General features: G+C 59.1%; 48 protein-coding genes (2 of these 48 cut by a window edge). 19 read left to right on the forward strand and 29 right to left on the reverse strand.

Annotated elements, in window-relative coordinates:
- The 4 genes in view from ACOYXH_RS15925 to ACOYXH_RS15940 are tightly spaced (at most 40 nt apart) and all read right to left on the reverse strand, a layout consistent with a single transcriptional unit that may run on beyond the window.
- A protein-coding gene (locus ACOYXH_RS15925; protein ID WP_095124334.1) for a polysaccharide pyruvyl transferase family protein crosses the window boundary here: on the reverse strand, positions 1-419 show its 5' end (the start). The gene continues 694 nt to the left of window position 1, outside the view; the window shows 419 of its 1,113 coding nt (coding positions 1-419); its start codon is at positions 417-419; its stop codon lies beyond the left edge, outside the window.
- Positions 420-434: 15 nt separating this feature from the next.
- Positions 435-1,517 (reverse strand): glycosyltransferase, encoded by a 1,083-nt coding sequence (locus ACOYXH_RS15930; protein ID WP_095050484.1) that lies wholly within the window; start codon positions 1,515-1,517, stop codon positions 435-437.
- 40 nt (positions 1,518-1,557) lie between these two features.
- Positions 1,558-3,786, reverse strand: coding sequence for a polysaccharide biosynthesis tyrosine autokinase (locus ACOYXH_RS15935; protein ID WP_460409794.1), 2,229 nt, complete (start codon positions 3,784-3,786; stop codon positions 1,558-1,560).
- Between the two features lie 39 nt (positions 3,787-3,825).
- Positions 3,826-4,266 (reverse strand): low molecular weight protein-tyrosine-phosphatase, encoded by a 441-nt coding sequence (locus ACOYXH_RS15940; protein ID WP_038362273.1) that lies wholly within the window; start codon positions 4,264-4,266, stop codon positions 3,826-3,828.
- A gap of 293 nt (positions 4,267-4,559) precedes the next feature.
- Here ACOYXH_RS15940 and ACOYXH_RS15945 point away from each other — a divergent pair, with 293 nt between their 5' ends.
- Positions 4,560-5,513: a cellulase family glycosylhydrolase gene (locus ACOYXH_RS15945; RefSeq protein ID WP_460409795.1), complete on the forward strand. Its 954-nt coding sequence runs from the start codon at positions 4,560-4,562 to the stop codon at positions 5,511-5,513.
- Positions 5,514-5,715: 202 nt separating this feature from the next.
- Entirely contained in the window at positions 5,716-6,642 is a 927-nt protein-coding gene (gene tal, locus ACOYXH_RS15950) for a transaldolase (protein ID WP_016986723.1), read from the forward strand.
- A 188-nt stretch (positions 6,643-6,830) separates the two neighbouring features.
- On the opposite strand, the gene rssC is transcribed toward tal, so the two are convergent.
- Complete coding sequence (gene rssC, locus ACOYXH_RS15955; protein WP_003226553.1) at positions 6,831-7,313, reverse strand: anti-sigma factor antagonist RssC; 483 nt, start codon at positions 7,311-7,313, stop codon at positions 6,831-6,833.
- Positions 7,313-8,494 carry a two-component system response regulator RssB gene (gene rssB, locus ACOYXH_RS15960; RefSeq protein ID WP_095050481.1) on the reverse strand — a complete coding sequence of 394 codons (1,182 nt, stop codon included), beginning with the start codon at positions 8,492-8,494 and terminating at the stop codon, positions 7,313-7,315. Before rssB ends, rssC begins: the two co-directional genes overlap by 1 nt.
- Positions 8,495-8,769: 275 nt before the next feature.
- On the opposite strand from rssB, the gene ACOYXH_RS15965 reads away from it, so the two are divergent.
- Positions 8,770-9,069, forward strand: a complete 300-nt coding sequence (locus tag ACOYXH_RS15965; RefSeq protein ID WP_220556611.1) for a PilZ domain-containing protein — start codon at positions 8,770-8,772, stop codon at positions 9,067-9,069.
- 52 nt (positions 9,070-9,121) lie between these two features.
- On the opposite strand, the gene ACOYXH_RS15970 is transcribed toward ACOYXH_RS15965, so the two are convergent.
- A complete protein-coding gene (locus tag ACOYXH_RS15970; RefSeq protein WP_038362262.1) occupies positions 9,122-9,811 on the reverse strand; it encodes an MlaA family lipoprotein in 690 nt (229 codons plus the stop codon).
- Between the two features lie 198 nt (positions 9,812-10,009).
- Here ACOYXH_RS15970 and ACOYXH_RS15975 point away from each other — a divergent pair, with 198 nt between their 5' ends.
- Positions 10,010-10,630, forward strand: a complete 621-nt coding sequence (locus ACOYXH_RS15975; RefSeq protein ID WP_095050479.1) for a phosphatase — start codon at positions 10,010-10,012, stop codon at positions 10,628-10,630.
- A gap of 108 nt (positions 10,631-10,738) precedes the next feature.
- Positions 10,739-11,002, forward strand: a complete 264-nt coding sequence (locus ACOYXH_RS15980) for a DUF4404 family protein (RefSeq protein WP_460409796.1) — start codon at positions 10,739-10,741, stop codon at positions 11,000-11,002.
- A gap of 187 nt (positions 11,003-11,189) precedes the next feature.
- On the opposite strand, the gene queF is transcribed toward ACOYXH_RS15980, so the two are convergent.
- Together queF and copI are read right to left on the reverse strand one after the other, a co-directional pair.
- The gene (queF, locus tag ACOYXH_RS15985) at positions 11,190-12,020 is read right to left on the reverse strand and encodes an NADPH-dependent 7-cyano-7-deazaguanine reductase QueF (protein WP_095124328.1); all 831 of its coding nucleotides are present in this window, start codon (positions 12,018-12,020) and stop codon (positions 11,190-11,192) included.
- A 61-nt stretch (positions 12,021-12,081) separates the two neighbouring features.
- Complete coding sequence (copI, locus tag ACOYXH_RS15990; RefSeq protein WP_095050476.1) at positions 12,082-12,615, reverse strand: copper-resistant cuproprotein CopI; 534 nt, start codon at positions 12,613-12,615, stop codon at positions 12,082-12,084.
- A 154-nt stretch (positions 12,616-12,769) separates the two neighbouring features.
- Here copI and ACOYXH_RS15995 point away from each other — a divergent pair, with 154 nt between their 5' ends.
- Positions 12,770-13,450: a heavy metal response regulator transcription factor gene (locus ACOYXH_RS15995; RefSeq protein WP_038362249.1), complete on the forward strand. Its 681-nt coding sequence runs from the start codon at positions 12,770-12,772 to the stop codon at positions 13,448-13,450.
- Positions 13,450-14,796, forward strand: coding sequence for a heavy metal sensor histidine kinase (locus ACOYXH_RS16000; RefSeq protein ID WP_095124326.1), 1,347 nt, complete (start codon positions 13,450-13,452; stop codon positions 14,794-14,796). Before ACOYXH_RS15995 ends, ACOYXH_RS16000 begins: the two co-directional genes overlap by 1 nt.
- A gap of 119 nt (positions 14,797-14,915) precedes the next feature.
- Here ACOYXH_RS16000 and ACOYXH_RS16005 read toward each other — a convergent pair whose 3' ends face one another.
- The 3 genes from ACOYXH_RS16005 to ACOYXH_RS16015 form a co-directional block, all read right to left on the reverse strand.
- Entirely contained in the window at positions 14,916-16,160 is a 1,245-nt protein-coding gene (locus ACOYXH_RS16005) for a lipoprotein-releasing ABC transporter permease subunit (protein ID WP_093433700.1), read from the reverse strand.
- Positions 16,161-16,223: 63 nt separating this feature from the next.
- Entirely contained in the window at positions 16,224-16,922 is a 699-nt protein-coding gene (gene lolD / locus ACOYXH_RS16010; protein ID WP_007910506.1) for a lipoprotein-releasing ABC transporter ATP-binding protein LolD, read from the reverse strand.
- On the reverse strand, positions 16,915-18,165 hold the full coding sequence (locus tag ACOYXH_RS16015) for a lipoprotein-releasing ABC transporter permease subunit (RefSeq protein WP_034156426.1): 1,251 nt from the start codon (positions 18,163-18,165) through the stop codon (positions 16,915-16,917). The genes lolD and ACOYXH_RS16015 overlap by 8 nt, the downstream gene beginning before the upstream one ends.
- Positions 18,166-18,259: 94 nt before the next feature.
- Here ACOYXH_RS16015 and ACOYXH_RS16020 point away from each other — a divergent pair, with 94 nt between their 5' ends.
- Together ACOYXH_RS16020 and ACOYXH_RS16025 are read left to right on the forward strand one after the other, a co-directional pair.
- Positions 18,260-18,841, forward strand: coding sequence for a PilZ domain-containing protein (locus tag ACOYXH_RS16020; RefSeq protein WP_460409797.1), 582 nt, complete (start codon positions 18,260-18,262; stop codon positions 18,839-18,841).
- 14 nt (positions 18,842-18,855) lie between these two features.
- Positions 18,856-19,578, forward strand: coding sequence for a glycerophosphodiester phosphodiesterase (locus ACOYXH_RS16025; RefSeq protein WP_007910500.1), 723 nt, complete (start codon positions 18,856-18,858; stop codon positions 19,576-19,578).
- Between the two features lie 42 nt (positions 19,579-19,620).
- On the opposite strand, the gene sthA is transcribed toward ACOYXH_RS16025, so the two are convergent.
- Together sthA and ACOYXH_RS16035 are read right to left on the reverse strand one after the other, a co-directional pair.
- A complete protein-coding gene (sthA, locus tag ACOYXH_RS16030; RefSeq protein WP_064117858.1) occupies positions 19,621-21,015 on the reverse strand; it encodes a Si-specific NAD(P)(+) transhydrogenase in 1,395 nt (464 codons plus the stop codon).
- A 197-nt stretch (positions 21,016-21,212) separates the two neighbouring features.
- Complete coding sequence (locus ACOYXH_RS16035; protein WP_176471231.1) at positions 21,213-22,199, reverse strand: FAD:protein FMN transferase; 987 nt, start codon at positions 22,197-22,199, stop codon at positions 21,213-21,215.
- A 120-nt stretch (positions 22,200-22,319) separates the two neighbouring features.
- Between ACOYXH_RS16035 and tcuC the strand changes: the two genes are divergently transcribed.
- Positions 22,320-23,618 (forward strand): MFS transporter, encoded by a 1,299-nt coding sequence (gene tcuC, locus ACOYXH_RS16040; protein WP_095050472.1) that lies wholly within the window; start codon positions 22,320-22,322, stop codon positions 23,616-23,618.
- Between the two features lie 184 nt (positions 23,619-23,802).
- On the opposite strand, the gene ACOYXH_RS16045 is transcribed toward tcuC, so the two are convergent.
- Entirely contained in the window at positions 23,803-25,266 is a 1,464-nt protein-coding gene (locus tag ACOYXH_RS16045) for a glyceraldehyde-3-phosphate dehydrogenase (protein WP_093433692.1), read from the reverse strand.
- A 354-nt stretch (positions 25,267-25,620) separates the two neighbouring features.
- Between ACOYXH_RS16045 and mfd the strand changes: the two genes are divergently transcribed.
- From mfd to ACOYXH_RS16060, 3 genes are read left to right on the forward strand one after another with little or no spacing between them, the layout of a single operon-like run.
- Complete coding sequence (mfd, locus tag ACOYXH_RS16050; RefSeq protein WP_460409798.1) at positions 25,621-29,070, forward strand: transcription-repair coupling factor; 3,450 nt, start codon at positions 25,621-25,623, stop codon at positions 29,068-29,070.
- A gap of 10 nt (positions 29,071-29,080) precedes the next feature.
- Positions 29,081-29,647, forward strand: a complete 567-nt coding sequence (locus ACOYXH_RS16055; RefSeq protein WP_093433687.1) for a CsiV family protein — start codon at positions 29,081-29,083, stop codon at positions 29,645-29,647.
- Positions 29,648-29,658: 11 nt separating this feature from the next.
- On the forward strand, positions 29,659-32,349 hold the full coding sequence (locus ACOYXH_RS16060) for an SNF2-related protein (protein WP_460409799.1): 2,691 nt from the start codon (positions 29,659-29,661) through the stop codon (positions 32,347-32,349).
- Positions 32,350-32,497: 148 nt separating this feature from the next.
- Here the strand turns inward: ACOYXH_RS16060 and ACOYXH_RS16065 are convergent, their stop codons facing one another.
- From ACOYXH_RS16065 to ACOYXH_RS16080, 4 genes are all read right to left on the reverse strand, one after another.
- Positions 32,498-35,791, reverse strand: coding sequence for a DEAD/DEAH box helicase (locus tag ACOYXH_RS16065; RefSeq protein ID WP_460409800.1), 3,294 nt, complete (start codon positions 35,789-35,791; stop codon positions 32,498-32,500).
- 9 nt (positions 35,792-35,800) lie between these two features.
- Entirely contained in the window at positions 35,801-36,538 is a 738-nt protein-coding gene (locus tag ACOYXH_RS16070; RefSeq protein ID WP_016986745.1) for an S-methyl-5'-thioinosine phosphorylase, read from the reverse strand.
- Positions 36,539-36,550: 12 nt separating this feature from the next.
- Positions 36,551-37,561, reverse strand: coding sequence for a beta-N-acetylhexosaminidase (gene nagZ, locus ACOYXH_RS16075; RefSeq protein WP_220556617.1), 1,011 nt, complete (start codon positions 37,559-37,561; stop codon positions 36,551-36,553).
- 158 nt (positions 37,562-37,719) lie between these two features.
- Positions 37,720-38,427, reverse strand: coding sequence for a TetR/AcrR family transcriptional regulator (locus tag ACOYXH_RS16080; RefSeq protein WP_007910473.1), 708 nt, complete (start codon positions 38,425-38,427; stop codon positions 37,720-37,722).
- A 229-nt stretch (positions 38,428-38,656) separates the two neighbouring features.
- Here ACOYXH_RS16080 and lexA point away from each other — a divergent pair, with 229 nt between their 5' ends.
- Positions 38,657-39,265 (forward strand): transcriptional repressor LexA, encoded by a 609-nt coding sequence (gene lexA, locus ACOYXH_RS16085; RefSeq protein WP_003226590.1) that lies wholly within the window; start codon positions 38,657-38,659, stop codon positions 39,263-39,265.
- A gap of 10 nt (positions 39,266-39,275) precedes the next feature.
- Positions 39,276-39,749, forward strand: coding sequence for an SOS-induced cell division inhibitor SulA (gene sulA / locus ACOYXH_RS16090; RefSeq protein WP_095124319.1), 474 nt, complete (start codon positions 39,276-39,278; stop codon positions 39,747-39,749).
- Positions 39,750-39,841: 92 nt separating this feature from the next.
- On the opposite strand, the gene ACOYXH_RS16095 is transcribed toward sulA, so the two are convergent.
- From ACOYXH_RS16095 to ACOYXH_RS16125, 7 genes are all read right to left on the reverse strand, one after another.
- The gene (locus tag ACOYXH_RS16095) at positions 39,842-40,075 is read right to left on the reverse strand and encodes a hypothetical protein (protein ID WP_007910471.1); all 234 of its coding nucleotides are present in this window, start codon (positions 40,073-40,075) and stop codon (positions 39,842-39,844) included.
- A 106-nt stretch (positions 40,076-40,181) separates the two neighbouring features.
- Positions 40,182-40,706: a DUF6586 family protein gene (locus ACOYXH_RS16100; protein ID WP_007910470.1), complete on the reverse strand. Its 525-nt coding sequence runs from the start codon at positions 40,704-40,706 to the stop codon at positions 40,182-40,184.
- Positions 40,707-40,849: 143 nt separating this feature from the next.
- On the reverse strand, positions 40,850-43,480 hold the full coding sequence (gene topA, locus ACOYXH_RS16105) for a type I DNA topoisomerase (protein ID WP_095050466.1): 2,631 nt from the start codon (positions 43,478-43,480) through the stop codon (positions 40,850-40,852).
- 114 nt (positions 43,481-43,594) lie between these two features.
- Positions 43,595-43,831 carry a DUF1653 domain-containing protein gene (locus ACOYXH_RS16110; RefSeq protein ID WP_007910467.1) on the reverse strand — a complete coding sequence of 79 codons (237 nt, stop codon included), beginning with the start codon at positions 43,829-43,831 and terminating at the stop codon, positions 43,595-43,597.
- 99 nt (positions 43,832-43,930) lie between these two features.
- Positions 43,931-45,106 (reverse strand): acetyl-CoA C-acyltransferase FadA, encoded by a 1,176-nt coding sequence (fadA, locus tag ACOYXH_RS16115; RefSeq protein WP_007910465.1) that lies wholly within the window; start codon positions 45,104-45,106, stop codon positions 43,931-43,933.
- A gap of 29 nt (positions 45,107-45,135) precedes the next feature.
- Positions 45,136-47,283, reverse strand: a complete 2,148-nt coding sequence (fadB, locus tag ACOYXH_RS16120; RefSeq protein ID WP_095050465.1) for a fatty acid oxidation complex subunit alpha FadB — start codon at positions 47,281-47,283, stop codon at positions 45,136-45,138.
- 517 nt (positions 47,284-47,800) lie between these two features.
- The gene (locus tag ACOYXH_RS16125; RefSeq protein WP_460409801.1) at positions 47,801-48,238 is read right to left on the reverse strand and encodes a hypothetical protein; all 438 of its coding nucleotides are present in this window, start codon (positions 48,236-48,238) and stop codon (positions 47,801-47,803) included.
- Between the two features lie 103 nt (positions 48,239-48,341).
- Between ACOYXH_RS16125 and ACOYXH_RS16130 the strand changes: the two genes are divergently transcribed.
- Positions 48,342-48,779, forward strand: a complete 438-nt coding sequence (locus tag ACOYXH_RS16130; protein ID WP_095050463.1) for a universal stress protein — start codon at positions 48,342-48,344, stop codon at positions 48,777-48,779.
- Between the two features lie 174 nt (positions 48,780-48,953).
- Here the strand turns inward: ACOYXH_RS16130 and ACOYXH_RS16135 are convergent, their stop codons facing one another.
- Entirely contained in the window at positions 48,954-50,876 is a 1,923-nt protein-coding gene (locus ACOYXH_RS16135; RefSeq protein ID WP_095050462.1) for an ATP-binding cassette domain-containing protein, read from the reverse strand.
- A 214-nt stretch (positions 50,877-51,090) separates the two neighbouring features.
- Here ACOYXH_RS16135 and ACOYXH_RS16140 point away from each other — a divergent pair, with 214 nt between their 5' ends.
- On the forward strand, positions 51,091-53,019 hold the full coding sequence (locus ACOYXH_RS16140; protein ID WP_095050461.1) for a transglycosylase SLT domain-containing protein: 1,929 nt from the start codon (positions 51,091-51,093) through the stop codon (positions 53,017-53,019).
- Between the two features lie 82 nt (positions 53,020-53,101).
- On the opposite strand, the gene ACOYXH_RS16145 is transcribed toward ACOYXH_RS16140, so the two are convergent.
- Complete coding sequence (locus tag ACOYXH_RS16145; protein WP_095124317.1) at positions 53,102-54,907, reverse strand: ABC transporter transmembrane domain-containing protein; 1,806 nt, start codon at positions 54,905-54,907, stop codon at positions 53,102-53,104.
- 256 nt (positions 54,908-55,163) lie between these two features.
- On the opposite strand from ACOYXH_RS16145, the gene ACOYXH_RS16150 reads away from it, so the two are divergent.
- Positions 55,164-55,343, forward strand: a complete 180-nt coding sequence (locus ACOYXH_RS16150) for a PA1571 family protein (RefSeq protein WP_220556620.1) — start codon at positions 55,164-55,166, stop codon at positions 55,341-55,343.
- A gap of 169 nt (positions 55,344-55,512) precedes the next feature.
- Here ACOYXH_RS16150 and pdxB read toward each other — a convergent pair whose 3' ends face one another.
- Positions 55,513-56,655, reverse strand: a complete 1,143-nt coding sequence (gene pdxB / locus ACOYXH_RS16155; RefSeq protein WP_095050459.1) for a 4-phosphoerythronate dehydrogenase PdxB — start codon at positions 56,653-56,655, stop codon at positions 55,513-55,515.
- 159 nt (positions 56,656-56,814) lie between these two features.
- Here pdxB and ACOYXH_RS16160 point away from each other — a divergent pair, with 159 nt between their 5' ends.
- Positions 56,815-57,671 carry the 5' portion of an MATE family efflux transporter gene (locus tag ACOYXH_RS16160; RefSeq protein WP_038369407.1) on the forward strand. 553 nt of this gene lie beyond the right edge of the window, so the window shows 857 of its 1,410 coding nt (coding positions 1-857); it begins with the start codon at positions 56,815-56,817; its stop codon lies off the right edge, out of view.

The following is a 57,671-nucleotide window of genomic DNA, read 5'->3' on the forward strand; positions in this document are numbered from 1 at the left end:
CCATGGAACGGGCCGATGCTTTGCGGCAGGTACACCGACGGCACTTTGCTGAGGATCGCGGTTTCCAGTTGCTTGGCGTGGCCGAGTTTCAGCTTGATATGTTCGAAAGCACTTTTCGAGCGCATGTAGCCGCCGCCGACGCCGACGATCAGGTCGGTTTTCTTCAACAGATCCGCCAGCCCGGCGTAGGACTGGTTGAGGAACACCGCTTGCTTGACCCGGCCCAAACCCTTGGCCGCCATCACCGGCGCGTCGAAACGCGGGTGCGGCAAATAGCTGAAAGAATCCGGATCGGAAGCCACGACACTGATCGCGGTGTCTTCGCCAAAGTTGCGCTGCACCAGGGCAATGGCCAGATCGACGAGCAAGCCGTCACCGGAGTTGGACGCACTGTAGCCATGCAAAATCGTTACGTTCATATGCTTGAGTTCTACTTAAAAAGTGGGAGCGCGATACAGGTCGTAGGTCTGGCGAATCATCAACGCGGCGCTGAAACGCTCGCGGACAATGCTCCGTCCTTCGTTGCCGAGGTCGAGCAAGCGTGGCTTCTGGATAATCGTCAGCACGTCGGCCAATGCCTGGTGATCACCGGACGGGAAGACATAACCGGAGACTTCATTGGTGACCAGTTCCGGTAGCGAGGTGCAGTTGCTGGCGATTACCGGCAAACCCATGGCCATGCCCTCCAGCGGCACCATGGCGAAACCTTCCCAGCGACTCGGCACAATCAGCGCATCGGCTTTCTGATACAGCGCCTGCACTTCGCTCGGCGTGACCCATGGCAGGTATTCAACAGAGTCCATCGGCGGGCACTCCACCGCGTCCTCGTTCACCGCACTGCCGACCACGGTCAGCTTCAAGTCTTTGCGCTGCACGTTGGCGAAGGCCTTGAGCAACACGTCGAAGCCTTTCTGATAATCGAGGCGACCGACGAAGAGCAGATGAATCGGCTCGGGACTCGCCGCTTTCGGCGCGTCATCCTTGTGGTGAATGCCGTTGTAGATCAGCTTCATGCGCTTGCGCTCGATGCCGAAACGCGCGGCTTTGTCGAGTTCGTACTGGCTGACGCAAATGATCACATCGGTGACTTTCTGCAGCACCCGCTCGATCCACGCATAGACTTTCTGCTTGGTCGGCGAGCTTTCCATCAAGAACGAAAACGCGTGCGGGCAGTAGACGATTTTCGGCTTGCGCCACGGTCGCAGCAGCACACATACGCACCGGCCGATCACCCCGGAAAAGGTGCTGTGCAAATGCACCACGTCGGGTTTTTCCTTGAGCATCACCTGGGTCAAACGCCAGGCAAAACGCAGCAACGACGGCACGTTGCGCCCGGTGCGGGGAAAGGTGCGGATCTGCTGCGCGCCGATACCGTGCAACTCTTTGGCCTGATCATCCGGGACCAGGTACACCAGCTCGTAGTTCGCCGCATCGCCTTCAGGCGAAGCCGAAATCGTCCGGATCACCGTCGCGACGCCACCTTTGATCGTCTCTGCCACGTGCAGTATTTTCTTCACAAATCACCCACTTCAAACAGGAAAAAACAGTCGCTGACAGTCAGGATTTGTCGGACGCGTATTCGTAGTTGTAATAGCCGTAGCCGCCGTTGCCGTAGTAGCTCGCGGCGCGCTTCTCGACGCCGTTGAACACCGCGCCTTTCAACTCGATGCCGTTCTGCGCGAAGCGGCGAATGGTCAGTTCGATCTCTTTGGCCGGGTTCACCCCGAAGCGCGTGACGATCAGGCTGATCCCGGCTTCACGGCCGACGATGGCCGCATCGGTCACCGCCAGCAGCGGCGGCGTATCGATGATCACCAGGTCGTAGCGCTCGCTCAGTTCCGCCAACAGCTCGCGGAAGTTGGCGTGCATCAACAGCTCAGAAGGATTCGGCGGCACCTGGCCACGGCTGATGAAGTGCAGGTTGTCGATTTCGACCTTGTTGATTGCCTGATCGATGCTGCAGCGCTTGACCAGCAGATCGGACAAGCCGTTGGTGATCGGCGTGTTGAGGGTTTTGTGCAGGTGACCTTTGCGCATGTCGGCATCGATCAGCACCACACGCTGACCGCTCAACGCCATGACCGCGGCGAGGTTGGACGAGACGAAGGTCTTGCCGACCTGTGGGCTCGGCCCGGAAATCATGATGCGGTTGTTGGTCGAATCGAGCCCGGCGAAATGCAGGCAGGTGCGCAGGCTGCGGATCGATTCAATCGACAGATCCGTGGGATTACGCAGGGCCAGCAGGTACGCCGGTTTGTCGACACCGTCGCGGGCGCGGCCTTTTTTGTTGTCTTCTTCATCCTGCAAGGCGCTGTACGGAATCGACGCGTACACCGGCAAACCGAGTTGCTCGATGGCTTCCGGGCCTTCCAGACCACGGCTCAGGGATTTGCGCAGCAGCACCAGCGCCACGCCGACAAAAGCGCCGAGGAAGGTGGCGATCAGCACGATCAGGGCTTTTTTCGGTTTGACCGGACTGGTCAGGTCGACATCCGCTGCGTCGACCAGACGCACGTTACCCACGGCACCGGCGCGGACGATGTCCAGCTCTTGGGATTTGTTCAGCAACTGCGTGTAGATCTGCGAGGCCACTTCGACATCGCGGGTCAGGTTGAGCAGCTCTTGTTGCGTGGCAGGCAGATCACCAACCTTGCCTTCCAGCGACTTCTGTTGCTGGGTCAGTTCGCCGATCTGGCTCATCAACGCGCGATAGGCCGGGTGCTGTTTGGTGAACTTGCGATCCATCTCCGCCTGCTGCATTTTCAGCTCGGAGATCCGCGTTTCCAGCGCTACCGACTGACCGAGCACCGACTGGGTTTCCAGCGAGATGTTCACGGTCTTGCCGTGGGTCTGATAGGCGTTCAGCGCATCGCTGGCCTTGGCCAGATCACGCTTGACCTGCGGCAACTGGCTTTGCAGGAAAGCCAGACTCTGCGCTGCTTCCGCCGAGGTGCGGCGCACGTTCTGATCGACGTACAGCGCGGCGATCTTGTTGAGGATCTTCACCGCTTCGGCGGCGTCGCTGCTGGCCAGCGCCAGTTTGATAATCCCCGATTCCTTGCCCTGTTCGGAGATATCCAGTGCGTCCTGATAGCCCTGAATGGTCACGATTCGCGGATTGCGCACCACTTCGAAACGCGTACCGGGATTCGCCAACAACTGGGTGATTTGCCCTTCTACGCCATCCTGCGCGAAGGCTTCATCGGCGACGCCTTCCACCAGCAGGTTGTCGTTGTCATCGAGTAACTGGAAGTGCTTCTGTTCCCCGGCGATCAGGGTGAGTTTCTTGCCCAACAGTTCTTTCGGCAGATTGAGCCGGGCGAACTCCAGACGCTCACCACCCCAGGCGTAACTGTTCAGACCGAAACGCGGCGCCGCGACACTGGTTTCAGTTTCGCCGCGATAACGCCGGGCGAGAAAGCCGCCAATCATCGGGAAGGTGTTGGGGGTGACATCGATGTCCAGCCGCAGGTCGTCGACGGTTTTGCCGATCACCGCGCGGGATTTGATGATGCCGATTTCGGTCACCGACGGCGATTGCCCACCGAGCATGCTGTTGAGGTCGGAAAACCCGAGCATGTCGTTCTTCTTCGGCTCGACCTGCACCAGCGCATTGGCCAGGTACACGGGCGTGGCCAAAACCGCGTACGCGACACCGGTGACCATGAAGGCGCCGGTGAGCGCGCCGATCAACCATTTCTGGTCGATCAAACTGCCGAATATGCCGAGAAGATCAATACTGTCTTGATCATTGTCGCGGGTGCCGATGACGGACGGTAACTGCATAAGTCTGTTCTTACCATTCATTGATCTGAAGAATATTCATCAACGCGCGAGACGTTGTGCCCATGAGCTAACAGCATCTTCAATCAATGCATGGGCATGAATAAAAGCGGCCTTGCCTTGACGATACGGATCTTGTATTTCACGCTCGCTCTGCCACTTGCCGAGCAGAAATACTTTACCCCTCGCATGAGAGGCAATCTTCAGTACTTGATTAACATGCTGTTTTTCCATGACCAGAATCAGGTCTGATTCATTGACGATGTCTGCGGTCAGTTGCCGTGCCATGAAGCCTTCGGCGTTATGGCCATGGTCTTCGAGCACTTGCCGCGCGGACGCTTCTACACCCTCGCCCACCCGCGCCGACAGGCCTGCGGAGGAAACGGTGATCGCTGAGGGGGCCAGCGCGTTACGCAACATCAGCTCTGCCGTCGGACTACGGCATATATTGCCCACGCAAACGACAAGGATCTTTCTGAACAAGGTTTTACTTTCCTGTGTAATGTCAAACGGCCAACATCCGAGAGCAATTGAATGAACCCTCAAGATCTTCCTGCACTCAGAAATAGATTCGCCCTGTTAGTACCGAAGCATTAAGTACCACAGCGTTTAAAAGCTCCCCAACCACTATTAACGGACTAAAAATAACTGTGATTTTCAGATGATTGCTTCCCGACAAAAACTAACATTCGCGCACTAAGTGCCATCACCTCACTCGAAAATTGAGAAACGAGATCATTTATTCGCAGTTGTCACTTCTCTTCGGGAGAGCAGACATGAAACCAACACATCTCAAAAGACTCGGCGCTTTGGCGTTGATGGCGCTGGGTGCAACTCAGGTTCACGCCAGCGCCCTGTTTCCCAACCTTCCAGCCAAGAACATCGGTGTGCAGGTGAAGATCCAGAACTTCACAGCCACCGACGCCGCGCAGATCAAATCGGCAGGCTTCGGTTTTGTCCGCTTCGGTGTGTGGAGCGACAGCCTGACAGCCAAGGCTTATCAGAAACAGGTCAGCGATGCCTTTGCCGCAGCACAGTCTGCGGGCTTGCCGGTGTTGCTGACGGTCCGCGCGATCAAGGCGTTGCCCGCCACCTCGAGCGCCGAGGTGACCACTGCCGGTGAAGGCTTCGCCAAAGCCGTGACGGGGCTGCAACAGTCGTACAGCGCGCAACTGGTGGCGATCGAGTTATGGAATGAGCCGGACCTGGAAACCTACTGGCCGACGCGCAATTTCGACACCACGTTTGTGCCGTTCATGAGCGGCGTGTGCAAGGCGCTGCAGGAGCAACCGCTATCGACACCCGTGATCGGTTACGGCTTCGCCCGCCCGCCTAGCGCAGGCTCGGCTGCAACCGTGGCGCTGAACCGCATCGTCAGCGAATCCCCCAAATGCCTGAGCGCCGTGTCCTACCACCCCTACGGCATGACCGCCACGCAGATCAGCAACGCGCAAAACTTCATTCAGCAAAACTTCCATCTGCCGGGAGTCATCAGTGAATGGGGGATCTCGGCACTCGCCTCCAATGGTGGGCCTGAAGGACAAGCAAGCAAGATCAACACGTTTATTGGCGATGTTAAAAAACTCAATATTCCGCTGACGTCCATTTATGAATGGAAGAACAGCGATTCGGGCAGCAACGATCGCGAGAAGAACTTTGGCCTGCTGACCTCTGACGGTCAGCCGAAACCGGCACGTATGTCCGTCGAAGCCCTGTTGAACGCCCAGTAGCGCATGCACAACCGGCCTGTACGCAGGTCGGTTGCTTTGAACCTGTTGGCTGTTTTGGCATCGTATTCATCGATACCGCGCCCCGCCTTTCAAACAATCGTTTTCAGGTTGTTGCTGCAGGGGCCATCGATACACGCACCTACCCTTGAGTGGCCGTCAGCGCTCGGGTAATGTCATCAGACCCATAGGACAGAGCACGCCCATGACTTCCAAGCTGGAACAACTCAAACAATTCACCACCGTTGTTGCCGACACCGGCGACTTCGAAGCGATCGCCCGAGTCAAACCGGTCGACGCCACCACCAACCCTTCCCTGCTGCTCAAAGCGGCGGCCATTCCGGCCTACGCCGAGCTGCTGAACGCCTGCGTCAGCGATTGCAAGGGCGATGTCGGCCTGGCCAGCGACCGTTTCGGCGTCGCGGTGGGTCAGGAAATTCTCAAAGTGATCCCGGGCCGTATTTCCACCGAAGTGGATGCGCGCCTGTCGTTTGATAAAGATGCGGTACTGAAGCGCGCACATCGCCTGATCGAACTGTACGACAAGGCCGGCATTGGCCGTGATCGCGTATTGATCAAGATCGCCTCGACCTGGGAAGGCATCCGCGCCGCCGAAGTGCTGGAGAAGGAAGGCATCCAGACCAACCTGACCCTGCTGTTCTCCTTCGCCCAGGCCGCCGCTTGCGCCGACGCGGGTGTGTTCCTGATTTCGCCATTCGTGGGCCGCATCTACGACTGGTACAAGAAGGCCAACGGCAACGACTACACCGGCGCTGATGATCCGGGCGTGCAGTCGGTCACCCGCATCTACAACTACTACAAGGCCAATGACTACAAGACCGTGGTCATGGGCGCGAGCTTCCGTAACCTCAACCAGATCGAGCAACTGGCCGGCTGCGATCGCCTGACCATCAGCCCGGACCTGATCGACAAGCTGGCGGCCGATACCGGCAAGCTGGAGCGCAAACTGGCCCCGGGCAACGCCGGTGAAGCCCGTCTGAGCCTCAACGAAGCGCAATTCCGCTGGTTGTCCAACGAGGACGCAATGGCCACCGAGAAACTGGCTGAGGGCATCCGTCAGTTCGCTCGCGACCAGGAGAAGCTTGAGGCGCTGTTGCAGGCCAAGCTGTGATTTGAGTTAGCGAAATGCAAAAAGGGCGAACCTGTGAGGGTTCGCCCTTTTTTGTTGCTGCCGGAAATTGTAGGTGTTCTTGCGGGCGCTTTCGCGAGCAGGCTCGCTCCCACAGGGGGATTGTGGTCGACGCGGCTTCAGTGTGGGGCGAGCCTGCTCGCGAAGAGGCCCGTCCGGTCAGGCATCACTTAATGCCGCTCGAGGGCATTCACCAGGTCATGAAACGCTTCCCGGTTGGAATCGTTCAGGCCCATGAGGATCTTGTGCGCTTCGAGCACCTTGATCCGCACCACTTCTTCCGACTGGTCCTGATCAGGCAGGTCGTCCAGACACTCGGGACATGGCACCGGGTGGTTGACGATGTTGAACACCTGCTCGAACCCCATCGATTGCAGCAGACGGGTGATGTCTTCGTGGGTGGTGACGACGGTCGGCAGCAGGCCGACCTTCTGCCGCGACAGGATCGACAGTTTGGCCAGCAGGCCCAACGTCGTGCTGTCGATGCTGCGGGTTTCGGTCAAATCGATCACGATCGCGTTGAAATTCAGCGCGGTGAAGATTTTCTCAATAGTCGCATCCAACGCCGAACACAGGGTCAGGCGAACTTCACCGACGAACTTCAGGACAAAGGTGCCGTCCTGCTCGGCGAACTGGATTCTACCGGTACTCATTAAAGATTCCTGCTCAACACCAACAGGGCGATATCATCCGGCATCTCCCCTAGCGTGGCCAATCCAAACACTTGCCGCAGACCATCCAGGCTGCCGCCCGCCGACTTCACCCGTTGAGGCAAAGCGGCTTCTTTTTCTTTGAGCGTAGGTTCTGGCAAAAGATCCAGAATGCCATCGGACATCAGCGTCAGGCTGAACGTCGGCGGCAGCTCAAGCACGTGATCTTCGTAAGTGGCTTCATTGAAAAGCCCCACTGGCAGACCACGCCCTTCGAGATAACGAACACTGTCAGGCGTGTACAACACAGGCAACGGCAGATGGCCGCCGATGCTATAGGTCAACAAACCGGTCTCCTCGTCGATGACTCCACCGACCATTGTGACGTGTTTACCCAGCTTACAACTGATCAGCCCCCGGTTGATATGACCAAGGACTTCCGAAGGCTTGAATTCCGGCAAGGTGCCGTTGCGCTTGGATTCGAACAGCAAGCGCGTGGTCATGAACTTCAGCAGCACGGTGACGAAGGCTGAAGAAGCGCCATGCCCGGATACATCGGCCAGGTAAAAGGCGACCCGGCGCTCATCGACACGGAAATAGTCGACAAAATCACCCGACAGGTACAACGACGGGATGATCTGGTGCGCGAACTTGAACTCGTCGATGCTCCACGGGCTTTCCGGCAGCATGTTCATCTGTACCTGGCGACCGGCGTTCTGGTCTTCCTGGAGCAGGTTCAGGCTGGCCTCAAGCTCGCGGTTGGCCTTTTCCAGCTTCTCGCGGTAGCGCTGGTTCTCCACCAGCAGGCGCGCACGATCAAGGGCCCGGCGCACAGAGTGCTCGAGCACAGCCAGATCTTCGAGAGGCTTGATCAGGTAATCCGCCGCGCCCAGGCGCAAAGCCTCGACCGCGTCGTTCATCACGCCGGCACCCGACACCACGATCACCGGCGTTTGCGGCGATCGCTCGGTGACCTGACGGATCAGTTCGAGACCGCCCATCTGCGGCATGCGCAGATCGCAGATGACCAGGTCGGGCGTGTCTTGCTCGAATACCTGAAGACCCTGTTGGCCGTTGCTGGCCTGCAGGACGCTGAAACCGCTGTCTTCCAAATAGGCCGCGAGGCTCGCGCGCACTACTTCGTCATCATCGATTATCAGCAGCGTGGCACTGGTTTTTGGCATGTGGGCAAACGGCGCCAGAATTAGGTTGGCGTAGTTGGCGGGGCATCTGGCCCTGCGCAGACTACTGGATTCGCTTTCTAGCCTCTCTGCTGCACCGCTTTCGAGCATTGACTGCAAACGCGGTTGCACCAGAGGTGCCCTTCTAAGGCGCAGACGGTACTCCCATCCGCAGAGCGTTTCAAGCATGCGCCGATGGTCGCTTGACGACTTTACTTGTCAAATCACCGAGAGTTATAAGAACAGCTCAAACCGTAACCCAATGGAAGGACGAACCTATGAGTCAAACCAGTCGGGACTACAGCGAAAAGCGCGATTTCATCCGCATGCGGGTCGATGCCGATGTCGTGTTGATTCATGAAGGGGATGAGGTTTCAGGGGTGTGCATCGACCTCTCCAGCAGTGGCATGCAGGTCGAAGCACCGCGCCAGTTCACGGTCGGTGACCGTTTGAGCGTGCGGATCGACTCTGAACACGCAGCGTTAAGTGGGCTTGAAGCCGAGACCGAAGTGGTGTGGATCAGGCCACAGGACGGCGGCGGCCAGAAGCTCGGCCTGACCATTCTGAAAATGAAATAGCTACACACAAAAAAGGCGACCCTGAGGTCGCCTTTCTTTTTACCGGTCGAGATTAAAAATCGTCTTCGACCTGGCCATCCTTCACTTTGAACTCGCGGTTCTGCAAGTAAGCGTTGCGGATGAAGGTGTACTTGTCGCCGCTGATCAGCTTCTCGCTCGACAGCAGGCTGGCGCGGGTGTCGACGATGTTCAGACCGAAGATCGAGTTACGCGTAGGCACGTGGTCGATGTAGCGGTACATACCGGTATAGCTGTCGACGTACTTGGAAGGCGCATCGCGCAACGTGCTCGGCCCCATCAGCGGCAGCATCACGTACGGACCGCTACCCACGCCCCAGTAACCGAGGGTCTGGCCGAAGTCTTCGTCGCTGCGGTTCAGGCCCATTTTGGTGCCGACATCGAAGAAGCCGAGCAGACCGAACGTGGTGTTGAAGATCAAGCGCGCCGTGTCGACGCCAGCGGCAGCCGGTTTGGCCTGCAGGATGTTGTTGGCAAGGTTGGTGACGTCACCGACGTTGCGGAACATGTTGTGGATGCCGTCTTCAAGGAACTGCGGCGTGACAAACTCATAGCCCTGGGCCAATGGCTTCAGCGCGTAAGTGTCAACGAAGTCGTTGAACTGGAAAATCGGGCGGTTGACGCTTTCCCAAGGGTCTTCTTCCGTTGCCGCCTGAGTGGCGAACGGCGCCAGCAACAGGCCGGCACATACACTTAGCTGAGCGAGCGGATAGCTCCAGCGCATAGAAAAACTCCTTGGATTTGTACTGTCGCGGACATCGGAGTCCGGGCATTAAGGTCGCTAGTATAAGCGTAAACGCCGGTTTGGACAGTCGGCCAATTGTGCAAAGTTGTAGGACGCTTCCCACGTCGCGCTTCACATAGCCGTCACGCAACTGTCACCTGGAATGACTAGCCTTATCGCTATTTCAGGGACGTTGCCATGTCACATGCCGAAACCTTGCCCCTCGCCGCGCCGGGCCTGACAGCCGTACTGTTCGGACTCAGCGGCTGTCTGGTGGATTTCGGTGCTCGTGCCCGGCAACAGACGATCGCCCTGCCCGAGCATGCCGAGGCAACACCGGGCGCGCTCGACAGCCTGCACAATTTGCAGCGCCAGCAGATTCCCTGCGCCTGGCTGGATGAACTGCCCCCTGCGCTCGCCCAATCGTTGTCGGCCTTACTCCCGGCGTCAATCAAACCTGCGCAACATTCGGCAACAATCAATCCGTGGCCTGCGCCGAACGCCTGCTGGCAAGCCTTGATGGACTTGAACGTCGCCAGTCTGGACGGCTGCGTATTGGTCAGCGGTGAGCCGCGCCTGTTGCAGGCCGGCCTGAACGCCGGGCTATGGACCATCGGCCTCGCCTCCTGCGGCTCGCTGTGCGGCCTGGCACCCCACGAATGGCAAGCCTTGAGCCAGAAAGAACGCGAACACTTGCGCGGCAAGGCGACCGTGCAGTTATTCGGGCTGGGCGTGCATTCGGTGATCGATCATTTGGGCGAACTCGACACTTGTTTGGCAGACATCAGCCTGCGCCGCCTCAAAGGCGAAAAGCCCTGATCGGGATCATGCAGGTTTGCCGGGAGTGGATTAATCTAAAGGTCAGCCATAGACCTTTGGCGCGCGGCTGCGGTCAATGCCAGTGCCTATTGATAAAAGGAAAACACCATGCCCGCCCAAGAACTGCAAAAACAGCTCGATACCCTGCGCGAGCAGCTGGAGCAGAATCCGCCGCTGTCGGAAGTTGAGCGTGAAGACTTACATGCGTTGATGGCGCAGATTGAATCGGAAATCCAACTGGAAGCGGCTACTCAAGACGCCAGCATCGTCGATGGTGTGAATCTGGCAGTGGAGCGTTTCGAAGTCGAACACCCGACCATTGCCGGCACCCTGCGCAATATAGTCAATGCGCTGGGTAGCATGGGGATCTGATTCCCCCGTAACGCAAAAAGCCCTGCCATCACTGGCAGGGCTTTTTCATTTCCGGACTTGAAATACAGTCCCTAGTGGGAGCGAGCCTGCTCGCGAATACGGTGGATCATTCAACGATGATGTCGACTGACACTACGCATTCGCGAGCAGGCTCGCTCCCACATTGGATATCGCACATTCCGGATCTTTATTGACGCACGAGCCGGTGGTTCGGCAGCTGTACGCTTTCGGTACTGCGATACGGGTTGATATCCAGACCACCGCGACGCACGTAACGTGCAAATACCGTTAATTTCTCGGGTTTCAACAAGCGCTGCAGATCGAGGAAAATCCGCTCCACACACTGCTCATGGAAGTCCGAATGCTGACGGAAGCTGACGATGTATTCCAGCAAACTCGCATGATCCAGCGCCGAGCCGCGATATTCCACCACCACACTGCCCCAGTCCGGCTGACTGGTCACTGGGCAATTGGATTTGAGCAGATGGCTGTGCACGCTCTCTTCCACAATCCGCGAATCATCGCAACGTAGCAGTTCCGGGCGCGGATGCTCATAGTTGCTGACACTGATATCCAGATCGTCGATGCACACGCCCGGCAACGCCACGACGCCTTCCGCTTCAACGTCTTTCAGGCTGCGAACCCGCACCCCTACCGGTTTGCCGGCGGCGGCGGACAAATCCTTGATCAGTGTCGCCTCCAGGCTCGCAACGTCGGCAAACGCGGTCTGGTTCAGCGAGTTCAAATACAACTTGAACGACTTCGATTCGATGATATTCGGCGAATCCGCCGGAATGCTGAACTCGCCGATCGCCACCACCGGCTTGCCCGACGGCAGCAGCCACGACAGCTCGAAGCAGTTCCAGAAATCCACACCTTTATACGGCAGGGTTTCGGCGGTCAGGCCCAGTTCGGCCCATTTCGCGGTGCGCGGAATCGGGAACAGCAGGGACGGCGTGTATGTGGCGATGTATTCGCTGGATTTGCCCAGCGGCGAATGTTCGGCTGCGGGATGCATGGCGGAAACCTGACTGAAGAATCAGCGGATTCTACCAGTCTTTGCCCGCGCCTTTGAGTGCTTACTGACTGACCGTCAGTTTGCCGACCATGCCCGCCTGATAATGCCCGGGAATATTGCAGGCAAATTCCAGGATCGTCGCTTTGCTGAAGGTCCAGGTCAGCTCGGCAGTTTTGCCCGGCTCGACCAGCACGCTGTTCGGATCGTCGTGCTTCATGCCGTGGCCCATCGCCGCGTGATCCATGCCAGCCATGTCGTGGGACATTTCCTTCATACCGGTAGGCGTAAGCATGCCGCTTTGCTGCATCTGCAACATTTCCTGCTGGTGTTTGGCGTGCATCGCTGCGTCACCGAGGTTGAATTCGTGCAACAACTGGCCTTTATTCACCAGCACAAAACGAACGGTCTCACCGGCCTTGATCTGAATCGCCTTGGGATCGAAGGACATATCACCCATCACCACCTCGATACTGCGCGTGGCGTTGGCGGCAGGTGCTGGCTGGCCAAAATCGTAGGTGTGAGCTGGCGCGGCCCACACTGGCGAACTCAGCGCCACCAGACAGGCAGCCAACGTCAGGGATTGGCGTAAAAACATGGTCGTTCTCCAACAAGTTAAGGTTCAGCCTGTGGGAGATTTTAGCCGGCCTGCGCTGGCACCTACCTGACAGGCAGATTACAACTTTGTCAGGTTGGCGCTTACCGCACGCGCTCACGGTATAAAGCCTTAGTTACTACAACCCGAGTCGCCCATGAAACTGTTGATCGTCGAAGACCAAGCGAAAACCGGCCAATACCTGCGCCAGGGCCTGACCGAGGCTGGGTTCAACACGGAACTGGTGGCCGACGGCAACAGCGGTCAGCAACTGGCGCTGAGCGGTGATTACGCGCTGCTGATCCTCGACGTGATGCTGCCGGGTCGCAGCGGCTGGCAGATTCTGCAAGCGGTGCGCAGCGCCGGACTGGATACGCCGGTACTTTTTCTGACGGCCAAAGACGCCGTGGAAGACAGGGTGCATGGCCTTGAACTGGGCGCCGACGACTATCTGGTCAAACCGTTCGCCTTCTCCGAACTGCTGGCGCGGGTGCGCAGCCTGTTGCGTCGCGGCAGTGCTACACAGCAAGAAACCAGCCTGCAATTGGCCGATCTGCGTCTGGACCTGATTCGCCGTCGGGTCGAACGCAGTGGCCAACGCATTGATCTCACCGCCAAGGAATTCGCGCTATTGGAAATGCTTCTGCGCCGTCAGGGTGAGGTGCTGCCGAAATCGCTGATCGCCTCACAGGTCTGGGATATGAATTTCGACAGCGACACCAATGTTATCGAAGTGGCGATCCGCCGTTTGCGCCTGAAAATCGACGACGAGTTTCCCAACAAATTGATCCACACCGTGCGCGGCATGGGTTACGTGCTCGAAGAGCGTGGCGCCTGATGAGCCGGCTGTCTCTGAGTTCGCGTCTGGCCTTGTTGTTTGCCGCTTGCACCGCCGTGGTTTCACTGTTTGCCGGGGTGCTGTTCAACCGCGCCAGCGAGGCGCACTTCATCGAACTCGACCAACAGCAACTGGACGGTAAGCTGATTGGCCTGCGCCGCGCCTTGCAGGATGTTCAACCCGCTCAACGTGAGGCGCGGCTGGCGGATGAGCTGAGCCGTCAGGCCGATCTGTCGTTGCGCATTACCGGCACTGACGGCCAGCGCTGGTATGACAGTTCGACGCAAATCCCCAAGGATTTGCCGCAACAATCCGGCCTGTTGACAGTTAGCAACGACGGCACCGATTACCGCGTGCTCAACGCCCCGCTCTACCCGGAAAACGCCGATTCCCCGCAACTGACAATGCTGCTGGACATCACCCATCACCAGCACTTCCTGCAACGCATGCAGCATCTGATCTGGCTGACTGTCGGTCTCTCGGCACTGGCCACCGCTTTGCTCGGTGCCTGGGCAGCACGCAGCGGCTTACGGCCATTGCGGCGCATGAGCGCGGTCGCCCGTGGGATTTCCGCACAATCGCTGAATGCGCGACTGCCGGAAGCGCAAATGCCGCCCGAGCTTGCGGAAATGGCCCACAGCTTCAACGCCATGCTCGCACGCCTCGACGACTCGTTTCAGCGGCTCTCGGCGTTTTCCGCCGACATCGCTCATGAGTTGCGCACGCCATTGTCGAACCTGCTGACCCACACTCAAGTCACCCTCACCCGCCCTCGGCCGATCGAGGATTACCGCGAAGCGCTGCACAGCAACCTCGAAGAGCTGCAATGGATGGCACAACTGGTCAACGACATGTTGTATCTGGCCAAGGCTGACCACGGTTTGCTGATGCCCAAGCGCGAAGCGCTGGAACTGGCGGACGAGACCGATGTGTTGCTGGAGTTTTTTGCGCCGCTGGCGGAGGACGCCGGGGTCAAGCTGACGCGCGAGGGCAATGCGCGGATCGAAGGTGATCGCAGCATGTTGCGCCGTGCCTTGTCGAATTTGCTCGATAACGCGCTGCGGTTTACCCCGGTCGAGGGCTACGTGAGCTTGCGGATCGTTGATCAACCGAACGCGGTACGCATTTCAGTCGAAAACAGTGGCGAAGGGATTTCTGCGGAGTTGTTGCCACGCCTGTTTGATCGATTTTATCGGGCCGATCCGGCGCGACAGGAAGGTAGCAGTGAGCATGCGGGATTGGGGCTGGCGATTACTCAGTCGATCGTCCGCGCCCATGGTGGGCAGATTCATTGCGAATCTGAAGCGGGATGGACGCGGTTTGTGATTGAGCTACCTCGAACCTGATCGTTCCCACGCTCTGCGTGGGAATGCAGCCCGGGACGCTCCGCGTCCCTTCCAGAGCCGAACGCGGAGCGTCCGTTGAGGCGTTCCCACGCAGAGCGTGGGAACGAGCATGGAGTCGCTTACGAATATCTCAACGCGTGAGCCGGCTCGATCTTCGCCGCCCGCCAGGCCGGATACACCGTAGCCAAAAAGCTCAGAATAAAGCCCGCCGAGCAAATCAACAGCACATCCCCACCCTGCAATTCCGACGGCAAATTGCTGACGAAATACACATCAGAACTGAAGATGTGCTGCCCGCTGACTCGCTCGATCCAGCCCACGATCTGACTGACATTCAGCGCGGCGATCACGCCCAACACGCCGCCAATGATCGTGCCGACAATCCCGATCACGGTGCCCTGAACCATGAAGATCGCCATGATCTGTCGTGGCGTGGCGCCGATGGTGCGCAGGATCGCGATGTCCGCGCCCTTGTCGTTCACCACCATAATCAGGGTCGCAATGATGTTGAACGCCGCCACCGCGACGATCATCAGCAACAGCAGGCCGATCATGGTTTTTTCCATCTTCATCGCACTGAACAGGCTGCCCTGGGTGTGGGTCCAGTCGTCAGCCTTGAACTCGGCGCCCAGGCCGGCAGCGATGTCCGAAGAGACTTTCGGCGCGGCGTACAGATCCTTGACCGCCAGACGCACGCTCTGTACCTGATTCGGCTGCCAATGCTGCATGGTCGCAGCGTCCGCCACATGGATCAGGCCCATCGAGCCGTCCAGTTCAGCGCCAACCTTGAACACGCCCACCACGTTCAGACGCTGCATGCGCGGGGTGATGCCGCCCGGTGCGGTGCTGACTTCCGGGACGATCAGGGTGATCTTGTCACCGACGTTGAGGCGGAAACGGCGCGCGGTGATTTCACCAATCACCACACCAAACTCGCCCGGCTTCAAGGCATCAAGACGACCCTGCACAATGTGCTGAGCAACGATAGAAACCTTGCCTTCCTGCGCCGGATCAACGCCGCTGATCTGGATCGGCTGCATCAAGCCCTTATAGGAGAGCATGCCTTCCATCTCAGTGAACGGCACGGCGGCGGTCACTTCAGGATTTTTCATCGCGGCGGCGGCAACCGGCTGCCAGTCATCGATCGGCTTGACGCCCACGATGGTGGCGTGCGGCACCATGCCGAGGATGCGCGAGCTCATTTCGCGCTGGAAGCCATTCATCACCGACAACACCACGATCATCGCCAGCACGCCGAGGGCGAGGCCGATCATCGAGGTCATCGAAATGAACGAAACAAAGCGATTGCGGCGCTTGGCGCGGGTATAGCGCGTGCCGATAAAGATCGATAACGGTCTGAACATTCGCTGGGGCACCGTATAAAAATAAAAGACCCGACGCCTTTGCAGGCGCCGGGTTTCAGCCAATCAGATAGGCGTGAGGCAACCTTCTTGCAGGTGCAATACGCGATCCATCTGGCGAGCCAGGTTCATGTCGTGAGTCACCACCAGGAACGCCGTGCGCATCGAGGTGCTGAGTTCCAGCATCAAATCCTGAATGCCTTGCGCGGTGTGCGAGTCGAGGTTGCCAGTCGGCTCATCGAGCATCACCAGACCCGGCTTGTTCACCAGGGCGCGGGCGATGGCCACACGCTGACGTTCACCACCGGACAGTTCCGCCGGTTTGTGCTCCAGGCGATGACCGAGGCCGACGCGTTCCAGCAACGCCGTGGCGCGCTGACGCGCTTCCGGGATCGGCGTCTTGCCGATCAGCAGCGGCATGCAGACGTTTTCCAGTGCGGTGAATTCCGGCAGCAAGTGGTGAAACTGGTAAACGAAACCGAGCGCACGGTTACGCAGCAGGCCACGCTTCTTCTCGCTCAGCGCCGACAACTCTTCACCGTCGAGCCAGACGCTGCCCTTGGTCGGCGTATCGAGGCCGCCGAGCAGGTTGAGCAAGGTACTTTTGCCCGAACCCGAGGTGCCGACGATCGCGACGCGCTCGCCCGGGTGTAACTCCAGTTGCAGGCCGGCCAGTACTTCTACCGATTCCGGGCCTTCCTCGTAAGATTTGCCCAGGTTGCGGCAGCTCAGGATTGCTTGTTCACTCATGCCCGACTCACTCATAACGTAGCGCCTCCGCCGGCTGGGTGCGCGCGGCACGCCAGGCTGGATACAGGGTGGCGAGGAAACTCAGGACCAACGCAGCGGCGCAGACCATGACCACATCCTGGCTCTGCACCTGCGACGGAAGATAATCAATGAAATACACGTCAGCATTAAGGAATTTGTGGCCGATCAGGCCTTCCAGTGCCGAGATCGCCGCGCTGACATTAAGCGCCGCGAAAATGCCGACCACCGCGCCAATCGCCGTGCCGACCACACCGATCACCGTGCCTTGCACCATGAACGTGCGCATGATCGTGCCCGGCGTCGCGCCCAACGTACGCAGAATGGCGATGTCGCCCTTCTTGTCGTTGACCACCATCACCAGCGTGGAAATGATGTTGAACGCAGCCACGGCGACGATCAGCAACAACAGCAGGCCGATCATGGCTTTTTCCATACGGATCGCCTGATACAGATTGCCGTGGGTGCGGGTCCAGTCGCGGGCGTAGTAGTGGTCTTCGCCAAGCTGCTGGGCGATGTTCCATGCCACACGCGGTGCCTGGAACAGGTCGTCGAACTTCAGGCGAATGCCCTGCACCTGATCAGGCTTCCAGCGGTGCATCTTCGCCAGATCCTGCAGGTTGGTCACGCCCAGATAGCCATCGAGTTCGCCAGCGCCGACATGGAAAATGCCGACAACGGTGAAGCGCTTCATGCGCGGGAACATCCCGGCCGGTGTCACGCTGACCTCCGGCGCGACGAAGGTGACCTTGTCACCGATGCCGACGCCGAGCTTGGTCGCAGCCTTGTCGCCGATGACGATGCCGAAACTGCCCGGCGTCAGATCGTCGAGTTTGCCCTGTTTCATGAAGTTGTCGATGATCGACACATTGCGCTCGAGCGCAGGGTCGATGGCATTGAGCAATACCTTGGACACCTGACCGTTATTGGTCAGCAGGCCCTGCATCTGGGTGAACGGCGCAACCGCCGTCACCTGCGGGTTCTGCTTGACCTGGGTGGCCAGGCTTTGCCAATCGTTGATCGGCTCAGTGGATTCAATGGTCGCGTGGGGCACCATGCCCAGCACACGGGTGCGCATCTCATGATCGAAGCCGTTCATCACCGACAACACGACGATCATCACGACCACGCCAAGGGCGAGCCCGATCATCGAAGTCAGGGAAATGAATGACACAAAATGATTGCGACGCTTTGCACGGGTATAACGCGTGCCGATAAATACGAAGAGAGGTCTGAACATGTCGGGGCTTGTTCGGAGGGAAAAGGAACGTCCTTGTGGCGGGGGTCGATAACCAGCTTTACACTCAGACCACCGCCGCTACCATGGGTTCGCCATGTCGACATTAGATGAAGAAGATCGCCGCGAATACTACCGTATCGAGGACACGATCGCACTGGAAATTCGGCCCCTGTCTGCTCCCGAAGCCGCAGGCCAGGAAGTGTTGCAGGATGCTTCCCCACTGTTCAACCTGCTCAGCGAACTGCACCTGAGTGAATTCGAGTCGCAACACCTGTTGCGGCAGATCAGCGAGCGCGACCGGGCCATCGCCGCGTTCCTGAAATCCCAGAACAAACGCATCGACCTGCTCAGCCAGGTGGTCGCCCTGACCGTGCTCGGCCATATCGGCGAGCCGCAACCGGTGATCATCTCCGAGGGCGGGATCGACTTTCAGCACCCCACACCGATTGCCGCCGGTGCACACCTGTCAGTGAAACTGGTGCTGATGCCGCAAGCGCTCGGCCTGCTGCTGCGCGCTCGCGTCACCCATTGCGATCGCAAGGGCGAAGGTTATGACATCGGTACCGAGTTCGAACACCTGACCGATGCCCAGCGCCAGTTGCTCGCCCGCTATATCTTGCAGAAGCAGGCTCAGGAACGACGTCTGGCCCGCGAACAGAACGAATCAGGCATTTAATTTAAGGAAGAACCGTGACCCTCATCTACGGCCACCGCGGCGCCAAGGGCGAAGCACCGGAAAACACCCTGAGCAGCTTTCAGGAATGTCTCAAGCACGGCGTGCGCCGTTGCGAACTGGATCTGCACCTGTCCAAGGACGGCGAGTTGATGGTCATCCACGACCCGACCCTCAAACGCACCACGGAGCGGCGCGGCAAGGTCGTCGAACACACCGCCGCCGAGCTGGTGACCTACGACGCGCGCAAGGGCGGCCCGGGCTGGATCAAGCCGTGCCCGATTCCGACGCTGGAAGAGTTGTTCGAGAAGTGTGATTTCGAGCATTGGCAACTGGAGGTCAAAAGCGCTTCACGTACTCGCGCCGCAACCACGGTGCTGGCGATTCGTGAAATGGCGCAACGGCATGGCCTGCTCGACAAGGTGACGATCACCTCGAGTTCGCGGGAAGTGCTGAAAGCGGCGCTGGATCTGGTGCCGGACGTGTCGCGCGGGCTGGTCGCCGAATACGCCTGGCTCGACCCGTTGAAGGTCGCGGCCAGTTACGGCTGTGAGATTCTCGCGCTGAACTGGACCCTGTGTACGCCGGAACGCCTGCAGAAGGCGCAGCGTCAGGGGCTGCATGTGTCGGTATGGACCGTCAACGAGCCTGCGCTGATGCGCAGACTCGCCGACTTCGGCGTTGACAGCCTGATTACAGACTTTCCCGGTTTGGCCACTGCCACCCTCGAGAATTGCTGAAATCGGTCTCCCCGGCCGGCTCAGGCCACCGGCCGGAGCCCGTCAAAAAAGCCGGTTGAGGCCGTCGTACGCCGCTACCCGATAGGCTTCGGCCATGGTCGGGTAGTTGAACGTGGTGTTGACGAAGTACTTCAGGGTGTTCAGCTCGCCCGGCTGGCTCATGATCGCCTGGCCGATGTGAACGATCTCCGACGCCTGATAACCGAAGCAGTGAACGCCCAGCACTTCCAGGGTTTCACGGTGGAACAGGATTTTCAGCATGCCTTGCGGCTCGCCGGCGATCTGCGCACGCGCCATGCTCTTGAAGAACGCCTTGCCCACTTCATACGGCACTTTGGCCTGGGTCAGCTCCTGCTCGTTCTTGCCGATCGAGCTGATCTCCGGAATGGTGTAGATGCCAGTCGGCACGTCATTCACAAAGCGCCAGCTACCGTTATCAACGATGCTGCCAGCGGCCGAACGACCCTGGTCGTGGGCGGCACTGGCCAGGCTCGGCCAGCCGATCACGTCACCGGCACCGTAGATGTTCGGCACGCAGGTACGGTAAGCCTCGTCGACTTCGATCTGGCCACGGCTGTTGACCTTGACGCCGATGTTTTCCAGACCGAGCTGATCGGTGTTGCCGGTACGACCGTTGCACCAGAGCAAGGCGTCGGCCTTGATCTTCTTGCCGGACTTCAGGTGCAGGATCACGCCGTTGTCGACGCCTTCAACGCGATCGTAATCTTCGTTGTGGCGCACGGTGATGTTGTTGTTGCTGAAGTGGTAGCTCAACGCCTGGGAGATTTCCGAGTCGAGGAAGCTCAGTAACTGACCACGGTTGTCGACCAGCTCGACCAGTACACCCAGACCACTGAAGATCGACGCGTATTCACAACCGATCACGCCGGCGCCGTAAACGATCAGTTTGCGCGGGGTGTGGCCGAGGCTGAGGATGGTGTCGCTATCGTAGATACGCGGATGGTGGAAATCGATGTCCGCCGGGCGATAAGGACGCGAACCGGTGGCGATGATGATGTGCTTGGCCACCAGTTTCTCGACCACACCGTTGGCGCAAACCACTTCGATGGTTTGCTCGTCGGCGAAGCTGCCGGTGCCGAAGAACACGTCGACGCGGTTACGGGCGTAGTAGCCGGTACGCGAAGCGACTTGTTTGGAAATAACCTTTTCGGCGCTTTTCAACACGTCCGGGAAGGAGAACCAGCGCGGCTCGCCGATCGCCCGGAACATAGGATTGGTGTTGAACTGCATGATCTGCCGCACCGAGTGACGCAGTGCCTTGGACGGGATGGTGCCGAGGTGGGTGCAGTTGCCGCCGACCTGGCGACGGCTGTCGACCATCGCGACCTTGCGCCCTGCTTTGGCGGCGTTCATTGCCGCGCCTTCTCCCGCCGGGCCGGAACCCAGCACCACCACGTCGTAGTTGTAGACAGCCATGCGTACTCCTCAGAACAGGCCGCGGTGCCAGCAGCACCGGCGGCTAAATCACGCCGAACGGCGGCGCGAAGGAACAATTGGGGGTCAATCAAGAACCCGGACACAGTCTATAGAAGCGTCAACGCCGCGCACATTAACCCTTGGTCGCGTCGTAGGCTACTTTTGCCTGCACTACAACGCCAGCTTTCGTATTGTTCTCAGTCAGTTTTTGCGCCACTGAGGCGTTCGAAAGCCTTGTTGGTGCGAACGACAAAACCTGTATCGGCACGAATCACAAAGAATGCACCAATGTCATGTTTTTCCGCATAGTCCCACGCCCTTTCAGGGCCGAGAATCAGCAACAGCGTCGATAGGCCATCGGCCATCAACGCTGAAGGATGAATCACCGTGACTGACGCCAGATCGTGTAGGACCGGTGCACCGGTACGCGCATCGAAGGTGTGGGAATAACGCCGACCGCTCTGCAGGAAATAGTTGCGGTAGTCGCCGGAGGTGGAAACGCCGTAGCCGTCGACATTGATGATGCGCTCGGCGACCTGTTGATCGTCACGAGGTTCTTCCAGCGCGATGCGCCACGATGAGCCGTCAAGCTTTCGCCCCTTTGCCTTTAGCTCACCCGTGGCTTCAGCGAGGTAATCGTGGATGCCCATGGCATCGAGCCGTGCCGCGATGGTGTCGACGGCATAACCGGCGGCGATGCTGTTGAAATCGACTTCGACGGCGGCGTCCTTGCACAACTGCTCGCCATTGATGCGCAAGTGCTGATAACCGACGCGCGACATCACCTCGGCGAGTGCGGCGGCGCCAGGGACTTTCTCTTCGCGCCCCTGCGGGCCGAACCCCCAGAGATTCATCAGCGGTTCGACAGTCAGGTCGTAGGAGCCTTCGCTTTGCGCTGACAGTTGTTCGCCCGTGCGGACCAATTCGAGTACCGCTGCAGGCATTTTCTGACAGCTATTGGCGGGTAAAGCGTTGAAGCGCTCGATGTCCGAATCGTTGCGATAGGTGGATAGCTGCCGATCGACTTCGCCGAGGATCCCCTCCACTTCACCGCGAACTTGCTTCGGTTCGGGCAAGCCGGCGCGGCGCACATACTTGATTGAATACGTGCTGCCCATGGTCGCCCCACCAAGGCTTTCCATGGAATCGCCATTGCCGCAGCCAGCCAATAAGCCAGCCAGCATCACAAGCCCCAGCAACCGTCTAGTGAACAATTATTCATCTCTCCGTAAAACCGCGACGGCCATTATGAATTAAAGGATCTGCAACATCTTTATACAAAATCCAATAGCGAGTACCTGAACATGTCCTCCACCACGGGCAAAGGCAAAGCGATTTTTCGCGTTGTCAGCGGCAACTTCCTCGAAATGTTCGACTTCATGGTCTATGGCTTTTACGCCACAGCCATTGCCAAGACCTTCTTCCCCACCGACAGCGCCTTCGCTTCGCTGATGCTTTCACTGGCCACTTTTGGGGCCGGCTTCTTGATGCGTCCGCTCGGGGCGATTTTCCTCGGCGCCTACATTGACCGTCATGGCCGTCGCCAAGGGCTGATCATCACGCTGGCGTTGATGGCTGCCGGTACGGTGCTGATTGCCTGCGTGCCGGGCTACGCCACCCTCGGCGTCGCCGCACCGCTGCTCGTACTGTTCGGTCGGTTGCTGCAAGGCTTTTCCGCTGGCGTAGAACTGGGCGGCGTATCTGTCTATCTGGCAGAGATCGCCACACCAGGCCGCAAGGGTTTCTTCGTCAGTTGGCAGTCTGCGAGTCAGCAAGCGGCGGTGGTTTTCGCCGGCCTGCTCGGCGTCGGCCTCAACCACTGGCTGAGCCCGGAACAAATGGGGGACTGGGGCTGGCGCGTGCCGTTCCTGATCGGCTGCATGATTGTGCCGGTAATCTTCGTCATTCGCCGCTCGCTGGAGGAAACGCCAGAGTTCCAAGCCAGGAAACATCGCCCAACCCTGCGGGAAATTGTCCGCTCGATCGGTCAGAACTTCGGCATCGTCATCGCCGGCATGGCACTGGTGGTGATGACTACGGTGTCGTTCTACCTGATCACTGCGTACACCCCGACGTTCGGCAAGGCTGAGCTGCACCTGTCGGATTTCGACGCGTTGCTGGTGACGGTGTGCATCGGCCTGTCGAACTTCTTCTGGTTGCCGGTGATGGGCTCGGTGTCTGACAAGATCGGCCGTAAACCCTTACTGCTGGCGGCGACGATTCTGGCGATCCTGACCGCCTACCCGGCGCTGTCGTGGCTGGTGGCGAACCCGAGCTTCAGCCATTTGCTGATTGTCGAGTTGTGGCTGTCGTTCCTCTACGGTTCGTACAACGGCGCGATGGTGGTGGCGCTGACCGAGATCATGCCGGTTGAAGTGCGTACGACCGGCTTCTCACTGGCTTACAGCCTGGCAACCGCGACGTTCGGCGGGTTTACCCCGGCGGCGTGTACTTACCTGATTCATGTGCTGGACAACAAGGCTGCGCCGGGGATCTGGCTGAGTGGTGCGGCGGTGTTGGGATTGATTGCGACGCTGGTGTTGTTCCGGGGCAATAAGCATGAACTGCGTACCGCGCAAGCGGCCGTCCCTGGCGGCGCCTGACAGGACGCCATCGCTGGCAAGCCAGCTCCCACAGGGTTTCAGGTGTTAATGCAATTGTGTAATTAACCAGTAAACCTGTGGGAGCTGGCTTGCCAGCGATGAGGCTGGCCAAGGCAATAGAAGTTTTGCAGGCATAAAAAAACGCCCCGAACAAAGTCGGGGCGTTTTCATGTGCAGCTATCGCTTAGCGCGGGAACGCTGGCGGGTTCACACCGGCCATGTCTTCCATCACGCGAACCACCTGGCAGCTGTAGCCGAACTCGTTGTCGTACCAGACGTACAGAACAACGCGGTTGTCCTGAACGATGGTCGCTTCAGCGTCGACCACACCGGCGTGGCGCGAGCCCACGAAGTCAGTCGAAACCACTTCCTGCGAGTTGACGAAGTCGATTTGCTTGTGCAGATCGGAGTGCAGCGCCATGTAGCGCAGGTACTCGTTCATCTCTTCACGGGTGGCAGCTTTCTCAAGGTTGAGGTTGAGAATGGCCATCGACACGTTTGGCGTCGGAACGCGGATCGCGTTACCGGTCAGCTTGCCGGCCAGCTCAGGCAGGGCCTTGGCAGCAGCGGTGGCAGCACCGGTCTCGGTGATGACCATGTTCAGCGCGGCGCTACGGCCACGGCGATCGCCCTTGTGGAAGTTGTCGATCAGGTTCTGGTCGTTGGTGTACGAGTGAACGGTTTCGACGTGACCGTTGATGATGCCGAACTTGTCATTCACAGCTTTCAGCACCGGCACGATGGCGTTGGTGGTGCAGGAAGCGGCGGACACGATCTTGTCGTCAGCGGTGATTTCGTTGTGGTTGATGCCGTGAACGATGTTCTTCAGCTTGCCTTTGCCAGGCGCGGTGAGAACAACGCGGGCGACACCCGGGCATTGCAGGTGCTGGCCCAGACCATCGGCGTCACGCCATACACCGGTGTTGTCCACCAGCAGCGCATCTTTGATGCCGTACTGGGTGTAATCCACCTCGGTCGGGTTCTTCGCGTAGATCACCTGGATCAGGTTACCGTTGGCGGTGATGGTGTTGTTTTCTTCGTCGATGGTAATGGTGCCGTTGAACGAACCATGGACCGAATCGCGACGCAGCAGGCTGGCGCGCTTGGTCAGGTCGTTGTCGGCGCCTTTGCGCACGACGATGGCACGCAGACGCAGACCGTCGCCACCACCGGTTTTCTCGATCAGGATGCGCGCCAGCAGACGGCCGATACGACCGAAGCCGTACAGCACAACGTCGGTGCCTTTACGTGCGGAAGCGTTTTGCTGGCCAACCACGTCAGCCATTTCTTCACGAACGAATTGCTCGGCGCTGCGGCCATTGCCTTCGTTACGGAATTTGAACGCCAACTTGCCCAGGTCTACCGAAGCCGCGCCGAGCTTGAGCTCGCTCATGGCTTTGAGCAGTGGGAATGTTTCGTGGACGGAGAGTTCGCTGTCGTCGGAAGAACGGTGGCGCGCAAAGCGGTGAGCTTTGAGAATCGCGATGACAGACTGGTTGATCAGGCTGCGGCCATAGATCGAGCTCACCACGTTGTTATTGCGGTAGAGCTGACCGATAAGCGGAATCATCGCTTCTGCGAGTGCTTCACGGTCGATCCATTCACCAAGACACTGGTCGGGCTTCTGAGTCACGGTAACCTTCCACATGTAGGGGCAGAAAAAAGGGGCTACATTATGCCGCCGACAACCTCTTGTAGCAATGTGCGCTTGTCGCGAAATCGGTAACAAAATTCCGTTCAAAAAAATTACGCCTCTCTCAAGCCCAGTAAAACCGGGGCTTTCAGCGCAGTCAATTTTTCGACGACTGTTAGACGATGTCTGTAACCCTCCGTAACACCGGCCACTTTCGGCACTACATAACCACAAAAAAACGGCTGGTTTTTATGGTTACCACTACATTTCGTCCAAACAGCGAAGATAGACGTAGTCTGCAACTGACAGGCGGCACCGGACGCCGCTACAATTACCGACTTTGTCGCAAAGCCTGGAGCTCAACCTTCCGTGCCCGTTCTGCGTCTACCGCTACTCCCTGCCGAGGCAGGTAAACAGCATTGGGGCAATCTGCCCGGTGCTGCCCTCAGCCTGGCGATTGCCGAGGCTGCCAGCGCTGCCAAGCGCTTCACCCTGCTACTGACCGCCGACAGCCAGAGTGCTGAACGACTGGAACAGGAGCTGAGTTTCTTCGCCCCGGATTTGCCCGTTCTGCATTTCCCTGACTGGGAAACCCTGCCGTACGACCTGTTCTCGCCGCACCAGGACATCATTTCCCAGCGCATCGCCAGCTTATATAGGCTGCCGGAACTGGCGCATGGCGTGCTGGTGGTGCCGATCACCACAGCGTTGCACCGTTTGGCGCCGACCAAATTCCTGCTCGGCAGCAGCCTGGTGCTGGATGTCGGGCAGAAGCTCGATGTTGAACAGATGCGTTCGCGACTCGAAGCCAGTGGCTATCGCTACGTCGATACGGTTTATGAGCACGGCGAGTTCACCGTGCGCGGTGCGTTGATCGACCTGTTTCCGATGGGCAGCAAGTTGCCGTATCGCATCGACCTGTTCGATGACGAAATCGAAACCCTGCGCACCTTCGACCCGGAAAACCAGCGCTCCATCGACAAGGTCGAATCGGTCAAGCTGCTGCCGGCCCGTGAGTTCCCGCTACAGAAAGACGCGGTCACCCGTTTCAAGGCACGCTTTCGCGAGCGTTTCGACGTCGACTTCCGTCGCTGCCCGATCTTTCAGGATCTGAGCAGCGGCATCACTCCGGCCGGTATCGAGTACTACCTGCCGCTGTTCTTCGACGAAACCTCGACCCTGTTCGATTACCTGCCGCAGGACACCCAGGTGTTCTCTCTGCCGGGCATCGAGCAAGCGGCGGAAAACTTCTGGAACGACGTGCGCAATCGTTATGAAGAGCGTCGCGTCGACCCTTCGCGTCCTTTATTGCCGCCGGCAGAATTGTTCCTGCCGGTTGAAGACTGTTTCGCCCGTTTGAAGAGCTGGCCACGTGTGGTCGCCAGTCAACAAGACGTGGAAACCGGCGTCGGCCGCGAGCGCTTCCCCGCGCAAGCCCTGCCGAATCTGGCAATCGAGGCCAAAGCCACGCAACCGCTGGCGGCACTGTCGGCATTTCTCGATGAATTCCCCGGACGCGTGCTGTTCACCGCCGAATCCGCCGGCCGTCGTGAAGTACTGCTGGAATTGCTTGAGCGCCTGAAGCTGCGACCGAAAACCGTCGACAGCTGGCCGGACTTCGTCGCGAGCAAGGATCGTCTGGCGATCACCATTGCCCCGCTCGATGAAGGCCTGATGCTCGATGACCCGGCGCTGGCCCTGGTCGCGGAAAGTCCGCTGTTCGGCCAACGCGTGATGCAACGCCGCCGCCGCGAGAAGCGTGCCGACGGCAATAACGATGCGGTGATCAAAAACCTCACCGAGCTGCGCGAAGGCGCGCCGGTGGTGCACATTGATCATGGTGTCGGTCGCTATCTGGGTCTGACGATTCTCGAAATCGACAATCAGCCCGCCGAATTCCTCACCCTCGAATACGCCGAGAACGCCAAGCTTTACGTGCCCGTAGCCAACCTGCATTTGATTGCGCGCTACACCGGCAGCGACGATGCGCTGGCCCCGCTGCACCGCCTCGGCTCGGAAACCTGGCAGAAGGCCAAGCGCAAAGCCGCCGAACAGGTGCGCGATGTTGCCGCTGAACTGCTCGACATCTATGCCCGGCGTGCCGCTCGCGAAGGTTATGCATTCGCCGACCCGAAAGCCGATTACGCGACGTTCAGCGCCGGTTTCCCGTTCGAAGAAACCCCGGACCAGCAATCGACCATTGAAGCCGTGCGCGAAGACATGCTCGCGCCGAAACCAATGGATCGCCTGGTCTGCGGCGATGTCGGTTTCGGCAAGACCGAAGTGGCCATGCGTGCGGCATTCATCGCCGTGCACGGCGGTCGTCAGGTGGCGATTCTGGTGCCGACCACCCTGCTCGCCCAGCAGCACTACAACAGCTTCCGCGACCGCTTCGCCGACTGGCCAGTGACCGTCGAAGTGATGAGCCGCTTCAAGTCGGCCAAGGAAGTGAACGCGGCTATCGCTGATCTGGCCGAAGGCAAAATCGACATCGTCATTGGTACGCACAAGCTGCTGTCCGACGATGTGAAAATCAAAAACCTCGGGCTGGTGATCATCGACGAAGAACACCGTTTCGGTGTGCGTCAGAAAGAACAGCTCAAGGCCCTGCGCAGCGAAGTCGACATTCTTACCCTGACCGCCACGCCGATTCCGCGCACACTGAACATGGCGGTGTCGGGCATGCGCGACTTGTCGATCATCGCCACACCGCCAGCGCGACGCCTGTCGGTGCGCACTTTCGTCATGGAGCAGAACAAGAGCACGGTCAAAGAGGCCCTGCTCCGTGAACTGCTGCGCGGCGGCCAGGTTTACTACCTGCACAACGATGTGAAAACCATCGAGAAGTGCGCCGCCGATCTCGCCGAACTGGTGCCGGAAGCCCGCATCGGCATCGGTCACGGACAGATGCGCGAGCGCGAACTCGAACAGGTGATGAGCGACTTCTATCACAAGCGCTTCAACGTGCTGATCGCCTCGACCATCATCGAGACCGGCATCGACGTGCCGAGCGCCAATACCATCATCATCGAGCGCGCCGACAAGTTCGGCCTGGCACAACTGCACCAGTTGCGTGGTCGTGTCGGCCGCAGTCACCACCAGGCTTACGCCTACCTGCTGACGCCGCCGCGCCAGCAAATCACTTCGGACGCGGAAAAGCGTCTGGAAGCGATTGCCAATACTCAGGATCTCGGCGCCGGTTTCGTGCTCGCGACCAACGACTTGGAAATCCGTGGTGCCGGCGAACTGCTCGGCGATGGCCAGAGCGGGCAGATTCAGGCCGTGGGCTTCACGCTGTACATGGAGATGCTGGAACGCGCGGTGAAATCGATCCGCAAGGGCGAGCAACCGAACCTTGATCAACCGCTGGGCGGTGGCCCGGAAGTCAACTTGCGGGTGCCGGCGCTGATTCCGGAAGACTACCTGCCGGACGTTCACGCGCGTCTGATTCTGTACAAGCGCATCGCTTCGGCCACCGACGAGGAAGGCCTGAAAGATCTGCAAGTCGAGATGATCGACCGCTTCGGCCTGCTACCGGAACCGACGAAAAATCTGGTGCGCATCACAGCGCTGAAGTTGCAGGCCGAGCAATTGGGCATCAAGAAGGTCGATGGTGGCCCGCAAGGTGGGCGTATTGAGTTCGCCGCGCAAACCCCGGTCGACCCGATGACGCTGATAAAGCTGATCCAGAGCCAGCCAAAACGCTATAAATTCGAAGGCGCGACGATGTTCAAATTCCAGGTACCGATGGAACGTCCGGAAGAGCGCTTTAATACTGTAGAGGCGCTGTTTGAGCGCCTCCTCCCGAAATCTGTTTGAAGGACGCCCAATGCGCCTGTTCCGCTCAGTGACTTTGCTACTTGCTTTGGTAGCCCCTTCGGCTTTCGCCGATGACCTGTATCAGGTCGAAATGATTCTGGTGCGCCAGAACGCCGTGCCGGCAATCGTCAGCCGCGCCGCGCCGGAAGACTGGGCCGCTGGCGCCCAGCGTTTGAGCGACGACAGCAAACGCACACCGGCGTTGAATGACGTCGTCAGCAAACTCACCGCCAGCGGCGACTACAGCGTGCTGATGCACAAAGCCTGGCAGCAAACCCTTGGCGAAGCACCGGCAAAAGTGGCAGTCAGCGACGGTCAGGAGCAGTTCGGTCAATTCCCGATCGAGGGCACGCTGGAAATGAAACTGGGGCGTTTCACCGATGTGAACGCCGATTTCTGGGTCAATCAGATCGACGCCAATGGCCTGGTCACCGCCAGCGAGCGCCTGAAACAGGACAGTCACACCAAGAACGGCCAACTCAACTACCTGGACAACGGCCATCTGGCCTTGCTGATCAAGATCACTTCCCTGACCGCGCCAGCGCCACGGGAAGCGCCTGAAGCGATTCCGGACTGATCGAAGTCCTTATGTCCCCGCCCCTGAGTAAACCGTTGGCACCCTCCTGGGTCAGCCGATTCAAGGAACAGAGCCTGGAGCGTGGCCGCCGCTATGCCCTGGAAAACCGGGTACGCATCGCCCAGGTCGGCGATGCGACCATCACCGCCAGTTGCGAAGGCTCTGGCGGTAACGTTTACCGCCAGACCATCCATCTGCGCGAATCCGCCAAAAGCACCTTGCTCCTGGTCGATGCAAGCTGCACCTGCCCGGTTCGCAGCAACTGCAAACACTGCGCAGCGGTGCTCCTGAAAGTGCAGGAAACCCTCGATTACCCTGCTGCCGCCAAAGACGCCGAACTCTTGGAAAAGCTGCAAGCCGTGCTGGAAAACCGCAGCCCGAAGGCGCCACCGCAAGTGCTGGTCGACAATGTGCAGCCAATGCCGCGCCTATGGCTGGCCAGCGTCGAGTTCAGCGCCTTCGAACCGCGCAACGGCAAGATGCAGCGCTACATTCAGCATCGCGCGGCGTTGTCGTTCAGCTATCTGGATGAATACGTCAGCGGACAAAAGAACAGCGACATCCTGATTCGCCAGGAAAGCCAGACGCTGCGCGTCAAACGCCATCCGGATGTCGAGCAGTCGTACCGCGAACAGTTGCGCATCCTCGGCTTTCGCATCGCCACCCGCCAGAGCAAAGCCCTGCCGGAGAGCGCTGGCGAGCTGTACGAAATGGTCAATGACAGCGCTTGGCTGACGTTCACCCTCAACGACCTGCCGAAACTGCGCAGCCAAGGCTGGGAACTGCAGATCGACGAGGAATTCGGTTTTGACCTGACCGCCGTTGATGACTGGTACGCCACCGTCGAGCAGGTGCCGGAACGCGATTGGTTTGATCTGGAACTGGGGATCATCGTCAATGGTGAGCGCCTGAGTCTGTTGCCTATCTTGCTCAATCTGATGCGCTCGCACGCGGAAATCCTCAACCCGGAACGCCTGGCGCGCCGCCGCGATGACGAGCTGATTCTGGTGAATATTCCGCAGCGCAACAGCGAGCACGGGCCGTTGCAGGTGGCCTTACCCCTGGGTCGGCTGAAGCCGGTGCTGATGACGCTCGGGGAGTTTTACTTACAAGAGCCGGGCGAAACCACCCTGCGCCTGAGCAAGGCCGATGCCACGCGTCTCAATTCGCTGGAAGGCCTTCCGCTGCTGTGGGAGGGCGGCGAACAGATCCGCACGTTTGCCCAACGTCTGCGTGATATTCGTGATTTCAGCGCAGAAGCACCGGAAGGTTTGAATGCGACGTTGCGCCCTTATCAGCTCGAAGGCTTGAGCTGGATGCAGTCGCTACGGCAACTGGAAGTCGGCGGGATTCTTGCGGATGACATGGGGCTGGGTAAAACCCTACAGACCCTGGCGCATATTCTCAGCGAGAAAATCGCCGGACGCCTCGATCGTCCGTGCATGGTCGTGATGCCGACCAGCCTGATTCCGAACTGGCTCGATGAGGCGGCGCACTTTACGCCGCAACTGAAAGTGGTTGCCCTGTATGGCGCCACTCGCAAAAAGCATTTCGATAACCTGGCCGACTTCGACCTGATCCTAACCACCTACGCCCTGCTGCCAAAAGACGTCGAACGTCTGGCCAAGCAGCCGCTGCATGTGTTGGTACTGGATGAAGCGCAGTACATCAAGAATCCGAACAGCAAAGCCGCTCAAGCCGCGCGCGAACTGAATGCGCGTCAGCGCTTGTGCCTCAGCGGCACGCCGCTGGAAAACCACCTGGGCGAGCTGTGGTCGCTGTTTCACTTCTTGCTGCCGGGCTGGCTCGGCGACGTAAAAAGCTTCAACGCCGATTACCGCGTGCCGATTGAAAAGCGCGGCAGTGAAGTCAGACTTCAACACCTCAACGGTCGGATAAAACCGTTCCTGCTGCGCCGCACCAAGGAACAAGTGGCGACTGAGTTGCCGCCGAAAACCGAGATCATCCATTGGGTCGATCTCAACGAAGCGCAGCGCGATGTGTATGAAACCATGCGCCTGGCGATGGACAAGAAGGTCCGCGACGAGATCACCCGCAAAGGCGTGGCGCGCAGCCAGATCATCATTCTTGAGGCGCTGCTCAAACTGCGTCAGGTCTGCTGCGATCTGCGCCTGGTCAATGACGCCACCCTGCCCGCTCGCGGCAGTACCTCGGGCAAGCTCGACAGCCTGATGGAAATGCTCGAGGAGCTGTTCGAGGAGGGCCGGCGGATTCTGCTGTTTTCGCAGTTCACCTCGATGCTGTCCTTGATCGAAGACGAGCTGAAAAAACGTAATGTCGCTTACGCGCTGCTGACCGGCCAGACCCGGGATCGGCGCACGCCGGTGAAGGAATTCCAGAGTGGCAAGCGTCAGATCTTTCTGATCAGCCTGAAGGCCGGCGGCGTCGGTTTGAACCTGACCGAGGCCGACACGGTGATTCATTACGACCCGTGGTGGAACCCGGCCACCGAGAATCAGGCGACGGATCGTGCCTATCGGATCGGTCAGGAGAAACCGGTGTTCGTCTACAAGATGATTGCCCGGGGCACGGTGGAAGAGAAGATTCAGCACCTGCAAAAGGAAAAATCCGACTTGGCAGCGGGCGTGCTGGATGGGCGCAAGGCCGGGGACTGGAAGTTGCAGAGTGATGATATTGAGGCGTTGTTTGCGCCGTTGCCGGATAAGCTCGACAAGCGTTGAGATCTGCGTGGCCTGTTAGATAGCCATCGCTGGCAAGCCAGCTCCCACAGGTATCGAGTTGGAACACAGTTTTGTGTACGACTCCCAACCCTGTGGGAGCTGGCTTGCCAGCGATGGGGCCATCAGATATTGCTCTATTACTTAGGGCTCAACCCTTGGCAACAGGCAACGGCGCAAATAGCGCCTCAATGTCGCTCTGCTCCAGTTTCCAGCCACCTGTCGTCCCCCCCTCAAGCACCGCTCCGGCCAACGCCGCTTTCTCCTGCTGCAGCGCCTGTATTTTTTCCTCTACCGTGCCACGAGCAATCAGCTTGTAAACGAACACCGGGTTGTTTTGCCCGATTCGATACGCACGATCGGTGGCCTGATTCTCCACCGCCGGGTTCCACCAAGGGTCGAAGTGAATCACCGTGTCCGCAGCGGTCAGGTTCAAACCGGTACCACCCGCTTTGAGACTGATGAGAAACAGCGGCACCTTGCCGCCCTGAAAATCCTTCACCGGTGTGCGTCGATCCGTGGTGTCCCCGGTCAGCAGCGAATAGGCAATGTCACGTTGCTGCAATTCTTCCTCGATCAAGGCGAGCATCGAGGTGAACTGCGAAAACAGCAGGATTCTTCGACCTTCGCCGAGCAACTCTTCGAGCATCTCCATCAAGCTGACCAACTTGCCACTGCCGGAGCGCAGCGCCTTCGCTGTCAGCGGCATGTTGATCAGGCGCAGGTCGCAACAGACCTGCCGCAGCTTGAGCAAGGCATCCAGAATGATGATCTGACTGCGCGCCACGCCACTGCGGGCAATTTCGTCGCGGACTTTTTTGTCCATCGCCACGCGAACCGTTTCATAGACATCGCGCTGGCCGTCGCTGAGATCAACCCAATGGACAATCTCGGTTTTCGGCGGCAGTTCGGTGGCCACCTGATCCTTTTTGCGGCGCAGTAAAAACGGCTTGATGCGCGCTGTCAGGTGCTGCATACGCTGAACATTGCCGTGCTTTTCGATTGGCGTGCGGTAATCGCGATTGAAGGACTTGCTGTCGCCGAGCCAACCGGGCATGAGGAAATGAAACTGCGACCAAAGCTCGCCCAAGTGGTTTTCCAATGGCGTGCCGCTCAGGCACAAGCGCTGGCGGGCCTGCAAATCGCGTGCGGCCTGCGCGGCTTTGCTGAGCGGGTTCTTGATGTTCTGCGCTTCGTCGAGAATCAGCACGCTCCACAACTGCGGCTGTAGAACCCCGAGATCCCTCGGCAGCAAAGCGTAAGTGGTCAGTACCAGATCGTATCCAGCCAGATCAGCGAAATCCTTTTGCCGCCCCGAGCCGTGCAGCGCCAATACTTTCAACTGTGGGGTGAAACGCTCGGCCTCGTCGAGCCAATTGGGAATCAGGCTGGTCGGCATCACCGCCAGTGCCGGGCAATCGAGGCGTCCGGCGTGTTTTTCCGTGAGCAGATGCGCCAAGGTTTGCAGCGTTTTGCCCAGCCCCATGTCATCGCCCAGAATGCCGCCTACTTCAAGCTCGCGCAGGGTTTGCATCCAGTTCAGACCTTCGAGCTGATACGGGCGCAGTTGCGCGTTAAGGCCGGCCGGCGCAGCAACGTGGGTGTGACTGGCATCCTGCAGGCGCTTGGCAAAGGTGCGCAGCCGCTCGCCACCCTGCCAATCCAGCGGTACGCCATCAAGCATACTCAAGCGCGCGGCGTCCGGGACACTCAAGCGCAGTGCATCGCCCTGATGACCGCCCAGGTACAACTCGCCCAGCGTGGCCATCAGCGGTTTGATCCGACTCAGCGGCAGCGCGACCTTGGCGCCCGATGGGTCGCCAAAACCGCTGGGCTTCAGTTCGATCAGGAGTTTTTCGTCATCGCTGCGTTGTGCAAGATTGACCGGGTCAAGCAAGCGCGGCTGGGTGCGCAACAAGTGCAGAAGGATCGGTAGCAAACTGTAGCGCTGGCCATTGACGACGATACCCAACTGCAAATCAAACCACTGATGCCCAGCCTCTTCTTCGACCTCGGCGTACCAATGCTCGACTGGCTGCACATTGAAATGAAAGCCGGGACTCATCTCGACTTCCCAGTTCGAGGCGCGCAACGTGGCAAGCCCTTCGTGCATAAACCCGAGCCAGGCGGAATCATCCGGCAACGTGAACATCTCGCCGGGACGATCCAGCGAGCTCTTGCGCGTGGTTTTCTTGAAGCCGAACTTTTGCAGGATCTGACGCAGTTTCTTTTCCACCGCAGGCTGGCGTTGAATGCGCTGGGTTTCGGTGCCGTTGAGGATCATTACTTCCGGGTTGCGATCCACCGTCGGCTGGCCGTTGTAGGTAAACACCAGGGCGGCGCGGTGCTCAAGAACGTATTCCCAGCGCGAGCGCTCCCGACCGCTGACGAGGGTGAGTTGCGGCTGCGGTAGTACGTCGTCGATGATTCGTTCGGTCAGTTGGTGTGGCGGCGGGATTCTCGTTGCCGCACTCATGCGATGACTGAACTGCATGGCCTGACGCGCCGGAATGTCCGGCGCCAGAGTCAAATGACTGGCCAGTTTTTCATCCAGTTCATTGAACAGAGGGCCAATCTGCCGCTGTTCACGATCCAGGTAATAAAGCGGCTCCAGCGCCAGCACGGTTTCCTGCGCAGCCTCGGCACTGCTCCACTGCGCGCGGAACCCGCCGTCGGCCTGCTCGGCCCAGGCGAACTGGCCGATGCGTTTCGCGCCAGACATCAACGGTTGCAGATCCTCGAAATCGAGGAACAGCCGCGAGGTGCGCAGGAGCATTTCCAGCAGTTCGGCGCCGCTGCTGCCTTCCAGCGGATAGCCGCTGTAATAGGCGTGATGGGAGTGCATGGCAACCAGCAGCCTGGCGACGCGCAGATCCAGCTCGGACAGGTAGCCGGGCTGACGCATGAGCATATCCGCCAGCGAATACATCGGTTTGACTTCGCGCAACTCGCCGCTCTTGAGCTGGGAGACCTTGAAAATATCGAGCAGCCACTTGCCGCTCACTGACGTCGGCTTGAGCTTGTAAAACAGGCGCGTGCCTGCAGTTTGCGCGCCTTCTTCGATGGGCTTGGCCGGCACGGGAATGGTCGAAAGCCAATGTTCCAGCGCCCGCCCCAACTGGGTCTGTGCGTTACTTTCGGACGCTTCATGATCACCGCCCTGCAGGTGATAGAGCACCGCAGCGCAGTGTTTGCAGTCGATTGATACAGGACAGGTGCACAGGCAACGCAAGTTGACGGAACCCAGCCGATCTTCGGACAGGTAAATGGTTTGTTCATACGCCTGATCTTCCGAACCGACGCAGAACGCCTCGATCTTTCTGTCATCGATCTCGATGATCTCTACCCGATCATCGGCGGCATAAGCCCGAGCCTTGGCCAGCGCGTTGCTAGTGAATGCCCGGGCCCAGGCCAACGACTTAAGCTGTTCGATGATAATGCTCATGGGCAGTCCTTAGCCGGCCAACACCCGCGCCAACGCCGACTTAACCTTGCCCATGCCGTCATGCAAGGCCTGCTCGATCTCGGCCATGGTGATTACTTCGGTGGTTTTTCCCGCTGCCGGGTTAACCACCAGCGCCAGACAGGCGTAATCCAGATCCAGCTCGCGGGCCAGTGCAGCTTCCGGCATGCCGGTCATGCCGACGATGTCACAGCCATCGCGCTCCAGACGCACGATCTCCGCCACGGTTTCCAGACGCGGGCCCTGAGTGCAGGCATACACGCCTTGATCGCTGTATTCGCAGCCTTCGGCAGCCACCGCCGCAATCAATTGCTGACGCAGCGGCTCGCTGTAGGGGAAGCTGAAGTCGATATGGGTGACGTGCTCCAGATCATCGGCGAAAAAGGTGTGTTCGCGGCCGCTGGTGTAGTCGACGATCTGGTGTGGCACGCAGAAATGCCCGGTGCCCATGGCCGGGTGAATACCGCCCACCGCATTTACCGCGATGATCGCTTCGGCACCGGCCTGCTTCAACGCCCACAGGTTGGCGCGGTAGTTGACCTTGTGCGGCGGAAAGCGATGCGGGTGGCCGTGACGGGCGAGGAACAGCACTTCCTTGCCGGCGTACTCGCCAATCTGCACGTCGGCCGATGGCGCGCCGTAGGGTGTGTCCACCGCCAGCGATTGGCGAATGGTCAAACCTTCGAGTTGAGTCAGGCCCGTGCCACCGATGATTGCGTAAACCGTCATAGCGAAAAATCCTTAATCGATCAGTTGAGCGTCTTTGAGCGCGCTGATGGCGGTGAGCCAGCGCGGATCCTGACGATATTCGGTGCTGGCAATGGCCTGACCGCGCATGCGCGCGATTCGGGCCGATGGCTTGACCTTCATGCGTTGTGCGGCGCTCAAGGCGAGCTCTGCAGCAGCGCGGTCGTTGCACACCAGCCCCATGTCGCAACCGGCAGTCAGTGCGGCTTCGATTCGGCTGGCGGCATCGCCAACAACGTGGGCGCCGGCCATCGACAGGTCGTCGCTGAAGATCACGCCGTCGAACTGCAATTCGCCGCGCAGGATGTCCTGCAACCAGCGCCGGGAGAAGCCGGCAGGCTGCGAGTCGACTTGCGGGTAGATAACGTGGGCCGGCATCACAGCGGCCAGTTGTTTGCTGAGCCTGGCGAAGGGCACGAGATCGTTGGCGCGGATCTCGTCCAGGCTGCGCTCGTCATTCGGGATCGCCACGTGGGAATCGGCTTCGGCCCAGCCGTGGCCAGGAAAATGCTTGCCGGTAGCAGCCATGCCCGCGCTGTTCATGCCGCGAATGAACGCTCCGGCAAGCACTGCGGCGCGCTCCGGATCGCCCTCAAATGAACGGGTGCCGACAACAGCGCTGCGCTGGTAATCCAGATCGAGCACCGGGGCGAAGCTCAGGTCGAGCCCGACCGCCAGCACTTCGGTGGCCATGATCCAGCCGCATTGCTCGGCGAGGTATTCGGCGTTCGGGTTGTCGGCGATGGCACGCATGGCCGGCAGGCGCACAAAGCCCTGACGCAGGCGCTGCACGCGACCGCCCTCTTGATCCACCGCCAGCAGCAGATCAGGACGAACTGCACGAATGGCCGCGCTAAGCTCACGCACCTGACGCGGATGCTCAATGTTGCGCGCGAAAATGATCAGGCCGCCCACTTCGGGCTGACGCAACAATTGGCGATCTTCGGCCGTCAGCCAGGTACCGGCGACGTCCACCATCAACGAGCCTTGCAGGCCAGCAGTCATAGAGATTCCTTGAAAACGAAAAACCCGATCCGCAGCACATCGCTACCCTGAGCAATGCTCGGCAGGTTGGCAATTTGTATGGATTTCGGGTTCAGAACGAGAGTCGGCATGGGCGGCTAGCTTAGCGGATACAAGCTGCCGCGCCCACCCGTGCGCGGTTAAACCTTGGCGGCGACCGGCGTTGATTTGCTGCGCGGGCGCAGTTGTGCGGTAGCCATCGCCGCATCGGTGACGCCGGTTTCGGCACGCATGCCCGCAGCGAGGAACGGCACCATCAGGCGCATCACTTGCTCAATGGAGGTGTTGACGCCGAAATCGGTCTCGGCAATTGCGCGCAACGCCTTGATGCCAGACATGCTGAACGCCGCGGCGCCGAGCATGAAGTGCACGCGCCAGAACAGCTCGATCGGCGGAATGCGTGGCGCGGCTTCGTTGACCAGCAGCATGTAGCGACGGAACACCTTGCCGTACATGTCTTCCAGATAACGGCGCAAGTGGCCCTGGCTCTGGCTGAACGCGAGGCCGAGCAGGCGCATGAAGATCGACAGGTCATTGCCGCTGCGTGGTTGCACCACAAGGGCCTGCTCGACGAGGATTTCGAGCAGCTCTTCAAGCGTCGGCTTGTTTTCAGGCTTGGCCTGACGGCGCTCCAGCTCTTTATCGAGGCTGATGCAGAACGGCCCGAGGAAGCGCGAGAAAACCGCTTGAATCAGCGCTTTTTTCGAGCCGAAGTGATAGTTCACCGCTGCCAGGTTGACGCCGGCCTTGCTGGTGATCAAACGCAATGAGGTTTCGGCGAAACCTTTCTCCGCGAACAACTGCTCGGCAGCATCAAGAATGCGTTCAACGGTTTCCGACTGGGCCATGGCTACTCCGCCTGACAAACACTTGTTTGAAACATACGTTTCAGCCTGTGCCTTGTCAAGCCTGCCGGTTCGTTTTGGGAATGGTCGGTCAGCTATTTAACCACACAAGCCCAACTCATTAATAAGCACGAATACCGACCGTCTGGCGGCCTGCAAAAAAACGGGCATTGCCAAGGACGCTTCACTGTATATAATCACAGTCACTGTATAAAAAGACAGAGCGATCAATATGCTAAAGCTGACGCCACGCCAAGCCGAGATTCTGGCCTTTATCAAACGCTGCCTCGAAGACAACGGCTACCCGCCAACCCGTGCGGAAATCGCTCAGGAACTGGGCTTCAAGTCGCCGAACGCGGCTGAAGAACATCTCAAGGCTCTGGCCCGAAAAGGCGCCATCGAGATGACACCGGGCGCTTCTCGCGGTATTCGCATTCCCGGCTTTGAAGCCAAGGCCGACGACTCTACCCTGCCAATCATTGGCCGGGTCGCTGCCGGCGCGCCAATCCTCGCTCAGCAGCACATCGAAGAGTCTTGCAACATCAATCCGGCCTTCTTTCATCCGCGCGCCGACTATCTGCTGCGCGTACACGGCATGAGCATGAAGGACATCGGCATTTTCGATGGTGACCTTCTTGCCGTGCACACCACCCGCGAAGCACGTAATGGCCAGGTCGTCGTTGCCCGTATCGGCGACGAAGTGACGGTCAAACGTTTCAAGCGTGAAGGCAGCAAGGTCTGGCTGATTGCCGAAAACCCCGAGTTCGCCCCTATCGAAGTCGACCTGAAAGATCAGGAACTGGTGATCGAAGGCTTGAGTGTCGGCGTAATCCGCCGCTAAAGGAGGCTTTATGCAGTTCCCACACACCCCTCAGCAAACACAACTGCCTTTATTCGAAGCGTTTCTGGCGCAACCGATGGCGCCGATCCTGAAAGACGTGGTCGAACGCCCCTGGAATGCCGAACCCGAAGTATTCAGTGAGCTGTCACTGCGTGGTGCGGCCGGGAACTGCCTGAACCTGCTCGCCCCGATTCTTCGCGAACTCAGTGAAGATCAGGACGCACGCTGGCTGACATTGATCGCGCCACCTGCCAGCCTGACTCAAACCTGGCTGCGGGATGCCGGCCTGAACCGCGAACGTATTCTGCTACTTCAACCACGGGGCGCTCAAAGCGCCCAGCAACTGGCGTGCGAAGCTCTGCGGTTGGGGCGCAGCCACACTGTGGTCACCTGGCTCAACCCGCTAAACAACCACTCGCGGCAACAACTGATCAGCGCCGCACGCACGGGCGAAGCTCAGAGCCTGAATATTCGTTTGGGTTGAGGGTTGCTACTACGCGCTGTGTGAAGCGCAGGGCTTCTCCAGGGACAGAGAAGCCGATCTGAAGCGGTAACGTTAAAAAGCAAAGGCGCGGATCAATGAAGAACCCGCGGCCCCTCTTCCTTATCAAACTCGCCTTCGACCATACGACCGGCCATCTGCACGCCGACGCTTAGCATCGCCTTGGCAATTTCTACATGCTGACCTTGAAGGAACGCCTTGGCATCGTCGGAGAAATCCAGCGTCACCAGAGAACCCTCGTCCTCAGCCCTGCGCAGTTCGATTCGGCCGTCTGGTAACTCGACAATTTCTAGAAAGGACGTTGGCATAAAGGTCTGTTCTCCACGAAAGGCAGGGATTATATAGACATCATTCAGGCTTCGCTCGGGATCTTGACCAGCAGCATGTTTCAGATTGCCACCGTGTCAATCACCCTCAGCACTCGTTCAAGCCTTCGCGAAAGCGAATCGCCAAGCCTTTCAGATTCTGCCGCCAGCTCTCCAGCTCCTCTCGACTCAACTCTTCTGGCGCTTCTTCTTCATCCAGATTAATCGCCTGAATTAGCGGCTGAGTCACGTCCCCTTTGGGCTTGTGTGGCACCCGTGGCGGCTGGAACAGCGCCGAATGCGCTGCCAGCAGTTTTGCCAGCCAGGTTTCAGAGTTGCCAGCGAGTTCGACCATCTCGGCCAACTCGGGAATCGCGATCGACTCCAGCACCTCACGTGTCAGCAGCATCTCGGCGCGTGGTGCATTGGCCTGCGGCAGACGATAGAAACCAGCGATCTCGTGACAGAGACCGAGCAAGGCGCCGTAAAGGTGAAACAACGCCGATTCACGCCCCGCCTGAATCAACGCCAGCGAATTCATCGCTCGCCCCTCTTCGGCGCGAGCCAGAGCTTCGAGCGACAGTCCGGCGAAATAGATCTTCTGGTTGGTGCGGGTATAGAGTTCGTGAGCCATGACGGCGCTCTCCACAACGAAATATTTGCTTCACGCAGGCCGGACAGTGTCGTGGATCAGCCGATCCCACCGCAAGCACAAAACAAAAAGGCCGCATGAAAACCCAAGAGTTCTCATGCGGCCTTTCAGTATCAGGCTAAGGCTTACTCAGCTTTTGGCTTCGTACGCTTGTCTTCAACCGTCCACTTGCCGCCGTCGAAGTACGCCTTCCAACCGGTAGGCTTGCCATCGACTTCGGTCTGTACGTATTGCTCCTTGGTCTTGCGGCTGTAGCGAATCACCGCCGGCAGACCATCAGGATCTTTCTGTGGAGCGTCGCAGAGGAAGTGGTACTTCGGATCGATCTCGTCCTTGTGCGGCAGAATCTCGATCACCAGCGGAGCACGGGTCTCGCGGTTTTTCGGGAACTGACTGGCCGCCAGGAACAGGCCGGAAGCACCGTCGCGCAGGATGTAGGTGTCGTTGACCTTTTCGCATTTCAGCTCAGGCATCTTCACCGGATCCATCTTCGGCGGCGCCGCGTCACCGCTTTTCAGCAGTTTGCGGGTGTTTTTGCAGGTCGGGTTGGTGCAACCGAAGAACTTGCCGAAACGGCCAGTTTTTAGCTGCATCTCGCTGCCGCACTTGTCGCATTCCAGGCTCGGACCTTCGTAGCCCTTGATGCGATAGCTGCCTTCTTCGATTTCGTAGCCGGCGCAATCCGGGTTGTTACCGCAGATGTGCAGCTTGCGCTTCTCGTCCAGCAGGTAAGCGTCCATCGCCGTGCTGCAGATCGGGCAGCGGTGCTTGCCACGCAGTACCAGCGATTCCGACTCACCCTCGTCGTCCGCAGCGATTTCATCGCCCGGCACCAGGTTGACGGTGGCCTTGCAGCGTTCTTTCGGCGGCAGGCTGTAGCCTGAACAACCGAGGAAAACGCCTGTCGACGCGGTACGAATCTGCATCGGACGACCACAAGTCGTGCACGGAATGTCGGTCATGACCGGCTGGTTGGCACGCATACCGCTGTCCGGGTTTTCGGCTACTTCGAGTTTCTTTTTGAAGTCGCCGTAGAACTCGTCCAGTACGTTTTTCCAGTCGCGCTCGCCCTGCGCCACGTCATCGAGGTTCTCTTCCATGCCTGCGGTGAAGCCGTAGTCCATGAGGTTCGAGAAGCTTTCCGACAGACGCTCGGTGACGATGTCTCCCATCTTTTCCGAGTAGAAACGACGGTTGTGCAGGGTCACGTAACCGCGATCCTGAATGGTCGAAATGATCGCAGCGTAAGTCGAAGGACGACCGATACCGCGCTTTTCCATTTCTTTAACCAGACTGGCTTCCGAGTAGCGGGCCGGCGGTTTGGTGAAGTGCTGCGATGGATCGAGCTTGATCAGCTTCATCACGTCGCCCTGCGCCATATCAGGCAGAACGTCGTCATCACCCGGTTTGGCAATCTGCGGCATGACACGGGTGTAACCGTCAAACTTGAGGATACGGCCCTTGGCGCGCAGCTCGAAGTCACCAGCGCCTACGCTGACGGTGGTCGACAGGTATTGCGCCGGCAGCATCTGGCAAGCGAGGAACTGGCGCCAGATCAGCTCGTAGAGACGCTCAGCGTCACGCTCCATACCCGCCAGCTTGCTTGGCGTGGTGTTGGCGTCAGAAGGACGAATCGCTTCGTGAGCCTCTTGTGCGCCTTCCTTGCTGCTGTAGACGTTCGGCGTTTCCGGCAGGTACTTCTTGCCGAACTCGTCTTCGATGTAAGTACGCGCCATCGCCACGGCATCAGCCGAGAGGTTGGTCGAGTCGGTACGCATATAAGTGATGTAGCCGGCTTCGTAAAGACGCTGGGCCATCATCATGGTTTTCTTCACGCCGAAGCCCAGGCGGTTGCTCGCAGCCTGCTGCAGGGTCGATGTGATGAACGGCGCCGACGGCTTGCTGCTGGTCGGTTTGTCTTCGCGCTTGACGATGCTGTAGCTGGAAGATTTGAGTTTCTCCAGCGCGGCCATGGCCTGAGCTTCGTTGAGCGGCTTGAACGCTTCGCCTTTTTCGCGAGCCACTTCGAAACGCACGGTGGAGCCTTTGGTGGTGCCGAGATCGGCATGCACTTCCCAGTACTCTTCCGGGTTGAACGCGCGAATTTCACGTTCACGCTCGACCACCAGCTTCACGGCAACCGATTGCACGCGACCGGCGGACAAGCCACGAGCGATCTTCGCCCACAGCAGCGGCGAGACCATGTAACCGACAACGCGGTCGAGGAAGCGACGCGCCTGTTGAGCGTTGACACGATCAATGTCCAGCTCACCCGGTTCCGAGAAAGCTTCCTGAATCGCTTTCTTGGTGATTTCGTTGAACACCACACGCTTGTAGCGGCTGTCGTCACCACCGATGGCTTCGCGCAGGTGCCAGGCAATGGCTTCCCCCTCGCGATCCAAGTCGGTTGCGAGATAGATGGTGTCAGCATCTTTGGCGAGCCGGCGCAGCTCTTCGATGACCTTCTCTTTACCCGGGAGGATCTCGTACTGGGCTTTCCAGCCATGATCGGGATCGACACCCATACGCGAGACCAGCTGCTTGCGCGCTTTCTCTTTCGGCGAGAGCACCGGACCTTCGCCCGCAGCAGCCTTACCGCGCTTGGCGGCTGGCTCTTTGCTGGCGCTAGCCGAACCGCTGGTGGGCAGGTCTCGGATATGGCCGATACTCGACTTCACCACGTATTGGTTACCCAGATACTTGTTGATGGTCTTGGCCTTAGCCGGGGATTCCACAATGACCAGCGATTTGCCCATGGATCAGAAAATTCCTGAATTCTAGAAGTGAAAGGCGGTTGGCGCCTGACGCGGCACCGCTATATATAGTTGATACAAGGTGAGGTCAAGCACAGGGTTCTGTGCGCACTCGCCTTATGCCTTGGAAAAAAGGCTCGGTTCGGCTTGCACCAAAGCAAAGCGTGGCACCTGCTCGCCGTCAACCTCGACTGACTCGAGAAACATGCTCAGAGGGCGTACCCAAAAGCCGTAATCGCCATACAGGGCTTGGTAAAAGACCACTTCTTCTTCGGTCTCGGAATGCCGCGCAACACTGAATACGCGGTACTGCGGACCTTTGTAATGTTGGTAGAGCCCAGGTTGTATCGGCATGCTTCGGCCCTCACTCAAATTTTTTCAAAAATAAAAACAAAATAAATCCACAAAAACAAAAACCGGGGCACTTGGCCCCGGCTTCCATCGACGAGACGCTTAAACGCGTTCGAAGACGGTGGAGATGCCTTGGCCGAGACCAATGCACATAGTGGCCACCCCGAAGGTGCCGCTATTCTGCTTCATCACGTTCAGCAAAGTGCCGGAAATACGGGCACCGGAGCAACCGAACGGGTGACCCAGGGCGATCGCGCCGCCGTGCAGGTTAACCTTCTCGTTCATCTTGTCGAGTACTTTCAGATCTTTCAGCACTGGCAGGGCCTGTGCGGCGAAAGCTTCGTTGAGCTCGAAGAAGTCGATATCGTTGATGCCAAGGCCCGCACGTTTCAGGGCTTTTTGTGTCGCCGGAACTGGACCATAGCCCATGATTGCCGGATCCACACCCGCCACTGCCATCGAACGGATAACCGCCATTGGCTGGATACCCAGGTCCTGCGCACGCTGCGCCGACATCACGATCATGCACGAAGCACCATCGGTGATCTGCGACGAAGTACCGGCAGTCACGGTGCCGCCCTTTGGATTGAAGGCAGGCTTGAGGGCCGCCAGACTTTCCAGGGTGGTTTCCGGACGAATGGTTTCGTCGTAGTCGAACAGTTTCAGGAAACCGTTCTCGTCATAGCCCTGCATCGGGATTATTTCGTCTTTGAACTTGCCCTCCACGGTGGCCTTGTGGGCCAACTGGTGGGATCGCACGCCGAAAGCGTCCTGTTGTTCGCGAGTGATGCCGTGCATTTTGCCGAGCATTTCAGCGGTCAGGCCCATCATGCCCGAGGCTTTCGCCGCGTACAGCGACATGTGCGGGTTCGGATCGACACCGTGCATCATGCTCACGTGGCCCATATGCTCGACGCCGCCGACCACGAACACGTCACCGTTGCCGGTCATGATCGCTTGCGCAGCGGTGTGCAGCGCACTCATCGACGAGCCGCACAGACGGCTAACAGTCTGACCGGCCGAGGTGTGCGGGATCTGGGTCATCAGCGAAGCCATGCGCGCGATGTTCCAGCCCTGCTCCAGGGTCTGGTTGACGCAGCCCCAGATCACGTCCTCGACTTCTGCAGGATCGACCTTGGCGTTGCGTTCCAGCAACTTGCTGATCAGGTGCGCCGACATGTCTTCGGCGCGGGTGTTGCGGTGCATGCCGCCCTTGGAGCGGCCCATCGGAGTACGACCGAAGTCGACAATCACGACGTCTCTAGGATTCAAGCTCATAAGTTCACTCTCACTCTAGTTGGGGGCGCTTAACCGAAGAAGCTCTGGCCGTTTTTGGCCATTTCGCGCAGCTTCGCGGTCGGGTGGTACAGCGCGCCCAAATCAGCGTACTGGTCAGCCAGGGCAACGAACTCGGCAACACCGATCGAGTCGATGTAGCGCAGTGCACCGCCACGGAATGGAGGGAAACCGATACCGTAGACCAGACCCATGTCGGCTTCGGCGGCGGTTTCAACGATGCCGTCTTCCAGGCAACGCACGGTTTCCAGGCACAGCGGGATCATCATCCAGTTGATGATGTCTTCGTCAGTGACTTCACGCTGCTCGTAAACGATCGGCTTGAGCACTTCCAGCACCGATGGATCGGCGACTTTCTTCTGCTTGCCTTTCTTGTCGGCCTCGTAGGCGTAGAAGCCCTTGCCGTTCTTCTGGCCCAGGCGCTTGGCTTCGTACAGCACGTCGATGGCCGAACGACGGTCATCCTTCATGCGATCCGGGAAACCTTCAGCCATCACGTCACGACCATGGTGACCGGTGTCGATGCCGACCACGTCCATCAGGTACGCCGGGCCCATCGGCCAGCCGAATTTTTCCATGACCTTGTCGATACGGACGAAGTCGACACCGGCGCTGACCAGCTTGGCGAAACCACCGAAGTACGGGAACAGTACGCGGTTGACCAGGAAGCCCGGGCAGTCGTTGACGACGATCGGGTTCTTGCCCATTTTCTTGGCGTAGGCAACGGTGGTGGCAACAGCCAGCTCGCTGGACTTCTCGCCACGGATTACTTCCACCAGCGGCATCATGTGCACCGGGTTGAAGAAGTGCATGCCGACGAAGTTTTCCGGACGCTTGAGGGCCTTGGCCAGCAGGCTGATGGAAATGGTCGAGGTGTTGGACGCGAGGATGGTGTCCTCTTTGACCTGACCTTCGACTTCAGCCAGTACGGCTTGCTTGACCTTAGGGTTCTCGACGACAGCTTCGACAACCAGATCCACGTGACCGAAGTCGCCGTAGGACAGGGTCGGACGAATGCCATTGAGCACTTCAGCCATTTTCGCAGCGGTCATGCGACCTTTATCAACGCGGCCAACCAGCAGCTTGGCGGCTTCGGCCAGACCCTGCTCGATACCGTGCTCGTTGATGTCCTTCATCAGGATCGGCGTACCTTTGGAGGCCGACTGATAGGCGATACCGCCACCCATGATGCCGGCGCCGAGTACAGCGGCCTGCTTCACGTCTTTGGCGATTTCGTCGTAGGCCTTGGCCTTTTTCTTCAGCTCCTGATCGTTCAGGAACAGACCGATCAAGCTCTGCGCGGCAGAGGTCTTGGCCAGTTTGACGAAGCCGGCGGCTTCGACTTCCAGCGCCTTGTCACGACCGAAGTTCGCGGCTTTCTGGATGGTCTTGATCGCTTCAACCGGCGCTGGGTAGTTCGGGCCAGCCTGACCGGCGACGAAACCTTTGGCGGTTTCGAAAGCCATCATCTGTTCAATAGCGTTCAGCTTGAGTTTTTCAAGTTTCGGCTGACGCTTGCCCTTGAAATCGAACTCGCCGGAGATGGCGCGCTTGATCAGTTCAAGGGCAGCTTCCTGCAGTTTTTCAGGAGCAACCACGGCGTCGACGGCACTGACTTTCAGGGCGTCTTCAGGGCGGTTTTCCTTACCGGAGGCAATCCACTCGATGGCGTTATCGACACCGATCAAGCGCGGCAGACGCACGGTGCCACCGAAGCCTGGGTAGATGCCCAGCTTGACTTCCGGCAGGCCGATCTTGGCTTTGGTCGACATGACGCGATAGTCAGCCGCCAGGCACATTTCCAGACCACCACCCAGGGCGATGCCATTGATGGCCACTACGGTTGGGACGTTGAGGTCTTCGAAATCGCTGAAGATCTTGTTGGCTTCGAGATTGCCAGCAACCAGCTCGGCATCCGGCAGCTTGAAGTTATCGACAAATTCGGTGATGTCGGCGCCGACGATGAACACGTCCTTGCCACTGCTGACGATCACGCCCTTGATCGAAGCATCTGCCTTGATGGTGTCTACGGCCTGACGCAGTTCGTTCAGGGTTAGACGGTTGAACTTGTTGACGGACTCACCCTTGAGGTCGAATTTCAATTCGACGATGCCACTTTCAAGAGCTTTAACCGTGATGGCTTTACCTTCGTAAATCATCAACTGATCTCCACGATATGGAAGCTGAACAGTACACGTCGGACGCAGGCGAATGGCTCGGCAGGACGCTTTTTCGTCGATGCTAACGCCAATCCACCCGGCACACCCGCCAACGCGATAGTCGGGATTCTGTAGGAGCAGTCTGTAAGACAAACGCTCAATTCATACGCCCGTTTGATTTGGGTACGTCACCTTCACGGAATTTCCGACAATTGTCAATCGCCCAAAATACGGGTTGAAATGCGACTTTGCGGTCATTTCTGTAAGACGAAGACCCGCAACACGCGTCTGCATGTGAAGCCATTCATAGAATCAATAGTTAGAAAAGTCGCCCTAATTCGCAGCAGCCCGAGTTTAAAGGGCTACGCTGGGTGGACTACAGAGAGATGTACCGACCAAGTCAGCATCAAAAAAGGTTTCCGGCCTGCCTGGCCACCCTGCCCGATGAATCATGTCGGGCTTTTTATTGCGCGTCTGCCGGACGTTCCCCACCGTTGCAGTGGGAAAAGTCCGCGCGTCACGCCAGTGCTTTCAGAGTGGTGTCGATGTCCTGCAACACCGACGCTTCGCCCTTCTCGCCCCAGTACAAGGCGATCATCTGCTTGTCTGCTTCGACTTTGAAAACGTTGCCGGGCAACTTTTCGAAATGATTGAGCAGCGCCCGATCTTCGCAAACTTCCTGCCATTGATTGACCCACGCACCCGGCGATTTTTGCCAGTAAGTCCAGCAGGCAGGCGACTTGCCACGACGCGGCCGATGATACTGCGCACACGGATTCGGCGGCTCTTGCGCCAGCCAGTGCGGCCATTCCTGAGGCGCCAGTTGCATGGCCAGACCCATGCGCCGCGCCTCCATGCGCAAGGCGATGCGACCGCTTTGCGCGCGCGATGGGCGCAACCACGCCAACGGACTCAAAACCACCAGCAGGATTGACACCACCAACCAGACCGTCATATCTCTATTCCCAATTCTTGGTGAGCGCATTGTGTCACTTTGGAACCAATGCGCTTGAAACCAGCCATACTTAACAATATTGAAACCTCACGAGGAGCACCTCATGCCCTACCACCACATTCTGGTCGCCGTAGATCTGACCGAAGAGTGCGACCCTGTGATTCACCGCGCCCGCGAGCTATCGGTGAGCAATGGCGCCAAGCTTTCGCTCGTGCATATCGTTGAGCCGATGGCCATGGCCTTCGGCGGCGACGTGCCGATGGATCTGTCACAACTGCAACAACAGCAGTTCGATCAGGCCAAGGAGCGCCTGGAGCGTTTGAAAGCCAAATACTCAGAGCTTGAGGGCGCCAACTGCCACCTGACCTATGGCCAGCCACGCCAGGAAATCCATCATTTCGCCAAGGAAAACACGTGCGATCTGATCGTGGTCGGCAGCCATGGCCGTCATGGTCTGGCGCTGTTGCTCGGCTCGACCGCGAACGACGTACTGCACGGCGCGCCATGCGACGTCCTCGCCGTCCACCTGGTCAAACGTTGAAACACTGATCATTGTGGGAGCGAGCCTGCTCGCGAAGGCGTCGGCACATTCAGCATTAATGCCGCCTGACACACCGCATTCGCGAGCAGGCTCGCTCCCACATTGGGTCTCCACCCGCATATGAAAAGCCCGGCGTTCATCACTGAACGCCGGGCTTTTTCACATCCGGATCAATCAGGCATCCAGCTCGGCCCAACGCTCCATCAACGCGTCCAGTTCAGCCTGCAACTGCTCCAGCGAGGCAATCACCTTGGCTGTTTCAGCCGGTGGACGCTGATAGAAACCGCCTTCAGCCATCTCGGCCTCCACTGCGGCGATCTGCTGTTCCTTGGCGTCGATATCGCCCGGCAACGCTTCCAGCTCGCGCTGCAGCTTGTAGCTCAGCTTTTTCTTGGCAACCGGGGCAGCAGCGGCAGGCGCAGCAACCACAGCAGGCTCAGCGGTGACTACCGCCGAATTCAGGTCAGCCTTGCCCGATTTGCTTTCAGTCACGCCCAACAGCCGCGGCGAGCCGCCCTGACGAATCCAGTCCTGATAGCCACCGACGTATTCACGCACCTTGCCTTCGCCTTCGAAGACCAGGGTGCTGGTGACCACGTTGTCGAGGAATGCACGGTCGTGGCTGACCATCAGCACGGTGCCGTTGAAGGTCAGCAGCACCTCTTCGAGCAGTTCGAGGGTTTCCACGTCGAGGTCGTTGGTCGGTTCGTCGAGAACCAGCAGGTTCGCCGGCTTGCTGAACAACTTGGCCAGCAACAGACGCGCACGCTCACCACCCGACAGCGCCTTGACCGGCGTGCGGGCACGCTGTGGGCTGAACAGGAAATCGCCGAGGTAGCTCAGCACGTGACGGCTCTGGCCGTCGATATCGATGAAGTCGCGACCTTCGGCGACGTTGTCGATCACGGTTTTTTCCAGATCCAGTTGATGACGCAACTGGTCGAAGTAGGCCACGTCGATCCGCGTGCCCTCTTCCACTTTGCCGCTGGTCGGTTGCAGACCGCTAAGCATGAGTTTCAGCAGGGTGGTCTTGCCGGTACCGTTGGCGCCGAGCAGACCGATACGGTCGCCGCGTGTCAGCACCATCGAGAAATCCTTGATCAGGAACGGGCCGCCCGGGTGAGCGAAACTCACGTTCTCGAGGACCATCACCTGCTTGCCGGACTTGTCGGCAGTGTCCAGCTGAATGTTGGCCTTGCCGGTGCGCTCACGACGCTCGCTACGCTCCACGCGCAAAGCTTTCAGGGCGCGGACGCGGCCCTCGTTGCGGGTGCGGCGAGCCTTGATGCCCTGGCGGATCCAGACTTCTTCCTGGGCCAGTTTCTTGTCGAACAGCGCGTTGGCGGTTTCTTCGGCGGCCAGCGCGGCTTCTTTGTGCACAAGGAAACTGGCGTAGTCGCCGTTCCAGTCGATCAGGCCGCCGCGATCCAGTTCGAGGATGCGCGTGGCGAGGTTTTGCAGGAAGGAACGGTCGTGCGTGATAAACAGCACGGCGCCCTGGAAATCTTTCAGGGCTTCTTCGAGCCAGGCAATCGCACCGATGTCCAGGTGGTTGGTCGGTTCGTCGAGCAGCAGCAGATCCGGCTCGGACACCAGCGCCTGCGCCAGCAGCACGCGACGACGCCAGCCGCCGGATAACTGGGCGAGGGTCTTGTCGGCCGGCAGTTGCAGACGGCTCAAAGTGCTCTCGACCAGAGTCTGCAAGCGCCAGCCATCACGGGCTTCGAGGTCTTGCTGAACGTGCATCAGCTTGTTCAGGTCTTCTTCAGTGACGCAGTTCTGCGCAAGGTGATGGTATTCGGCGAGCAACGCGCCCACGCCATCAAGGCCTTCAGCGACTACGTCGAACACCGTCCGATCGTCGGCCACCGGCAATTCTTGCGGCAATTCGCCGATTTTCAGACCGGGGGCACGCCACACCGAGCCTTCATCGGGCTTCTGGTCGCCCTTGACCAGTTTCATCATGCTGGACTTGCCAGTGCCGTTGCGGCCGATGATGCACACCCGCTCACCACGGGCGATCTGCCAGGACACCTTGTCCAACAACGGCATAGCGCCGAACGCAAGGGACACATCGCTGAATTTGAGCAGGGTCATGAGCTTCTCCAAAAACCGGGCGCGCATTCTACCTGAGTTAGGGCTTCAGCAGGCCGGCAATTTGTCTGTCGAAGCACTCTGCACAACATTTGTTGCGAACTTGTGCTGCGAGGCCCGCAAAGCTTTCGCCGCTTGCTGGCAAAAGGCTAAGCTACAGACAATTCAGTGCTGACCGAGGTCGGCACTTGTCATGATTTCTCTGCCCGGATGTCTCATGCGCAGTCGCCTTTTCAGTGTCTTGTCCTGTTTGCTACTTACCGCCGCTGCCGCTCAATCCGCCCAGGCGGTGGACCTGTCCACCCAACGCCAGTATTACGATGAAGCCAAGCGCGCCCTGGCCAAGGGTGATACCGGCCCGTACTTTCGCTACAGCCAGGCGTTGGCCGATTACCCGCTGGAACCGTACCTGGCCTACGACGAACTGACCGCGCGGCTGAAAACCGCGAGCAACGCGGAAATCGAAAAGTTCCTCGCCGAACACGGTGACCTGCCCCAGGCCAACTGGATGAAACTGCGCTGGTTGCGCTGGCTCGCCGACCGTGGCGACTGGGCCACCTTCGTCAAGTATTACGACCCGAAACTCAACTTCACTGAACTGGACTGCCTGAATGCGCAGTACCAGATCAGCAGCAACCATAAGGCCGAGGGGTACGCCAATGCTGAAAAGCTCTGGCTGACTGGCAAATCCCAACCCGCCGCGTGTGACGCGCTGTTCGGCATCTGGGCAGCCGATGGCCAGCTCACTGAACAGAAACGCTGGGAGCGCACCAAACTTGCCGCTCAGGCCCGCAACTATCCATTGGCCAACAGCCTGGTCAACGGCTTGACCACCCTCGCCCCGCGCGGTCGTTTGCTGGTGGATGTGGCGCAAAAACCGGAGTTGCTCAATCAGCCTTCGCGCTTTACCCCGGCCGATGAACCGATGTCCGACGTGGTCAGCCTCGGCTTGCGCCGACTGGCCCGTCAGGATCCGGACAAGGCCATGGCGTTGCTCGACGGTTACGCCAGCAGCATGCATTTCTCCCGCGATGAAAAAGTCGCGATTGCCCGGGAAATCGGCCTGACCCTTGCCCGTCGTTTCGACAGCCGCGCGCTGGACGTGATGACCAAATACGACCCGGAGCTGCGCGACAACACCGTCTCGGAATGGCGCTTGCGCCTTCTCCTGCGTCTGGCCCGTTGGGACGACGCGTATCAGTTGACCCGCCGTCTGCCGCAGGATCTGGCCACCACCAACCGCTGGCGCTACTGGCAGGCACGCAGTCTGGAACTGGCCCAGCCACAAAACCCGGAAGCACAGACGCTGTACAAAAACCTTGCGCGCGAACGTGATTTCTACGGTTTCCTTGCCGCCGACCGCTCGCAATCGCCGTACTCGCTGAACAACAAGCCATTGGTCCTCAGCCAAGCGCTGATCAACAAGGTGCGCAACACGCCGGGGGTACGCCGCGCGCTGGAATTCCATGCCCGTGGGCAAATCGTCGACGGTCGTCGCGAGTGGTATCACGTCAGCCGCCATTTCAATCGCGATGAAATGGTTGCCCAGGCGAAACTCGCTTACGACTTGAAATGGTATTTCCCGGCGATCCGCACCATCAGTCAGGCGCAGTACTGGGACGATCTGGATATCCGCTTCCCGATGGCCCACCGCGAAACGCTCGTGCGTGAAGCCAAGGTACGTGGCCTGCATTCGAGCTGGGTGTTTGCCATTACCCGCCAGGAAAGCGCGTTCATGGACGACGCACGCTCCGGTGTCGGGGCCAGTGGCCTGATGCAATTGATGCCCGGCACCGCCAAGGAAACCGCGCGCAAATTCAGCATTCCGCTGGCCTCGCCGCAGCAAGTGCTGGACCCGGACAAGAACATCCAGCTCGGCGCCGCGTATCTGAGCCAGGTGCACAGCCAGTTCAACGGCAACCGCGTCCTCGCCTCCGCCGCCTACAACGCAGGTCCTGGTCGCGTGCGCCAATGGCTGCGCGGCGCCGATCACCTGAGCTTCGACGTGTGGGTCGAAAGCATTCCGTTCGACGAAACCCGTCAGTATGTGCAGAACGTGCTGTCGTACTCGGTGATCTACGGCCAGAAGCTCAACTCGCCGCAGCCGCTGGTGGACTGGCATGAGCGCTACTTCGACGATCAGTGATCACCTGACTGACGCCAACTAACGAAAAATGCCCGTATCGCGAGATACGGGCATTTTTTATGGGCACAACCTGAGCGGCTATTTAGTGAATGGCAGGATCGGTGACAGGATTCGTTGACGCGCTCTTGCCATCATTGAACTGCAACGCTGCCAACCGCGCATACAGCGGATTGCTGGCAATCAGTTCCTGATGGGTGCCAATGGCCACAAGCTTGCCCTGATCCATTACCGCAATCCGGTCAGCGTTTTTCACCGTGGCCAGTCGATGCGCGATCACCAGCGTGGTGCGGTTTTGCATCAGGCTCGGCAGGGCTTCCTGAATCAGGTGTTCGCTCTGCGCATCAAGGGCGCTGGTGGCTTCGTCCAGCAGCAGGATCGGTGCGTCGACCAGCAACGCCCGGGCAATGGCCAGACGCTGACGCTGGCCACCGGAAAGACCGAGGCCACCATCGCCGAGATGGGTCTGGTAACCGTTGGGCATTTTCTCGATGAAGTCGTGGGCATGAGCAATTTTCGCAGCGTCCTTGACCTGCTCCAGCGTCGCCCCGGGATTGCCGTAACGAATATTCTCTTCAACACTGCCGAAAAACAGCGCCGGCGATTGTGATACCAGGGCGAAGTGACGGCGCAGGTCCAGCGGATCGAGGCTGGTCAAAGGCACGCCATCAATCAGGATCTGCCCTTCCAGCGGATCATAAAAACGCAACAGCAAGTCGTACACGGTGGACTTGCCAGCGCCGGACGGCCCCACCAGCGCTAGTGTCTCGCCAGCGCGAATGGTCAGATTCAAACCGTTGACGGCGTAGCTTTCCGGACGCGAAGGGTAGGAAAAACGCACGTCCTGCAATTGCAATTCACCCCGCACGCGCTCCGGCAAGGTCACCAGCCCGGTAACGGGCGGCTGGATGATGTTTTCCGAACCCAGCAGTTCAGCGATACGTTCGGCGGCCCCGGCCGCGCGCTGCAGTTCGCCGATCACCTCACTCAACGTGCCGATCGCACTGCCGACGATCAGGCTGTAAAAGACAAACGCCGCCAGTTCGCCCCCGGTGATGCGCCCGGCGATTACGTCCATGCCTCCGACCCACAACATCACCGCCACGGCGCCGAGCACCAGCACGATCACCATGGTGATCATCCACGAGCGCTGAAAGATGCGTTTGCGCGCGGTGTCGAATGCGTCCTCGACCGTCGTCGCAAAACGTCGCTCGTCCTGAACCTGGTGGTTGTAGGCCTGCACGGTTTTGATCTGGCCGAGGGTTTCCGACACATAGCTGCCGATATCGGCGACCCGGTCCTGGCTCAACCGCGACAGATTGCGCACGCGCCGGCCGAATATCAGGATCGGTGCAACCACGAACGGCAAGGCAATCACCACAATGCTGGTGAGTTTCGCATTGGTCACGAACAGCAGGATGACGCCACCGATGACCATCAACAGGTTGCGCAGGAACATCGACAACGACGAGCCGATCACCGATTGCAACAGCGTCGTGTCGGCAGTCAGCCGCGACTGGATCTCGGAACTGCGGTTGTTCTCGTAAAAGCCCGGATGGAGATAGACCAGATGGTTGAACACCTCCCGGCGGATGTCGGCCACGCAGCGCTCGCCGATCCACGACACCCAGTAGAACCGGGCAAACGTACCGACCGCCAGACCCAGCACCATCAACATGAAGATGCCGATGCTCTGGTTGAGCTGATGCGGCGACTGAGTCATGAAGCCCCGGTCGACCAACAGCTTGATCCCCTGCCCCATCGACAACGTGACGGCGGCCGTAACGATCAACGCCAGCAGCGCAGCGATGACCTGCCAGCGGTAAGGGGCCAGGAATCGACTGGTCAGACGCAGCGCGCGACGGTGTCGTGAAGAAAGCTTCGGGGTCATTCAGGTGTACATCCGTGTTGATGAAAGGGCTAGCGTAAACCTTCTTTGGGGTGGAACTCTGTAAATCACAATGAGTCAGGTTAAATATGCCCCCAAAGACTAGGCCATAGTTGCTATCGGTCTAACGTCAAGGTTGAGACGAACGGTCATTTCTGTTGGACTGGAATGGCCGCTCATGACGGATCGAAAGGCGCTGTCACAGCCTGGTCACGTGGCGGTTTTAATCTGGGTATACAACCTGATGAGGAGACAGGCCATGTCCTTGCAACACAGCAGCGATGACAAGATTGAAGTGATCCGCACCAAGCCCGGCCAATCTCTGGGTTGCTCGATACTGGATAAGGATGGGCGTGAAGTACCGATCACTGAAGAAATGATCCAGCAAGCCTGCAGCGAGCTGGAGAAGCGATTGGTCAAGCCTGCCGAACAAAAGTGATATAGCCACCGTCTTCCTGACCCGGCCCCTTTGGCCGGGTTTTTTCTGCCTGCAGATCCGGGGACATTTGGCGCGACTTTCGCGAGCAGGCTCGCTCCCACAGGAGATCGTCAGTGAGTGCGAGATCCATATGGGAGCGAGCCTGCTCGCGAAGGGGCCGACCCGGTTTCTAGACAGTCACCGCACCCAGTGCCGCGACTATCTTCGCCAACACCGGCGAATCCCCTTCAATCCGCACCTTCAGCCCTTCAATCTCGCGCCGCACCGGATACTGTTTACGCAACACATCGAACGCCGCCCGCTGCTCGCCGACATTACCTACGAGGCTGCGGCGAAAATCCGCATCATCGCGGCGCGGGTCGTACACGCCACGACACAACATCGCCAGCGCCCAGGCCGGATCGCTGTCGCCATGCAAGGTCACTTGCGACAACCACGGCGCCGGTAGCAGCTCACTGAGTTGAATACTCGCTGGCTGGCCGATGAATTGGCAGTAAGCCTGATAGATCTGCGCCGTTCCGCGCTGTTTGCCATCAAGGCTGTAACCGGCAATGTGCGGAGTGGCCAGTACGCAAAGTTCGGCCAATGCAACATCAACCTCAGGCTCGGCCTCCCAGACATCAAGAACGGCTTGCAGGTCTTCACGCTCCAGCAGCACTTCGCGCAGCGCGGCGTTATCCACCACCGGACCACGCGCCGCGTTGATCAGCCATGCACCGGGCTTGAGCTGCTGCAGACGCTGCTGATCGAACAGATGCCAAGTCGCACCAACGCCGCTGCGTGTCAGCGGTGTGTGCAGACTGATTACGTCACACTGCTCAATGATTTGCTCAAGGCTCACGTAATCGCCGCCCTCGGCAGCCTGACGCGGCGGATCGCAGACTTTGACATTCCAGCCCAACTCTTTCAGAACCTTGATCAGGCGCCCTCCCACCTCACCGGCGCCGACGACACCATAAGTCCGCTGAGTGAGATCGACACCTTCGATTTCGGCGAGGGTCATCAGACTGCCCAGCACATAATCGACCACGCCTCGGGCATTGCAGCCGGGTGCACTCGACCAGGTGATGCCGGCCTCATTGAAGTAGTCGAGATCCAGATGATCGGTGCCGATCGTGCAGGTACCGACAAAGCGCACCTTGCTGCCCTCAAGCAACGTGCGGTTGACGTTGGTCACCGAGCGCACGAGTAACACGTCGGCCTGCGCGACCGTCGCACGGTCGATGGAACGGCCCGGCACCCGGCGGATCTCGCCGAAACCGGCAAAAAAGGCATCGAGCAGCGGGATATTTTCGTCGGCAACAATCAGCATGGCGGGCTCCTTAGGCGGATCGGCAGTTTAGGTGCAGATCGGTCGCCGGGCCAGCGGGCTTTGCGCTTACAAATCCGCAACAGAGGATTTTTCCTGACCAAGGCGTCAGCGGCGTAGAATGCGGCGCCTTGCGCATCAACAGCTGTGGACGTTTTTCCCGTGAATTCTGTAACTGATCAACCTGTCGCCGTCTCCCTCACTCGCCCCGCGCGGATTCGCCTGGAGTTCAAGAACCTGCTCGCCCTGGCATTGCCGATCATCATCGCGCAACTGGCGACTACGGCCATGGGCTTCGTCGACGCGGTGATGGCTGGCCGCGTCGGGCCAAAGGATCTGGCAGCGGTGGCGCTGGGCAACTCGATCTGGGTGCCGGTGTTTCTGCTGATGACCGGCACTCTGCTGGCAACCACGCCGAAAGTCGCCCAGCGTTTCGGCGCTGGCACCCACAGCGAAATCGGCCCGCTCGTGCGTCAGGCGCTGTGGCTGGCGCTGGTGGTCGGACTGATCGCCACCGCGATGCTGGTGGCCGCCGAGCCGGTACTGCACCTGATGAAAGTCGATCCAGAGCTGATCGGCCCGTGCATGCAATACCTGCACGGCATCGCCAGTGGTCTGCCGGCAGTGGCGTTCTATCACGTGCTGCGCTGCACCAGTGACGGCATCGGCCGTACGCGTCCTGCCATGGTGCTGGGCCTGTGCGGTCTAGCGCTGAACATTCCGCTGAACTACATCTTCATCTATGGCCATTTCGGTGTGCCGGCGATGGGCGGCGTCGGTTGCGGTTGGGCCACGGCCATCGTGATGTGGGTGATGGCGCTGGGGCTGGCCGGTTATGAGCGCTGGGCACCGGCCTATCGTTCGAGCGAAATATTCAGCCGTTTCGACTGGCCACAATGGACAGTGATCAGGCGTCTGCTGGCGATTGGTCTGCCTATCGGTATCGCCGTGTTTGCCGAGTCGAGCATTTTTGCCGTGATCGCCCTGCTGATCGGCAGTCTTGGCGCCACCGTGGTGGC

Source organism: Pseudomonas sp. Mb7 (assembly GCF_054790525.1).

Bases quoted from the DNA above. Each gene is read 5' to 3' on its own strand.
- ACOYXH_RS15975 (WP_095050479.1), top strand. From the start codon at position 10,010: ATGTCACATGCCGAAACCTTGCCCCTCGCCGCGCCGGGCCTGACAGCC.
- topA (WP_095050466.1), bottom strand. From the start codon at position 43,480: ATGGGCAAATCGCTGGTCATTGTGGAATCCCCGGCTAAGGCCAAGACC.
- rssC (WP_003226553.1), bottom strand. From the start codon at position 7,313: ATGAGTACCGGTAGAATCCAGTTCGCCGAGCAGGACGGCACCTTTGTC.
- ACOYXH_RS15970 (WP_038362262.1), bottom strand. From the start codon at position 9,811: ATGCGCTGGAGCTATCCGCTCGCTCAGCTAAGTGTATGTGCCGGCCTG.
- ACOYXH_RS16150 (WP_220556620.1), top strand. From the start codon at position 55,164: ATGTCCTTGCAACACAGCAGCGATGACAAGATTGAAGTGATCCGCACC.
- lexA (WP_003226590.1), top strand. From the start codon at position 38,657: ATGCTAAAGCTGACGCCACGCCAAGCCGAGATTCTGGCCTTTATCAAA.
- ACOYXH_RS16130 (WP_095050463.1), top strand. From the start codon at position 48,342: ATGCCCTACCACCACATTCTGGTCGCCGTAGATCTGACCGAAGAGTGC.
- fadB (WP_095050465.1), bottom strand. From the start codon at position 47,283: ATGATTTACGAAGGTAAAGCCATCACGGTTAAAGCTCTTGAAAGTGGC.
- ACOYXH_RS16135 (WP_095050462.1), bottom strand. From the start codon at position 50,876: ATGACCCTGCTCAAATTCAGCGATGTGTCCCTTGCGTTCGGCGCTATG.
- ACOYXH_RS16100 (WP_007910470.1), bottom strand. From the start codon at position 40,706: ATGGCTCACGAACTCTATACCCGCACCAACCAGAAGATCTATTTCGCC.
- rssB (WP_095050481.1), bottom strand. From the start codon at position 8,494: ATGCCAAAAACCAGTGCCACGCTGCTGATAATCGATGATGACGAAGTA.
- ACOYXH_RS16145 (WP_095124317.1), bottom strand. From the start codon at position 54,907: ATGACCCCGAAGCTTTCTTCACGACACCGTCGCGCGCTGCGTCTGACC.
- ACOYXH_RS16045 (WP_093433692.1), bottom strand. From the start codon at position 25,266: ATGTGGAAGGTTACCGTGACTCAGAAGCCCGACCAGTGTCTTGGTGAA.
- ACOYXH_RS16080 (WP_007910473.1), bottom strand. From the start codon at position 38,427: ATGGCCCAGTCGGAAACCGTTGAACGCATTCTTGATGCTGCCGAGCAG.
- nagZ (WP_220556617.1), bottom strand. From the start codon at position 37,561: ATGACTGCTGGCCTGCAAGGCTCGTTGATGGTGGACGTCGCCGGTACC.
- ACOYXH_RS16035 (WP_176471231.1), bottom strand. From the start codon at position 22,199: ATGCTGGCTGGCTTATTGGCTGGCTGCGGCAATGGCGATTCCATGGAA.
- ACOYXH_RS16015 (WP_034156426.1), bottom strand. From the start codon at position 18,165: ATGTTCAGACCTCTCTTCGTATTTATCGGCACGCGTTATACCCGTGCA.
- ACOYXH_RS16140 (WP_095050461.1), top strand. From the start codon at position 51,091: ATGCGCAGTCGCCTTTTCAGTGTCTTGTCCTGTTTGCTACTTACCGCC.
- ACOYXH_RS15995 (WP_038362249.1), top strand. From the start codon at position 12,770: ATGAAACTGTTGATCGTCGAAGACCAAGCGAAAACCGGCCAATACCTG.
- sthA (WP_064117858.1), bottom strand. From the start codon at position 21,015: ATGGCTGTCTACAACTACGACGTGGTGGTGCTGGGTTCCGGCCCGGCG.
- ACOYXH_RS15935 (WP_460409794.1), bottom strand. From the start codon at position 3,786: ATGCAGTTACCGTCCGTCATCGGCACCCGCGACAATGATCAAGACAGT.
- ACOYXH_RS16095 (WP_007910471.1), bottom strand. From the start codon at position 40,075: ATGCCAACGTCCTTTCTAGAAATTGTCGAGTTACCAGACGGCCGAATC.
- lolD (WP_007910506.1), bottom strand. From the start codon at position 16,922: ATGAGTGAGTCGGGCATGAGTGAACAAGCAATCCTGAGCTGCCGCAAC.
- tcuC (WP_095050472.1), top strand. From the start codon at position 22,320: ATGTCCTCCACCACGGGCAAAGGCAAAGCGATTTTTCGCGTTGTCAGC.
- ACOYXH_RS16005 (WP_093433700.1), bottom strand. From the start codon at position 16,160: ATGTTCAGACCGTTATCGATCTTTATCGGCACGCGCTATACCCGCGCC.
- ACOYXH_RS15965 (WP_220556611.1), top strand. From the start codon at position 8,770: ATGAGTCAAACCAGTCGGGACTACAGCGAAAAGCGCGATTTCATCCGC.
- pdxB (WP_095050459.1), bottom strand. From the start codon at position 56,655: ATGCTGATTGTTGCCGACGAAAATATCCCGCTGCTCGATGCCTTTTTT.
- ACOYXH_RS15980 (WP_460409796.1), top strand. From the start codon at position 10,739: ATGCCCGCCCAAGAACTGCAAAAACAGCTCGATACCCTGCGCGAGCAG.
- ACOYXH_RS16125 (WP_460409801.1), bottom strand. From the start codon at position 48,238: ATGACGGTCTGGTTGGTGGTGTCAATCCTGCTGGTGGTTTTGAGTCCG.
- queF (WP_095124328.1), bottom strand. From the start codon at position 12,020: ATGCATCCCGCAGCCGAACATTCGCCGCTGGGCAAATCCAGCGAATAC.
- ACOYXH_RS16065 (WP_460409800.1), bottom strand. From the start codon at position 35,791: ATGAGCATTATCATCGAACAGCTTAAGTCGTTGGCCTGGGCCCGGGCA.
- ACOYXH_RS16110 (WP_007910467.1), bottom strand. From the start codon at position 43,831: ATGCCGATACAACCTGGGCTCTACCAACATTACAAAGGTCCGCAGTAC.
- fadA (WP_007910465.1), bottom strand. From the start codon at position 45,106: ATGAGCTTGAATCCTAGAGACGTCGTGATTGTCGACTTCGGTCGTACT.
- ACOYXH_RS16070 (WP_016986745.1), bottom strand. From the start codon at position 36,538: ATGACGGTTTACGCAATCATCGGTGGCACGGGCCTGACTCAACTCGAA.
- ACOYXH_RS16055 (WP_093433687.1), top strand. From the start codon at position 29,081: ATGCGCCTGTTCCGCTCAGTGACTTTGCTACTTGCTTTGGTAGCCCCT.
- ACOYXH_RS16000 (WP_095124326.1), top strand. From the start codon at position 13,450: ATGAGCCGGCTGTCTCTGAGTTCGCGTCTGGCCTTGTTGTTTGCCGCT.
- ACOYXH_RS16060 (WP_460409799.1), top strand. From the start codon at position 29,659: ATGTCCCCGCCCCTGAGTAAACCGTTGGCACCCTCCTGGGTCAGCCGA.
- copI (WP_095050476.1), bottom strand. From the start codon at position 12,615: ATGTTTTTACGCCAATCCCTGACGTTGGCTGCCTGTCTGGTGGCGCTG.
- tal (WP_016986723.1), top strand. From the start codon at position 5,716: ATGACTTCCAAGCTGGAACAACTCAAACAATTCACCACCGTTGTTGCC.
- sulA (WP_095124319.1), top strand. From the start codon at position 39,276: ATGCAGTTCCCACACACCCCTCAGCAAACACAACTGCCTTTATTCGAA.
- ACOYXH_RS16020 (WP_460409797.1), top strand. From the start codon at position 18,260: ATGTCGACATTAGATGAAGAAGATCGCCGCGAATACTACCGTATCGAG.
- ACOYXH_RS15945 (WP_460409795.1), top strand. From the start codon at position 4,560: ATGAAACCAACACATCTCAAAAGACTCGGCGCTTTGGCGTTGATGGCG.